Raw genomic sequence first — 57,671 nt, forward strand, 5'->3', positions numbered from 1 at the left:
GTGAAATTTTCTCCTCTATTTCTTTTGTTCTCATCAATAAAGGAAACTATATCATCTATTTGATCTTGTATATGCCTTACCTGGTATTCCTTAGACATTGGTATTTTTTCAAATTGAGAGTGTCCTATAATAACTGCATCATATTCTCCCGTTGCAATCCTGCCAATAAATCTTTTTCTATTTTTAGGTTGGAAGTCTTTTTTATCGGCCACCATAATATTTGCTGACGGATATAATTGCATAAACTCCCTACCAATTTGAGTAGTTAGATGGTTAGGAACTACAAATAATGATTTACTTGCAAGTCCTAACTTTTTAGATTCCATAGCAGAAGCTACCATTTCAAAAGTTTTTCCTGCTCCTACTACATGGGCAAGTAGTGTATTTCCACCATAAAGAGTCCTAGCTATTGCATTTTTTTGATGTTCTCGAAGTCTAATTTCAGTATTCATTCCATCAAAAGTTAAGTTAGAACCATCAAATTCTCTATTTCTAATTGAATTGAATTTTTCATTATAAATCTTCTCTAGCCTATATCTTCTATCAGGATCTTCAAATATCCAATTCTTAAATTCTTCTTTTATCAGTTCTTGCTTTTGACTTGCTAGCATAGTTTCTTTTTTGTTTAATACAGAAGTCTTAGACCCATCATCATTTATTATTTGGTCAAATACTTTTGTATCTTTTAGATTAAGAGCATTTTCAATCAGCTTATAGGCATTTACTCTACTTGTACCATAAGTCATGTTAGCAAGGTCATTAGTTGAGTCGACACTTTTACCCTCAATATTCCATTCACTTGAGTGTGGCGAGAACCTAACATTTATATTCCACCTATCATAACCTGGTGTTTTTAAAAGGTTAAAAGTAAAGTCTTCTATATCTTTTTGAGGTATCCAAGTTGCTCCTAACCTTACATTTATATCAGAAGCAGTGAGTTCTTCAGGCATAACTTCTTGTAATTTTTCTCTTTGGTATTTGAGTTTTCCTAACTCGTTTAATAATGTGTCTTTCTTTTCAGAAGGTGCTAAATCTATTACATTTTCAATTTCTCCGATATATGAATTGAGGTAGCCAATTTTTTCTCTGATATTACCACTTAAATATTCATCAGCCGATACATATGAAAAATGAAATGGATCGTCATTATTAAAGTTTTCAAAGGGCATTCTGTTATTAATTAGGTCTGTGTCCTTAATGTCTAAAAATATTTCGCCTTCAAGCTCACCAATTAAGGTGTCCCTATCTTTACTTGTGATAGATTCCATATATTCAAAATCTACATATCCTTTTTGTGAAACTGATAAGACTAAAGCTTCAAGGGAAGTGTCTACATGGTCTACTACTTTTGCCTTTGTTATTGTTCTTTTTGAGAATATATCACTCTTAGCTTTGAAATTATCCTCATCATCAAGTATTTCTATTGATGAAACCAAAGGAAAGTTCGAGTCTTCCTTTAAGGCTCTAGTGTTTGATAGGGAGTTAATAAAGCCATGTTTCTTTGAAAAGTTATCATAGACTTCATTTAACTTTGCTTGTGATTCTTTTATTTCTTCATCAGAAAAATCGTCCTTTTGTTTTTCTATTACATCTTTTAAAGCATTCATTACATCAAGGTAATCTTTTATCTTTTCTTTGTTTTTATCTGATATATTCTGCTTAATTAAGACTGAGTTTTCTCTTAAGTAGACCTCTTCATCAATAATAGTGTAAGAAAAGTTTTTAACATCATCTGTTGCTGGAAGACTTAATTCTTCATCTTCCAATAGTTCGACCTCTTCATATTTTGAATTTGAAGATATTTCCTTACTTGCAAGATCCATTAAATCCTTTAGATTTTCGTCTTCTTTTTCATCACAAGTAATAGTATTTCCAAATCTACCAGATACTTCTTTCATATCCCCTAATACCATTTGAGGATTATCTACAAAGTATTTATTGTAAGTCAAACCCTTTTTATCAGTTTCTAGGTGTATCCAATCGTCATCTCTTTCTATAACTGAATCTCTCTTTTTTAAGAAAATAATATCTGAAGTAACTTCTGTACCAGCAAGTCCTTTAAATGTTGTATTAGGAAGCCTCATAGCTCCTAAAAACTCACATCTTGCATTAATATATTTTCTAACAGATTCATCTTTTTTATCCATAGTTCCAGATGAAGTTATGAAGGCAATAATTCCTCCATTCCTAACCTTATCTATTGACTTTGCAAAAAAATAATCGTGAATCAGAAAGTTATTTCTGTTATATTCACGATCGTTAACTTTAAAATCTCCAAAGGGAACATTTCCAATTACTAAATCGAAAAAGTTATTTGAGAAGTTTGTTTCTTCAAAACCTTTAATTTGAATATTAGCTTCAGGATAAAGTTCTCTTGCTATTCTTCCGCTTAGACTATCTTTTTCTACTCCATAGACTTTAGAATTTCGTATTTCACTTGGCATATTACCAATGAAGTTACCAACTCCTGCAGACGGTTCAAGGATATTCCCAGTCTTAAATCCCATATCTGTTAGAGTCTTATATATTCCATCCATTACCTCTCTAGGTGTATAAAAGGATGTTAAGGTAGACTCTTTAGCATTCAAATACTCTTCATTTGTTAGATTTTCTTTTAAAATATTCCTTGCTTCAAGCCATTGCCCTCCTTTTTCTTCATCAAAGACATCGGCAAGACCACCCCAACCTAAATAATCAGCAAGATAGGCTTGTTCATACTCTCTTGGACTCCTATTTTCATTTTCAAGTCTTTTTAGCATTTTGATAGCTTTTATATTTTTATCTAGCCTTTCTGATGGTGTTAGGTATTCCGAGTAAATATGATTTTTCAAGTCATAATTTCTAGCAAAACTTAATCTTTCCTTGTTAGGTTCATAGCCTAGATTTTTTAAATCTTCTTTTCCCCTCAATAAGTTTTCAGCTGAATCTCTTGGGACATTGTACCTATCCATCATTTGGTCAATTTCGGGATTATAGTTATCAATAAAGCTTTCTTGTTCTACTTGTCTTTCAATTTGTTTTTCATATTCAGATAATTTGTGTATCTCATAATTTCCACTATCTAAAAACTCATCAATCTTTCTACTTTCTTCAAATGTTTCACCCTTATATAAAGGATATTCTTCCTCATTAATTTCTACCTTAGTTCCAGTTTCAATTAAGTTAATTCCATCAAAGATATTCTCATCTTCTAAAATAAATTCCTTACCAACCTTTACTGCTAGTTTTTCTGATGTTTGACTTAGATTTTCAAAGATTTCTTCAAGGTATGAATCGTTTCTATATGGAATTACTTCCGAACCCCTAATCATACCTCCCATATATTCCATATTATCTCTGATAGTGACAGTTTTAAGTCCTCCACTTAGTTCATCAAAATCTGTAATAGTAAAGTCCTTATCTTTATATCTAACCTGATCCCCTATCTTAAATTTAGGCTCTATCTTTTCCTTAATTTCTTCTTGTAATGATTTTTCCTCACTTAGTGCAACTTGTTCTTCTAAATATGAAAATTCACGCTCATTCACTTCTTCACCATCACCAAGGTCAATCCTATAGTGTTCGACAACTTCGCCGTCTACATAGTGGTCAAAATAGAATTTGAAATATCCGATATAATCATCAGTCATTTCTCCAAATTCATTTTCTCCAAGAGTTTGATTATGGTCCTTAACATCTATATCTTTTTGTCTTAGGATATCGATTAAATCTTTAGTTACTATCTGTCCACTATAATCAGGAACTAATTCGTGGTTTTCATTAAATTCTACAATCCAGTAATCTTCTCTATTTTCAGTGTTTTTGCCATCAAAAAAAGAAGCTTCATCAGCTTCCTTTTCTTGGCTTATTTCATTTTCTAAGCTTCTACGTATTCCTTGATTGCCATTTTCTTCACTGTTGCCATCAAGTTGTTCATCTGTCCTTGGTATTCCTCTGGATTCTCTCTTTTCATCTTCTCTGTCAATCCTTGTGCTTTCATCATTTTGACTTTCTCTCTCTTGATAAAGTACACTGCCTGATTTTGAATTTCCTTCAGATGGTTCAAAAGTGTTTTCTCCTCGTACATTTCCTGAAGCTTCTTCCAGTTCTCCATATCCTCGCTCCCTACTAGGTAAGACAGTCTTAGAACTGCGTAAGTCGGATTCGGAAATCTCTCCATAAATTCCAGATCCTTCTCCATCATGTCCAAGGTTTTCTCTTCGATCTTCATCGCTATTTCCTCTGTCGCTTCCATCTGTGAAAACTCGTCCATCTCTACTTCTTGACCTATCATCTCGTCTATATAAATCATTTTGACCTCCTCTATCTTCATTTATATTTTCTATATCTCTATTATAGTCGCCACCGGCCCTTTCTGTCAGCAGCCTAGCACGATCCATTTCCTTAGATTTTTCTATTGTTTTATCTATAATATCTTCGCTAACCCTTGATATTACAAGACCTATCTGTTCTAAAGAAATTGTATTAATCCTCAAAAAATTATTTTTTAAATTTTCCATATCCATAGGATAGACTATATTAAACCTATTAGCTACCGCATAGGATATTGAGTCCCTCATAAACTTTTCAAAACTCAGTCTATCCTCTATATCTATTCTCAAATCAGCAAGAGCTAAGTTAATATATTCATCTCCATAAATTCGGCTCAAAGAAAATATATTTTCATTAAGTGAATCACTGGCTTCAAATGAAGAATCTCTTATTATTTCTTTTAAAGCCTCGTTATGGTTTTCGTGGTCAAATTGCCATAAGCTAACCTCATTAATATTCCTATCCATTGATGTGGTCTGTCTAATATCAAAAATGTATGAAATTCTTTGATTTACATCACTTCCAACTAAAATTGGAATACCCTTTTGACCTCTCATAACAACTCTGCCAAAATATTTTTTCCACATGTCAAAAGTCGCACAAGCTCTAGCTTCAGGTTCTTTGTTGTATATACTTAATTGGCTAGAAAAATCATATTTCTGATTATTGCCTATAACTTTTAAGAGCTTTAAATATTCTTTTTCATCTTGCAAAACTTCATACTTTATTGCTTCTTGTATATTCTTAAAATCATTTACTTGCATTTTCTACCTCCATTCTATAAATTTCTTTTATAATAGCCATTAAAATATCAACCACAATAGAATTACCGGCCTGCTTATATAGCTTGCTTGAAGTACAATTCTTTCTTCTTGGATGTGCTTCTTCTAGTTTATCTATATCACTTTCATAAAAACCCATAAGTCTTAGGCATTCTCTTTCTGTTAAATACCTATACTGACCATTTCCAATATCTATTATTCCAGAATTAGGTACTCTCATCTGTTTTGTAGAAATAGTATAAGAAAAATCTTTAATCACTTTTAGTCGCCCTTTAAAACTATTATCTATGCCTTTATTTAAAAATTTGAGCATATAAGGTTGGGTCATTGTGTAAAGTTCACTTACATCCTTTTCTAAAAATTCACTTAGTGGTCTTGTTTCTTTTCTCTCCAATTTATTAAAAGAAAAGTTATTTGCTCCAAGACATGAAACAACAAATATCCTTTCTCTTTTTTGAGGTATCCTAAAGTCCATTGCATTTAAGATTTCATATTTGCTTTCATATCCAAGATCTTCTAGCTCTTTTAGATAAATAAAAAAGGAGTCCCTCATATTTCTATCAAGGACTCCCTTTACATTTTCCCAAATTATCCATTTAGGTTTATCTTTCATTTCTTTAATTATTCTAATTGTTTCAAATAGTAGGCTTGATCTAGTTCCTGAATTTTTAACTCCTCCTTGCTTTTTTCCAATTCTTGAAAAGTCTTGGCAAGGACTTCCATGCATAATTAAGTCTATCTTTTCATTAGGAGCTTTATATCCTACTACTGATTTTGGCTTATAATCTTCTCCATAAATTGCGTTGTATGATTTAACGCAAGCCTTATCTATTTCTACATAATCAACTACTTCATAAGGTATCTTCAAATTAATAAAAGCCTTTCTAATAGCACCTATGCCACCGAAAAGCTCTAATATTTTTACCTTATTCATTTAGATTATTCTTGTACCTATCTACAAGCTCCCTTATACTATCTTCTATTTCTCTTAAAAAGTCTTCTTTATCTACTTCGCCAGAGCTAATCTTTGCAAGTTTCATTTCCCATTCAGATGTTGTTTCTGCCGACTTAAACTTATCCTCTACAATTGATACAAGTCTATTGCCTTTTTCTGTTACAAGTAGATTTTTCTTATCTCTTCTTATAAGGTCCTTATGGATAAGATTTTCAATAATTCCTGCTCTTGTAGCTGGTGTTCCTAAGCCTTTTCTTTCTACTTCTATATCTTTATCCAGTGATTCAATCCCTGCACTCTCCATAGCCTTTAAAAGTGTATCTTCATTATAATGACTTGGAGCTTTGGTAAATTTCTCCGATATGTTTTTAGAAGTGAGCTTAATATTATCTCCAGTCTTTACATCTGGTAATTCATTTTCTTGTCTTTCCTTTCCATAAGGCTTTAGATACTTGGTATAACCCTCATCGATTACAGTCTTGCCACTTGCATTGAAGTTAAATTTATCATATTCATATCTGATTTTTCTACTAGATTCCTTTAAGTTATCCGAACATGAAGCAAGTAATTTATTCTTGATTAGATTATAGATTTTACTTTCTCTATCAGATAAATCTTTGGCTTTTCCAATACCTGATATAGTAGGAATAATCGCATAGTGGTCTGTAACCTTAGATGAATTAAAAATAGACTTAAAGTTTGATTCGTTGATTTTAAAACCTTCTTCAAGTCCTTCTAATAATTCTTTCATAGTAGTAACCATATCATCGGTTAAATACCTGCTATCTGTTCTTGGGTATGTGATTAGCTTTTTTTCATACAAACCTTGTGCCAGATTTAAAGTATCATTTGCTGAATACCCAAAATATTTATTTGTTTCTCTTTGTAAGGTAGTGAGATCATAAGGCTTATCTGGTTTTGTGCTTATTTCTTTATCTTCTACCTCTGTAATAACTATTTCATCTTCTAGTAGATTTAATAGTTGCTCTGCAACTTCAATTTTATCAATCCTATCAGATACAAGTTTCAATCCTTTATAAGATAGGTCAACTGTATAATATTTTTGCTTCTTAAATAGGTTTATTTCACTATCTCTTTTAGCTATTAAATATAGAGTTGGTGTTTGTACTCTACCAACTGAATATGTTTCCTTGTAAATGCAAGAATAAAGTCTACTTAGATTCATTCCTACCAGCCAATCTGCAATGGCTCTTGCACTTGCTGATCTATATAAATCTTCAAAGTTTTCTCCGTCTTTAAGATTTCTAAAGCCATTTTCAATAGCTTTGTTTTCCATTGAAGATATCCAAAGTCTTTGAATCTTCTTTTTACATTTAGCTTGATTATATACAAGCCTAAAGATAAGTTCTCCCTCTCTACCAGCATCACAAGCATTTATTACTGTGTCGATATTCTTATCGTTTAAAAGTTTCTTTAAAACTCCATATTGTTTCTTAGTGCTTTTAGATACTTCATAAATATATTCTTCTGGAATTATAGGAAGAGTGTCTATCGTCCATTTCTTCCATTTTTCGTCTATCTTATCGGGACTTGCCATTTGAATTAAATGACCTACACACCAAGAAACAATGTATCCATTCCCCTTATAATATCCGTTTTTTCTTGTTCTTGCTCCAATTACTTTTGCAATTGTAACTGCTACACTTGGCTTTTCTGCTATTACTAACTTCATTATTACCTCCATAAATTAAAAAAGAGCGAAAGATTTCTCTCTCGCTCACGCTTTTAAAAATTATTATAATAGTTCATCATCTTCATCGTCTTCATCTAAAGATTCTTCATGACTCTCGTCATCGTCATCATCTTCTGACTCACTAATATAATCCTCATCATCTTCTTCAAAGTCTTCCAACATTTTATCTTCTTTTGCTTTAACTACCTTAAAATAATATCCTGCTCCTACAACTCCTCCAATTACAAGTGCAACAATTAGAAATGAACCTATCCCACTTTTCTTTTCTTCTTTTACTGGAACAACTGTAGGTTCTTCTTTTTTTACTTCTTCTTTCTTAGGTTCTTCAACCTTTATAGTATTTTTATCTTCTGATTCAATCATATTAAGTAGGTCTTGCTCTCCTACTTCTGTCAATAATCTTACATTATCTTGATTTGATGAGTGATCCACTATTAGGTGCATAGTTTTTCCACTTTTAGTTTGAAATGTTAAAAATTGTCTTACATCTACTGGATTTTCTTTATCTTTTTCTGTATCTCCACTTGGTGTAATATCTTTTCCATTCCTATCTACATTTTCAATTACTGAACCTCTTGCTTTATTTTCTTGTGTTGCAAGATTATTTACTGCCTTTGTATTACCACCTTTTACAAGTGGTGTTTTCTTAGGAGGATTAGTTGAAGGCTTATTTGCTTCACTTGCATTTCCTGGTATTCTTGGAACATCTTGATAAGGAATCTCTTCTTTTGACGGTGTAAAAACATCATCTTTCAACATTTTTTCAAATTCTTCTTTTTGTGGTTCATAGATTGATTCGTTTTGACTTTCTATTTGCCCTTCATTTGTCATCGCAAATGTAGTTGCTGGTACTGTAAATGTAAAAAGGAGTAACGCTATGGCTACTCCTCGTTTAATACTCTTATTCATTTTTCTATCCTTTCTTATTTTACATTTTTAAATACATAGACTGCTTTTCTAGCATTGTCCCATTCTATTGTTTGGTTTTTACCATCTTTAATATCTCCATGACTTGCCCCAAAAGCTTTAGCAATATTTGAAATTGAAGCATGAATTCTTCCATTTATAATCACTGGCTTAACATCTGAATTGTAGACCTTTCCATCTGAATCTTTCATAACACCAGTATCAATATTTAGTCTTAATGTCTTTTTAGCTAAGATATTATTCTCTTTATTTGAGAAAATAGCTTCACGAGTAGAGTTGTCGTACTCAACATTAAAACCTAGAGTATATGCAATATATCTTACTGGAATCATAGTTCTTCCTTGATCCACATAAGTTTTTACATCCATATATACTGTTGTCTTACCATCTTTGTTGATAATGTTGTAGAAGTTTTTATCTACTTGGAAAACTGCAAATTCTTTTTCATCTTTAACTTGTTTTTTGGATTGTTGTTCCTCTTGTTTTTTCATCTTGTTAAGATCAAATTGATTTAGGATATTCTTGTCATCAGCTTTCAAAAGTTCGTCCCACTTCTTATCTTGAGATTTCTTATCTTCTTTCTTCTCTTTGTTTTCTTTTTGGAGTTTTAGAAGTTCATATAATTTTTTAGATAAGTCTTGATTTAGATTTTTATCCTTTTCATCTTTAGCTTGTTTTTCAAGTTCTTCTTTTTCTTTTTTATTCGCTTCCTCGATTAACTTCTTGGCTTCTTCAATTTTCTTATCTAACTCTTCTTTTAGCTTTTTAATTTCTTCTTCAGAATCTTTTTGTTTTTCTTCTAGTCCTTTAATCTTATCTTCTAATTCCTTTTTTGTATTTTCAGAAGATTCTTTTAAACTATCAATAGCCTTTTGAAGCTCTTCAATTTTCTTAAAGCATTCTGACTTAGAATTTTCTGTCTCTTTCTTTTTAGACTCAAGGTCTTTTATCTTAGCATCTTTTTCATCAAGAGCTTTTTCTAAGTCCTTAGTTCTATTGTCTTTATCTTCAATTTCTTTAGTCTTCTTTTCAAGCTCTCCTTCTAAAGACTTGAGCTTTTCTTGCATTTCTTTGATTTTATTTTCGTTTTTATCGGTCTTTTCTTTCTCAGCTTCTAACTCCCATTTTGTAGATGAATAATCTTCATTTAGCTTTGCATTTTCATCTTGTAATCTTTTTAATTCATCTTTAAGCTGAGTAATTTCTGCTATTAGTTCATTATTATTGGAGTTTTTAAGATCCTCAATTTCTTTGTTCAATTGAGCAATCTTATTATCTTTATCTCTAATTTCTTCTTCTAGCTTAGCCTTTTCTTGTTTTAGTTTTTCTCCATTATCTTTGCAAGATTCTAACTTTTCCTTTAATTCATCTATCTTTGATTGGTCTTCTTTTTTCTTATCATTTAAGTCTTTGATCTGATTTTCTAAGTCCTTAATGTTTTTAGTTAAATCATCAATCTTATTGTCCTTTCCATCAATATCTTGTCCTGTCAAATCAGTTTGAGTATCGATGGAATATTTGTTTGGATTGAAAATAGTCATCTTTCCTTGATACATATCATTGTTATAATCGAATTCAAGTTCTACACTATCTACATTCTTATCAAAGACAAACTCTCCATTTTCAAACCTTAATCCATTAGGAATAGATTTGAATCCTTGATTTCCGTTGAAACCAAAAAGATTTTCGTAAAATGGATTTTGTTTTGGTCTATACTCAACTTCTTGATTATGGAATACTCCCTTACTGTTAATATTTGGATTGCCTAAAACTTTTATAGTGTGCAGTTTATTTCTTGAAAAAGCATACTGTTCAATCGTCTTCACAGACTTCGGTATAGTTATTTCTTGAAGATTATTTCTTTCAAAAGCATTATGTTCAATATTTACCAAAGTATCAGGTAAAGTCACTTCTCTAAGTCCACAATTGAAAAATGCTAAACCACCAAGATAAGTTAGACTATTTGATAGTTTTACCTCGTCTATACTTGCTTCGTAAAAGGCAGCATAACCTAAATGCTTAACAGAATCAGGAATAATTACTTTTTCCCAATGTTTGCCACGTCCAAATTCTCTTTTATATCTAAGTTCATCGTTTGAATGACTTAAAGAATAATTTCCATTTATAGATTTCGTTCCTTCAGGAAATACTAGAATATTTGTCTTCTCTTTCTTTTCTAAGCCTTTATCACTAAAGGCAATTATATTTCCCTCAGAGGAATACATAAAATCATCTTCCGTCCAAGTAACATCAGACTTTGCAAATGCACTTGTATGCACAGTTGATGTTAAAACTAATAAAAGAGCCATAAAAAAGGCTCTTAGTCTGTTCGTATTAAATTTCTTCATTATGAATGTTCTCCTTTTCTTTTAATTTTTCTTCTCTTTTTCTTTCATTAATTTTCTCCATTAATTCTTCCAAGCTAATATTGTTCCTCCTAAGAGTTACAATTATTTCTTCATTTTCAACTTGTATTTCTTCGTCGCAAATTTCCTTGTATTTTGCATTTAAATCTTTTAACTTCTCTTCTATTTTTTTCTTTTTGTTTCTAATACTTATAAGCTTTCTGTTCACATAATATCTCCCTTCTATCTTGGTCTTCCAAAACCATAAAAGTGTGATTTCCAATATTTTGAATTTATTGATGTGTATTGAATTGGATCTCCTGCGTGAATCATCATTCCATTACCTGCGTATATTCCTACGTGAGATATTGGTGTTCCACTGTTATATGTTGAATGGAAAAATATAATATCTCCAGGTTGAGCTTCACTTGGACTGACTGGGTTACAATAGTCTTTGTATATTCTCCATGCAGTTGTTCTTGGCATTCTCTTTACACCAGACTTTGTAAATGACCAACATACAAAACCTGAGCAGTCAAAGTTAGATGGTCCACTTGCTCCAAACACATATCTTTTGCCTATATGTTTTTCTGCTTCATTAAATAAGGCTTTGGCAGTAGCTGAATCAAAAGCAAGACCAGGATTTCCAAAGTTTGGATTATCTACTATTTCTCCTAAGTCCCCATTACCTGATCCAAAAACATCTCCCATATTTCCCTTAGCTTCAAGAAGAGCTTCATAATGAACTACATTGTCTGGATAATCTTTAAATATTTCCCTAACAACTTCATCCATTTCTCTTTTCTTTAAAGTTACAATTAACTTTTTATATTCGTACTCTTCTTTTTCATAGCTAGTATAGGGATTACCACGACTATCATATCTAGTTCTTTCTACTGTTCTTGTTCTAATTTCGATTTCTTCCTTAAAATCAAGCTTATACATTTTATCGAAAAGCTCTTTTAAAATTCCTTTTACTTCAGATGCTGATTTTACTTCACCACATCTTGAAGTTATATAGGATAAAAGTTCATGGGTATTATGACCAATTTCTCCATCTTTATTTATAATATATTCGTCATATCCAGGATGACTTGTTTTTACACTTTCGATTTGTGATTGTAGGTCATACTCCATTGATGAAAATTCTTGATTAACTTCACTTAGAACTGTATCTTGTGATAGGTATGTTGTTGTCATTACTGAGTTAACAGAGTTACTTAATCCACTCATACCAACACTTCCACCACCAATCATGATTGATAGCATAAGACCTAGTCCTATTACTAGAAATAGAACCATCTTACTTTTTCTTACGATTAGCTCTTTAGAAGCCTTACCTAAACTTAAAATAGCTTTTTTAACTCTATCTACCAGTCTTGTTTCGTGCTTTTTAGCTATCATGCTTTTCATTTGTTTTCTTTGGTAAAACTTCTTAAATCTATTTTTCTTTATATAGGAGTCTGACTTTTTTAAATCTTCCAAGCCACTTTTAAACTCCAACTTGCTTTTTCTATTTCTTATTTTCTTATCAAGTGTAGATAGCTTTTTTAATGACTTTTTCTTTTTGTCTAACTTATACTTCCTTATTCCATGCTGAAGTTTAGAGCTTACATTAGCGGCCTTTTCTCCAGATTCTACACCAGTATTATCAGATCCTGAACTTAAATAATCTCTCACTAACTCTGATGACTTAGCTCCAGATAATAAAACCCCAGAAGATAGACTTCCTTTAGTTTTATTCTTTAAAATATTATCCTTTAGCTTGCTTTTAGACTTTTCAAGCTCTCCAATCTTTTTATCTGATATAAAGTCTTTAACATCTTGTGCCTTCTTAGAATCTTTCGGTGTAACTTTCTTAGATTCATTTTTTAAGTCATCGATTTTCTTTCGAGTAAATTTATCACTTTCATAATTTTTTCTCTTGTAGTAAGTCTTCTTTTTATTAACTTTCTTTTGTTCTGAAGGTTTAAGGCTTGTTTCTTTTTCATCTTTTATAAATTCTTGATTATTGTCTTTAAACTCAGGATTATCAAAAGTTTTATCTGTATCAACTTCGTTTAGCTTATTTTCTTTATCTTTTTCTTTAGAAATTTTCTCCTTATCTCTAAACTTCTTTTCTTGATAAAGTTTCTGTTTTCGCTTTTTATCGATATTAGCATTACTGTCGTTCTTGCTCACTTCATCTTTAACAAGCTTATCTTTTCTATATATTCTCTTGCTTTTCTCTGCTTCGATAGGTTTATCTTCACTTGTCTGGATTCGCTTAGACTCTTTCTCGTTGATTTTGTCTTGGAATTTATCCTTACTATGGATAAGTTTATCCTCATAATTTTTAAGAACTTTTCTTTTACTTGATGCCTTCTTATTGCTTATTGGTTGAGCGTTAGCTGAAATATCATCTGTTGTTAGTTTATTAGAATTAATATTTCTACTATTTTCACTATCAAAATTTACCTTTTTGAAGTCTACATCTAAGTCTTCATCAAGTTTAAAGCTTTCATCTGTCCTTATTTCAAGATTAGTTTGTTTTGTTTCTTCAGCCTTATTATTATCTAAAACTTCTTTTCTGATTCTTTCCTTGTTTTTAGCCTTCTGAAAATCTTTTAGTTTATCCTGTTTTTGATCTTTAGCTAATACATTCTCATGGATAAGTTTAGATTCTTTTTCTGAAATTTTATCTCCGAACCTATCCTTAGTCTTAATAATCTTATTGGTATAATCATCTGAATGAACAAGTTTACTATCCATATTCTTTTCAGGAGCGTCCCTATTTCGTATAATTTTCTTTTGAAAATCTTTTTTTAGTTTTTTATCCATGTTGCACCTACTTAGCTTCTTCTGGTTTTGTTGTCATTAGCTTATATAGCATGGTGTCTTTAGGGAATTTATCTATAAAGGGAACAATAGTATTTCCAAAGAATAATAGTCCCTCACCTGCGTTTGAATTAGTAATATAGTTTAACTGATAAGGCGATATTTTTAATTTCTTAGCAAGAATATCTCTATCTCCAGATGCTTGATTTAACATTAGAACAAAGTCTGTATTATCAAAGATATTTTCAATTTCCTGACTTGTTAAGAGGTCTTTTACGTTTTGAGTTATGCCTGTTGGAATACCACCCCATTTTCTAAATCTTTTCCAGATTTCTACTGAATATGAAGCAGTTTGTGGGTCTTTTAATAAAAGGTGGAACTCATCTATATAGTATCTTGTAGACTTGCTTCCTCTATTTAGGGAAACCTTGTTCCAAACCTGGTCTTGAATTACAAGCATACCTATTTTTTTAAGTTGTGTTCCTAGCTCTTTTATATCAAAACAGAGCAGTTGCCTATTTAAGTCAACATTTGACCTATTATTAAATACATTAAGACTTCCCTTAACATAAATTTCCATTTCTGTTGCGAGTTTCCTACCAACTCCCTCTTCTTGAGATAGGAGCATATCGTACAAATCTCCTAATATTGGCATATTATCTGGTTTTGGGTCTTCAAAATATTTTTGATATATCTTTGGTAAGCACCTATCTATAACAGATTTTTCTGCAGCAGTAAGACCAGATCCTCCTACTACAAGTTCAAGCATAGACATTATGAAGTTTGCCTTATCCTTTAAAGGTGCGTCCCCATCTCCATAGTTCATATTAATATCTAAAGGATTTAGGTAGTCCTTTGATTTTGCTGAAACTTTAATAACTTCTCCATTAAATTGTTTTACAAGGTTTGAATACTCGCCTTCAGGATCACAAATAATTACATCATCATCTGTGACAAGAATTGCATTTGCCATCTCTCTCTTTGCTGAGAAAGATTTACCAGAACCTGGTGTTCCTAATATTAGACCGTTAGGGTTCTTTAGTTTCTTCCTATCTGCCATAATCAAGTTTTGGCTAAGGGCATTTAATCCATAGTACAAAGAATTTGCCGAATCAATAAATAGCTCTTCTGTTGTAAAAGGCATAAATACTGCCGTTGATGATGAAGTTAAAAATCTTTTTATCTCGACTTGGTTAACTCCTAAAGGTAAGACAGAAACGAGTCCTTGCTCTTGTTGATGAGATAATCTTTTTACCTGACAATTATGTCTGTTAGCAATTGATGAGATTTGAGCAATAGTGTTTTCTAATTTTTGATTAGTCCTAGCAAAATTCATCATTACTATGGTAACTACAAAGAGCCTTTCATCTCTATTTTGTAAATCAGATAACATGGACTTAACATCAGCCCCAAAAGTATTTATATCTGATGGAATAATATCCATATCATATCCAGCACGAACCGCTTTCTTTTGTTCTTCAATTTTCATTCTGTCTAGGTCTGTGTTTTTTCTCTTAATGAGTTTAATGGCTTCTGCTTGTTCAACTACATCTATATGAAAAGCTACATAAATATTGTCATCAATATCTAAAAACTCAGATAACATTCTGTCTGATAACTCACTTGCAAGTATTTGAAAATGGCTTACTGCTCCAATATATTTACCAAATTTAAAATTATTTGCTGGTGCAAAATTAAAGATATTGGGAGTTATATGTGACTTTGTAGACTCTTTCTTCTTCAAATCTTTATATGAAAAATAAAAGTTTTTGTCTGGATTTAACATATCGTGAACAAGTCTTAGCCTTTCTTCACCATCAAGGCTTTCTGCTCTTACTCCCATAGATTTAAAGTTAGATAAAATATCTACTTCAAGTCTATTTAACTTTGCTCTTGCTTGCTCTAGGTTATCGGCTTCTGTTGTAAAGGTTATATACTTCATCTTTTTAAGTCCGTTATTGCCCTTTGCAAGTTGAAGCTTTAACATCTCCCTAAACTCTTTTCTTACATCGTCATAGAAGTCTCCCTTATCAGCAATTTTAATTGCATCTTGTAGGTCTTTATTTCTTCCTAATTGATTTACATACGAAAGTTCAATGTGGACACTTGGATCAAAAGAATTTAAAAAGTTGGCAAATTGGTTAAAGATTAAATCTCTATCTTCTTCCAATGCCAACTGGTAATTTATATCTTGAAATGAAATTGTCCTTGAATAATTTTTTTCATCTAACTGGCAAATGCCCTCTGGTAACATTCTTATATAGGGAATTGTATCTTCAACAGTAAATCTCTTTTTCTCTTTCTTTAAAAGTACACTTAGAAGACTATTTGTTGGATCTTTCTTTGTTTTTAGCCTTCTTACTTCCTTTCGGTCTTTTTTTAATTGTTTTTCCCTTAGATTTAAGTCGCTGATTTGCTTTTTTCTTTGCTTCAATGTATGCCTCCTTTCTTATTCTCTTAGTTGGTTGATAAAACTTATGAAGATAGAAAAATTTAAAATATTTTTCAAAAGTTAAGGTATCTTTTTCATATAAGGTTATAAAAAAGATTGGCAGGGTTACTATTAGCATTACAATGATAGAAACATCATTAGGTAGATATTTCTTCATAAATAAATAGGTTGGTATACCAATTAGTCCTGCCACAGAAAAACCTATAAGTTGTCTTTTGGTTAAGTTAAAGGCAACCTTTGTTTTAATCTTGTCCAAATCTTTTGGTATTGGTACATATGCCATTTTAATCTCCCTCTACTTCTTCTTTGGAAAGTTCAAGTATATGGTCATAATTAGATGTTGTTTCCTCTTCCAGGTAGCTAATTCTTTCTTCTAATTCTTCTTGTTTTTCTTCATTTCTGTCATTGTATTCGCCTTGATACATAACAAATTCATTGTGACATCTTCCGAGTCTATTTATTCTCATCTTTAAGTTTCTAATCTCTTCATTTCTTTTTTTCTCTTTTAAGATTTCATAAGTTCCTCCTAATAAAATTCCAAGTCCCAATAAAGCACAATTTTTCTTTTTTAACATTTATTCCTCCTAGTGCGTATTCATAATACTTTTTGCAACTGTTCCACTCTTAAACATCATAAGTCCAAGTAGTAGAGCATATCCTAATATACTAAACAAGCTTGCGTGAATATCTGTAATCTGTACCGTTCTTATTAAAACGGTGTAGATACCTAAACATACCATCAAAAACAAACCTTGTAGTCCCAAGGCAAAAAGTCCCTTGATATAATTTGTTCCAATCTGACCACATTCTTTATTTCCCATAGTCGCAAATGGTATGGATGATACTGATGAGTAGACATATATTTCAAACATACGCCCATATACTATTAAGGTAATAGTTAAAGATATACATTGAATTGCAATCCTTACAAGGCTTGTTTCAACTAATATCATTAAAAGCTCACCTATTTCTTTTTCTTTTAATGTATCAACCATTGCAACTATCTGATCTCCTGAAACAGTGGCAGAAGTAGTGATTACCCCTGCCGCTTTGTTTACAAGATTTTGTGCCACATCAAAGACTGCCATTGAAAATTCAAAGGCATGGCTTGCAAGGTAGACTGCTATAAACATCTTTATAATGTATTTGAAAAACTCAAAAGTATCTGTATCGTGCATATTATTCTTTTGCATAACCATATTTATGAGTTCAATACATAAAACTGCTGTTATGATAAGACCTGCTATTGGAACGATCACATTATCATTAATGTTTTTTATGAAGTTATACACTTCTCCATTCCAACCCATTGGTGTCTTCCCAACATCAGTTGCAATAACTCCTACCTTGTCATTTATATCTAAGAACATGGACTCAAGATTTGCTTTGATACCTCCGAGTAGCATATCCTTAAAAAATTCAGTTAGCTTGTCAAAGATACCAAACATAGACTTTCTCCTATTTTAAAGCATTTGCAAGTAGTGGAATTAATTTAATACCGATTAGTACAATTCCCCCACCAGCCATAAGCTGCTTTATGCCTAATTAGAGATTGTAAAATACTTGTAGCGTGTCTGTATTTCCTATGAAATTGTAGTAAATATCAATTGTTTGGGTGATTTCTCCATTCACTACTTCTTTTTCGTGAACATAGATTTTTGAGATGAGTTCGTTTAAGGTTTCTTTGTCCAGCTTCTTTATATCCCTATGTTTTTTTATGAGTTCAATCCATTTTTTAACATTAATATCTTCAAGATCTTCTTTGACAATCAATTTTTGATTATCTTTTATTCTTTGATTTAGATAATCTTGTTCGTTTTGTGATTTTTCAAGAATTTTTTGGAAGTTACTTTCACTTATCTTATTGTCTAGCCAGTCATCATATAATCTTTCAATCTTTTTAGTTAAGTCTTCTACTCTTATTTGATCTTCGTAAATCTTATCCATAATAAATTTTTGTTCTTCTTCATTATCAATTTCTCGTGATTTTTCAAGTGCTTTTATGATTTCTTTTTCGTCTTTTAATGCTATTTCTGCATTTTTCCTAATGTCTTTAAGCACTATCTCGTAAAGAGTATCGTAATAAATTCTATGTTGACTACATAATGACTTTCCATATCTTCTATAAGTGTTACAAGTGAGTAACTTTTCTCTTTTTTTTGATTTGTTTCTTCCAAGATTTAAAGATTTTCCACAATCGGGGCATTTTACAATGCCTGCAAATATACTTTCTTCTCCATTTTTAAATGGTCTTCTCCTACTCTTTAATTTTTCATTCGCTATATTATAAATATCTTCAGAAATTATTGGTTCGTGTGTGTTTTCTACGATTATCCATTCCTCTTTGGGTTTATCGGATAACCAACCTACTTTGAATTTATAATTAACTTTTTGACTAGCAATATGACCAATATAAACTGGGTTTTCAATAATTTCTTTTAGGGTTGTGCAGTCCCACCAATACTCTCCACCATCTATGGTCATTTCTAACTTAGTTTTTTTATTTCTAAGTCCTTTTTTTCTATTCCACCAGGTAGGTGTAGGTATTTTTTCTTCAAAAAGTCTTCTTCTAATTGCCTGGACTCCATAACCACTAAAAGCAAGTTCAAAAATTTTTTCAACAATCCATGAAGTTTCATCATCGATTACTAATTTATGTGGATCTTCATCGTCTTTCCTATATCCTATTGGGGCAAGACAACCAATAAATTTTCCTTGTCTTGCTCTTGTCATATAGGCAGATTTCATCTTTTTGGAAACATCTCTTGAATAAAACTCGTTTAAAACATTTTTAAAAGGAACTATTTCGTTGTTTTCTTGAAAGGTATCTACTCCATCATTTAAAGCTATATATCTGACATTGTTCTTTGGGAAGAAATTTTCTGTATAGTATCCAGTCTGCAAATAGTTTCTTCCAAGCCTTGATAAGTCCTTAGTGATGACTATATCTACTTCTTTATTTTCAATATCTCTAATTAGTCTTTGAAATGACGGTCTATTTGTATTTAATCCAGTATATCCATCATCTATATATACATCGTAAATACTCCAACCTCTTGATTTTACATAGTTTTCTAATAGCTCCCTTTGGTTTTGTATGCTGGCACTCTCTCCTTTCTGCTCATCATCTTTAGATAGTCTGCAATAAATTGCAGCTTTGAATGAAAAGTGATTTGAATTTGTTTGTATCATTTCCTATTCCTCCTTATTTGAGTTTTCAGAAATAACACAACTTTCTCTAAAACTATTTTTATTATAGCACTCTTTTTTATTACTATCAATATTATATTTGTTGTACTCAATTTCATTGTCCTTACTTAATTTGCTTGATTTCTTTATTAGTCTTAGAAAAGCTTCTGTATCTGTTCTTCTATTATCATAATTTCTTTTTACAATGTATTTTGTTTGTCTTTTTGTCATAGCTTATCCTTTCATGCAATAAAAAAAGGCGATTAGATTTTTAATTTTCTAATCGCCTTTTAAGTGTCATATTTACATTTTTATTATCTCTGGCATACTTTGATACCTTTTTATACTTAAAGTCCTTAATAGTGGCTTTCCACCTCTTTTTATCTATAAAGATTCTCCTACATCATAGTTCATTTTTTTATTTCCCATTTGATGTCTTAGTTTGTCTTTATCTTTTTCATACCAATTTAAGATTGTCGCATAGTGGTTTTGATAGGTCTTTCCACTGCTTTCCATGTATCTTGATAGTTTATTTATCATTATTTCTGTGTGTGGTTTTACTTTTTCTTTAAGGTTCTTATATTCTTCTTTGCTTAACCTTACATTTTTGAATTCTCCATAAAAAATGGGGGTGGACTGTTCTTCTCTCCCCTTATCTATACTAACCTTATCTAATCTACCCTTATCTATACTGGGTTGACCACTTGACAACCTTTGGTTAACCAGATGACAACCAACTTTTTCTTCTGAAACATATGCTCCGTTTTCCGTCTGATAAAGCTGCTGTTTCTGCTCTATATACATTGTTGGCTTATATCTGTCTTTTCTAATAAAGTTATTTATCTTCCAATGAGTAATGACGATAATCCCCTGATCAAAGACTATCACAAAGCCTTTGGCAATAAGTATTTTTAGGTCATCTTCATTTGCTCCTATAATCTTGATGATTTTCTTAGGGTTATTTACAAAACCGTCATCATCTGCCCTCATTGATAAATGAAAATACAGGCATTGACTACTTAGTGGCATATCCAAAAATAAGTCGCTATCTACTATCTTTAGTGAAAACATTCTTTTATCTGCCATGCTCTCCTACCTTTCTTCAAATAAAAAAGACGATAGTTTTTACTTCTACCGTCTTGCGTACATTTATTATGTTTTTAAAATTTATTTTAGTTCGTTTTCAATTTCTTCTATGGTTGGTAATGCTCCCTTTAAACTTTCAGGAATTAAGTTTTGTAGATGATATTCTGAAATTCCAATAGGCTCTCTTGAACTTTCAGAAGCATATTTTGCCAATACATTATCCTTTGTCTTACAGATTAAAAGACCTATTGTTTGATTATCCCCATCTCCCTTTAATATATGATTTACAGATGTTACATAGGTTCCAAGTTGTCCTATATCCGCAGGTTTAAATGCGGAAATTTTAACCTCCACAACTACATAGCAATGTAGCTTAATGTTGTAGAATAACATATCAATAAATTCTTCTGAATTCCCAACTACAAGTCTATATTCTCTGCCCACGAACGAAAAACCTGTCCCTAGTTCCAATAAGAATTTTTGAATATTATCCATCAAAGCGTCTTTCAATTCTTTTTCATCATAATTTTGCCTTATAGATATAAAGTCAAAATTATACGGATCTCTCGTCATTTCATTGGCTAAATCACTTTGTGTAGCAGGCAAATTATTTGTGAAATTTGTTATTGCTTTTCCTTGTCTCTCAAATAGATCTGTATCCAAGAAATTTAAAAGCACAGCTCTACTCCAGCTATTTTCTAATGTTTTAGATATAAAGAAAAATGCTTTATTCAAATTTCCCTCACATCTATCCATAATATATCTTTGATGTCCCCATGGGATACTAAAAATCATATTAAAATCTCCACCGACTTTAGATATTTGTAAATCGTCCACAAGCTGTGGACGATTTAATGGCGAATACATTTCATAAAATTTTTTCATATATTTTAAATTAGTAACAGAAAATCCTTTGACATTGGGAATTTCATTTTTTAAATCCGAACTTAATTTTTTATAGAATCCGCTACCCCATCTGCTTTCTGCCTTTAAGCTAATAATTTCTTCTCCTAAACTATAATAAAACTTTAGCATTTCAGAATTAACCGAAACTGCTGCTTTAAGTTGCCTGCTTGTATATGATTTTTTTATTTTCTCAAGCATTTTTATATATTCACTATCTCCTATAATAGCTAAATCTTTTTTATCCATTCTCATCACTCCAATCTGATTTTCTTTATTTTATCTATTTCTTGCTCCAATGGTGGGAGTTTTAATCTTTTTATCACAATCAGCTTATGGTAAACAATCTCATTTTATCATTACACATTTAGTTTAATTAATGTGATTATACCAAAAATGTTAAATCTTTTCTATCTCTCCCTCTCTCTCTTTATCTATCTCTATATCTTTCTCTATCTCTTGTCGGACATGGGTTGGACTCATTAAGGACAATGTCCTCTTTTAATTTTATCCAATAATATCTTTTGTTTGTTGCCATATCTGCTCCTTTCTTGATTTTCGATAATCGAAATTCTTGATTTCCGATTTTCGGAAGTCTTGTTATTATAGTTATTTAAGGGTGTAACTTTTCGTTACTCCCTTAGATTTCTCTGGTCATATCTTTTTTGTTTGGTTTTACTTTTTCTTTTACTTTCCTTTTGACTTTCTCTTTTGTCTTATCCTTGTTCTTGGATAGGTCTTTGTATTTCTTTATTTGTTTTAGGATACTTTCTTTTTCTTTTTTATTTTCCTTGGCTATGACTTGTTTAAAGGCATATTCCATTACTTTTATGTCTTTGGCTTGGAAGAATACTTCATAGTTTTTGCTTTCTTTGTTTTTCATTACTGAGAAACTTATTCCAAGTTTGTTTAGTTCTTTTTTTAAGTCTTTGAGGTCGCTTTGATCTATGCTTATATTTTCTAGTTGTCCTTTTTTGTAGAGGTCTTTTATTTCCATTTCATCGCCCATAAGGCTTTTTAGGTTTCCGTTTGCTTTTTCTAAAGTATCATTCATCTTTTTTCTTATTTCTTTGTCTAAGTTGATTGATTCTTTTGCTGCTTTTATTGTGTATGATATTACGGTTTGTGCTGCTTGACCTGCTTCTTTGCTTATTTCTTCGTTTATCATGCTTTTCTCTCCTTTGTTTGAATTAAAAAAGGGAAGTATAGGCTTTAATTTTTCTATACTTCCCTTTGATTGTTTTATTTTATTGTTGTTGGTGGTGGAATGCTTATTTTGATGTTTTTATATCTTTCTTAGGTATTTGTACCTTTTACTGTTTTTCTGCTCTTATTTTGCTTTTCCACCTTCAGTAGTTTATGTGTGTTCTTATGTCTGATAGATAGTTTTTCATGTTGGAATATATAATCTGTATTTCTTCATTGTTCATTGCTTTTATTTCTTCTGTGCTTTTATAGGTTTTGTATGTTCCATCTTGATCTGCTTTTATGAGTTCATCTATTAGCTCTTGCCTTTTATTCATCTCTATTACCTCCTAAATCTGCCTTTATTTTCTTGGTTATATTATAGCTTGGATAAGATATTTTTACCAGGTCTTATCTTTCTTGATCCATTTTCTTGTTTTTCATCATTTCTCTGTATTCATTGTCTTTAATAACTTGGTCTTGGAACTTTTTAATCTGTGCTATTACACTTGGTTTTTCACCTTGTTTTATTAGCTTATCTATTTCTATGGATAAGTCTATGCCAAGTTCTTTGTTTACAAAATCTACTGAATATTTTATATGATTAATTTCCTGGTATTCATCTTTTATCTTGTCTTTTTCTTTATTTATTTCTTCAAGATTTGCCATTAAAAGACTTTTTTCTTCATTCCATTTTTTAGGACTTAGTTTTTCCTTATCTGATAGGAGTTTTTTTAATTTCTCGCTTACTACCTTATATTGGTCTATGTCTTTCTTATGTTTATTATAGAATGTGTCTTTTGTGAATATATTTTTCTTTTGATATTCTTCATAAATTTCTTTTTTGGCTTTATAGATTTCATAGTATAGAATTTTCTTTTCTACATCTTCCATTTCTTTATGAATTGTCTTCGCTTTTTTATTTAGCTTATAACTATTAGACTTTAAACTTTCTATTTTTGTTTGTAACTGACCTATGGTTTCTATATTATTTTTTCTTAAATAACTATATGCACTCGTTAGCTTTTTGAAGTCATATTTTTCTTTATTAGTTTTTGCATATCCTTTTAGGTATTTACTTTTTTCTTTTTGAATTTCTGAATAAGTTAATAGATAATTTGTTAGATTGAAAAGTTTAGGGTTGTCTATTACCTTATCTCTTTCTATATCCTTAAATTTTTCATAAGCAGTAGATAGGTTATCTAATAGATTTCCTATCCAACCCTTTAATATTTTTATCTCTTCTTTTATTGTTTTTACAAGTTCATTATATTTTCTTATTTCTCTATTATAGTTTCCCTTGTCAGTTTCTATTCCTTTTCTTTCCATTGCACTTGCTGCTGATCCTAAATGGATTGTCGGTAGATAATCTGAATTTTGTCTTTTAAAACTCCTATGGTCTACTCTTTTTTCTATCTTGTTTTTTGCTAGATATTCATTGCAAAGGTCTGAAAAATTTTCTCTCCATTTTTCTACATTGCCCTTATCATTCCAGCTTGTTAGTTCTACTTTTCTTGTCTTTGGTTTTCCATTTTTGTTTAAAATCTTTTCTCCTTTTTCATTTAGGATATATTCTTTTTTTGACTTTGCTAAGAACTCTCCTTTTTCGTTTATGGGTCGCATTATGGTCATTATATGACAATGAATATTTCCATTTTTGTCTTGACTCTCATCATGAATTGCATAATCTACTATCATTCCTTGTGATGTTAGATTTTCTTTTATAAATCTTTCAACTAGGTTTTTATTTTCACTTAAAGATAATTCTTTTGGTAGTCCTATTATGAATTGTCTTGCTAGTTGTGCATTAGAATTTTTTTCTGCCATTTCTACTTTATTCCATAATGTAGACCTATCATTAAATTCTTTTGGTATATGATCAGGCAATATTATATTTTTTACTAATACTTTTTCTTTTCTTGTATAATCATGGGTTACTCCGTCCCATTCATTTTTTATTTTTTCTCCACTTATATATGCTGCACTTGCTACTGCACTTTTTCCTTTTCCTCTTGATATTATTTTTACTGAAAAATGAAAACTGTCTGCCATTATATCACTTCCTTTCTTTTTTTGTTGTTTTAGGTGGAGGCTTAGAAGATTTTTTATATACACTTTGTGAATGAGCGTTTTGAAATGATAGAATTAAAAAAGCCGACTACTGAATTAATTTTTGTTGTTTCAGTATGTCGGCTTAATTGTTACTTTCATTTCAAATTTTAAAAGTCAAGGGCGAGCGTTAGCGAGTTTATTTACCCTTGACTTTTAAAAAGCGAATGGTTTTTGCTCCCTGCAAGGGTTTGGCTCCGCAGGACGCAAGCACCCTTTAGGGTGTATAATTGCGCCCTTAGAAAATCTAAGGGAGATTTGATTATTTACATACCCCTTTATTTTTTCTTAATTTGCTCTCATTATTCTTAGTGTTTCTTTAAATTCTTTTGTCTTTGTTGCTTCTTCTAGTAGGATTTTTATTTCTTCATCTGTTAGTTCTTCTGAATTTTCTATAAGGCTTTCTAAGATTGCTCCTCTTGTTATTAGCCTATGAGTTCTTTCTTTTCTTCTTTTTATTATATCTTGTTTTAATATCTTCTTTTCTTGATTTTTTAGTTGCCTTAATCTTTCTTCTGTATCGTTTATTTTTTCTTTTATTTCTTTTGACTCTTGTCTTATTTGTTCTAATTTTTTCATATAAAACTCCTTTCTTGTAATAAAAAAACGACTAGATTTTTATTTCTAATCGTTTTCGTTTTAAATATTATAATTTGCTATATTCCATTTTAATTTTATGTTTTCTATATTTCTTTCCATGTAATCCCAATCTGAAGTACCTCTACTGTCTATTGGCAATTTAATTTTTATATCTGTCAATACTGTGCTAGATATTTGATCTTTATATTCAGTATTTTTTAAAGCTTGCCTAATAATTGAAGTTAAATAGAATGCTACTTCTCTATTCAATTCTTTATTTTTTAATTTTAAACAACTTTAATAAACTGACAAATTTTCATGAAAATTTGCAGCCGATTTCATACCCGTCATACCAAAAAACTATCCAAAGAATAATTTCAATGGATAGTTTTTTATATTGCTAATTTAATTGTTTATCTCTTCATCATTTTTGATTAGCTCAGCTTTTACTAAAAGCCTTTTATCGTTTTTGGGATAGGGGTGACACGCCATTAAAAAGAGTTTGGTCTTTCCTTCTTCTCGTGTAAATTTACTCCAATCCGTAGGTTCAATCACTTCTTTATCTACTACTTTGTAATAGAGTTCTTCTTTCCTAGTAGTAATCTTTAGCTCATCACCTTTTTCCAACTTGTCGATATTTAGAAAGGATTGTGTTTCGTTTATCCCTCCTCTGTGTCCCGCAAGAACAGTTATAGTATTTTCCTCTGAAGTCGGTATATCTGTATCTTCAACAATACCTGAACCTTCTAATAAAGATTGTTCATTTGTATTGTCACTAATAGGGGTAATTACTCCTATCTTATCGATTCTAAGAACGCCTATAGCTGTATCTTTTATAGAGTCTTTTGATGCAACATTTTGTTCTATCTCTTCAGGTTTATTCTCCTGTTCGTGATTTTCAAAAGGAGGTAATTCTTGCTTTATTTGTCTTTCCAGATTAATGGATTCTTCTTTCTTTAATTCTATCCTCTTATGGTTTAGAAATAGAAAAGCAATAGAAAAAACAATGAATATTAACCCGACTGCAAGAAGAAATTTACTTAGATAATCTTTTTTTTGCTTATTTGACATTTTTCTTTCTTCTTGAATTTATTCTCTTTTTTCTTTGAATTCCAGCAAAAGTAGAAAGATTACCAAGTCCCAATAAAATCCAAGCATAGGTTGATGGATTTAATCCGTTTCCTGTTTTAGGTAGAGGCTTACCTGGTAAAGGAGTCTTAGGAGTATTTGGTTTAACTGGTTTTCCAGGATTATTTGGCTTTTCTGGCTCTTTTGGAGTTTCAGGCGTATTTGGTTCTTGTGGGTCATTAGGTTTATTTGGTTCTTCTGGCTTACCTGGCTCTGTTGGTTTTTCTTCTTTATTTACAATTGTAAATCCATCTTTCATATTGCCAAGATAATTGACATCAAACCATCTTCCATCTAGTTTTATTGTATTTCCAACTTCACCAATTTCTTTTATCGTATAGTGGTAGTCATGCTTTGAATTTGCACTTTCCTTAACATCTAAGTTCTTGAATTCTCCACTCCAATTATTATCTTTATTTAACTCAAGAAGTTTTCCTGTAGCTTTTCCATCTCGATATAGTTCAACCATGATTTTGTCTACTGGCTTATTTCCATATAAAGTCCAGTCTTTCTTAACTTTAATCGTTATAGTATCTGGTTCAGATGGTGTTGGTGGTGTTTTAGGCTCTTCTTTATTTATTATTGTAAAGCCATCTTTCATAGACCCACTGTAATTTACTTTGTACCAATTTCCATTCAGCTTAATTGATCCTGTTTCTTCTCCGACTTCTTTTACTGAATATTTATAGGCCTCTTTTGAGTCTAATTTTTCTACTACGTCTAAGTCTTTAAATTCTCCACTCCAATTATTGGCTTTGTTTAGTTCTAGCTTTTTGCCTGTAGATTTTCCGTCTCTATAGAGTTCTACCTCTATTTTTTCTACTGGGGCTGCTGTTTCTTTTCCATCTTTATCTTGCCAAATTTTTTCTACTTTAAGGTCTTCTTTTGATGGAGTAATTGGTGTCCATGGGCTTGAGGTTTCCTCTAACTTGTTTGTTATTTTAAAGCCTTCTTCCATAGATCCTGTGTAGCTTACTCTAAACTTTTTATTTTCTAGTTCATATAGACCTTTTTCTTCTCCTACTTCTTTTACTGTGTATTCGTAGGCTTTTTCGGAGTCTAGTTTTTCTACTACATCTAAGTCTTTAAATTCTCCAGTCCAGTTGTTTTCTGCATTTAGAGTTAATTTTTTATCTGTAGATTTTCCGTCTCTATAGAGTTCTACTTCGATTTTGTCTACTGGTGCGGATATTTCTTTTCCATCTTTTCCTTGCCAGATCTTTTCTACTTTGATGTCTTCTTTTGATGGAGTAATTGGTGTCCATGGTGTAGAGGTTTCTTCTAACTTGTTTGTTATTTTAAAGCCTTCTTCCATAGATCCTGTGTAGCTTACTCTAAACTTTTTATTTTCTAGTTCATATAGACCTTTTTCTTCGCCTACTTCTTTTACTGTGTATTCGTAGGCTTTTTCGGAGTCTAGTTTTTCTACTACATCTAAGTCTTTAAAGACTACAGTCCAATTGTTGCCTTTGTTTAGTTCTAGCTTCTTATCTGTCTTTTCTCCATCTCTGTAGAGTTCTACTTCAATCTTTTCTACTGGTGCATCAATAGTTTTTCCATCTTTTCCTTGCCAGATTTTTTCTACTTTGATGTCTGTCTTTGGTGGGTCTAGTGGAGTTGGTTTAATTGTCTCTTTATTTGTAATTACAGTGCTTTTCTTTGAGCTGTCATTTTCATAGCTAACTTCAAATGTTCTATCAGCAATTTTTACAAGTCCGTCAACTTCACCAACTTCTTTAGCAGTGTATTCATATTCTTTATTGTTAGCAAGATCTAGAGTCTTAAGGCCAATAAATGAATCGCTCCAACCATTATCTTTGTTTAAAGCTAAAGTTTTACCTTCAACTGCTTCACCATCTCTGTATAATTGAACTTGCACCTGATCAATATCATCTAAGTTTTTGCCTGGTAAGTTTTCCCATTTCTTTGAAACTTTTAATTCAGTAGTTTTTATTGATACTTTCGTTGTATTAGCTCTTCTAGCATTTGTGGTTTCATTTCCCAGCTCATCAATTAAAGTAGATTGTAATATCGTCGTATTATAAGCCTTAATAGGATTATTCTTGTTATCTTTATTAGCTACGTAATCTGAGTATTCACTATAATTTTTAGGGATGCCTTCCATCTTTATAGTTAAATACAAAGAGGAGTTTTCTGGCATAATAAAATCATTTCCATCTTTTGTTTTTCTTAGATCTATTGCTATGGCTGTGATTTTATCCGATTCAGGTTTTACATCTGTCCATACATCCTTATTATCTAAATTACCCTGATCTGTTAATGTTCCATCTTCATTATAAATATGGATATTGTCCTTAGTAGAGTAATAATATTTAGGAGCTACATCATATTTCCCACTATTTCCTTCTGTTATTTCCTTAAACTTACCTTGCCAATATGGGTTATTGCCATGGTCATCTTCAAGGACATCATAGAAAATAAGGTTCTTTGTTCTAGTTTTTTCTGGAGTCTTGAGTCTTAATTTATATTCATACTCTTCCCCTTCATTAATTTCTAGCGAACTCTTAAAGACTTCTTTTTGTGTTCCTACAGATTTTACATAGGAAAGTTCTGACGCTTTCGGTAAGTCTATTTTTTGTGTAGTGTCTCTAAAGAACTTATTTTGGATATCTTCCTGTCCTTCATTACTAATATTAGAAAAATCTCCGTACTTTTCTTTTAATCTTTCAGGGAATTTTTCACTGCTTACATCAGCGTTCCCATTTTTAATACCACTAGTTGAATTAGGGCTAAAAGCTACCTTGTTGTCTAATTTAGAATCTAATTCTTCAATTTGATCGAAAGTTACAATAAGCCTATACCTGACTATTATTGAAACTATATCTTTCACAGCTTCTTGTGCGCCAGAGGTGTTAACAGATATTTTCATCATCGTCTGCCCAGTACCCTTCCAGTTATCTATGAACTCAGTGGTATAGCTAAAGTCTTTCAAAACGTTTCCTTTAACATCCCCGTTATAATAACTTGGTCCCACATGAAAATTAAGCCATTTTGCAATTGATCCTAATCTAATATCCTTTACATTCTTTTCTGTTATTCCTTTTGGAAGCAGGTCATAAAAGACAGATTCATTGAGTATTTTCCAATCAGCTGAAGTTGCTTTACCTGTCTGTTCTCTTAATTCAAAACCAATAGAATAGTCAATCTCTGCAGTTTTGTTGATTTGATCAAGCTCTCCAACAAGTTCTGATTGTTTACCCATATTCCCCTCAAATTTTGGTCCTTGAATATACAGGTTTGTCTTGTCTTTTGCATTAAGTTTCCTACTTCCATCTAATTTGCTTATTGAAGATGATGCCTCATTAGTGATTTTTACAGACCCATCAGCATCTAATAATTGTTTTATCCTATCAGAAGCTATTATTTTTGCACCTATATCAATACCTCCTGACATAAATGTGCCTCTGGTAAGGGTGAGTTCAACTTTAACAGAAACTGGCTTGCCATCCATACTAATTGGTTTATCATCACCATCAAATTGTAGCCAGCTATCTTTTGAGCTTAATTTCAAATCTTTAAATTTTATCCATTCTCCTGCAGGATCATTTTTATAGAAAACCTCAGCTGTTCCAATATCACTTACTGTTCCCAATTCTTCTTCTTTATCACCATCGGGAGTTTCAACAATTTCCTCTAAATACATACTCGGTTTTATTGATGTAAAATAATACTCATCCAGAGGGGTTAATTTTTCTGAATCATTTATAGATAGTGGCCCTTCGTCTATAAATTCAATTTTAGCCCCTATTCCTTTTTCTCTATCAAAACTCTTATACCTAGCTGAAAGATCAAAAGTTACATCTACAAAACCATCCTCTAAAAAGATACCCTTATTATAAGCTGCATTTTTTGCTGTTTTAGAAAAGTCATCAATATCATGCTTATCTTCCATTTTTTTTGGTGGTTCATATTTGTATTGATGAGAAACTGTTATCTCATCATGAGAGTTGTGTTCATAGTTTGTATCAACACCTTCAATAGATACTTTATCTACATTTTTTATTGTTAGGTCAGGATTATCCTTTAATGAATCCTTCCTGTGTCTGCAGAGTATATAAAATAGCTTTTTCTCCTCTGGATAATAGGAGGAAGTACCTATTACAATTTTACCATCTTTTGCTTGACCAACTATTTTGTACTTGTCACCATATTTGTCCAGTCGTGCTATAGCTTCTCCTGGTGTCACTTGTGGGTCAATAATTGTATTTACGGGTTGTAGATTATTTTCAAACTCAAAATTTATCTTCCATATTGTATAAAAATAATCTTCGGAGTCTTTTGGCTTTTCTCCCCAATTTTCATCCCACACTTCTCTTTTTTCTTGAACCCATTTAGAATTCCTTCCATTTTTCTTAATGTTGGTTTCAGTGTGATTTTTTAATTTTAGTGTATTTGATTTTATTGCTTGGCCATTATTTTCTAAAGTAAAACTTGCTTGTATATCTTTTTCTAAACCACTTTCAACTCTATATGGATAATGTTTATAATTTAATACTGCATTCATACTATATTTTCCAGATATAGTCTCATAATTAGTCAAAACTAGGTCATTACCCTCGATACTATAAGAAAAAGAAGTTCTACCTCCTGTTTGCCCTTTTTTTACAAAAGGAATTGTATCCTTATCTAATTCGGCAGCTTTACTACCTCCTCTCTCATCAAGTAGAAAGTTTGGAATCCTAATCTTTACTTCACCTGGGGCTAAGCCCTCACCATCTTTGACACTGATTGAGAAGTCAATATCCAAGGTAATTTTTTCAGAGCTTTTCCCACCAACAGTTAAAGTATCCTTTTCTATGCTTCCATCTCCGCTAGAATTCCATTTCAAATTCAAACTATAATCTGCTACTCTTTCTGACGGTGCATTTAATTTATTAATGTCTGTTGATGATTTATTTTGTAATTCTTCCCTGACCTCTTGGCCCTCTACATTTGAATTATCTAAACCTTGATTTTCTTCATTGACCTTGTCATTTTTTAATTGATTCGTTTTCTCAAGATTTTCATTATTTTCAGTATTTATCGTTTTTTCAATTGATGCTTCATCTTTTTTAATTTTTGATTCTTTTTCTTCAGGAGGATTGCTTATACTTAGTAGGCTTCCTTCGATGCCAATACTACCTTTTACATCTGTTTTATCCTCTACAAGGCTTGTAAATACTACCTTTAGAGTACCCCCCCCGATTCAGAATTAGGGTTATTTACTTGTGCTTTTGCAACTTGCACTCCGTCAAGAGTATGTACTACAAAGTTGCTTTTTGATGCCTTAAAACCTTTAGGAAGACTGACATTAAAATAGTCTCCTTTTTTAATATCTGCTCCATATTCACTGGCATCCCAGTCTATTTCTAGTCTGCAGTCCTTGTCTTCCTCAATTTTCTCATTAAGATCAATGGTATTACCTTTTAGATCTTTGACTTCTATCCTACTAATTCTTGTTTTTGACAAATGATTTGCACCTTGCGCAAATGCTTCACCAGTTGGTACAATTGTACTTAACAGCATTAAACAAGCTAAAAAAAATGCTGTTATTTTTTTACATTTTAACATTATTTCCTCCTTTTCTTTCTTTTTTTCAGAAACATCCCATATATAATGAAATTTATTCCGATGAAAAAGAATCTATACACATAAATATTACCACTTTTCAAGGTTTTTTGCCACTTTTTATGCATTTTCACATCAGTTTCACAAGACACTATTTTTAGTTTACATATTAGAAGAGTTGGCTATAATTTTTTTGTGATGTCTTAGACCATAAGTTAGATTGACTAAAATCGAGTAGGGGCTAATTTATAGTCCCTATCACACCACCCGTACGTACCGTTCGGCATACGGCGGTTCAATATTTTCTTGTATCATATTATTTATTACTTATGTATCTATTTAACTTTATTCTTTTTGTATCTGAACCTTAAGAGATGAATACGTCCTTCCTTGTGTTCCATCAAGTCATAGTACATCATTTTCAAATATTACAATAAATATCGTTCCTCCCTTCGCTCCATTTCCATTACAGAAACTTCTTCACTACTATGGATTCTGCTGACTTCTCACTATTCGTTGTTACTACTATTTCGCTATTGCTTTCTCTCTCCTAGATGTCACCATCTAAAACTTGCAAGTCGCTATTAGATTCGTTGGTAACTACGCTCTGTAGGGATTTTTACCCCAGCATTAAAACATGCCCGTCATAACAAAAAAATAAAGGCAGTCCGAATACTGCCAATATTTATCTCTCTGTATCTTTGCTATGGTCTTTCTTATTTGACTTAGCTTTATCATCTGTCTTAAAGCTTTTTATTTGACCAGTCTCTTGATCAATGTTGTCTTCAGCTTCATCAAAGCCTAATACCAATTTCGGATAATCCCTAGCTTGATCTTCTATCCTTAAAGTCATTCACTATTCCTCTTCACTAAAATTGTCTTCAAAACTAATAATATCATTAGGAGTGCAAGATAGAGCCTTACATATTCTTTCTAAATTTTTAAATGTAATTGGTTTATCCTTGCCCATTTGTGCCATAACATTTGTTGTAAGTCCTGCCATATCTATTACATCTGTTTTCTTTAATCCTTTTTTTGCTAACTGTATCCATAATGGTTTATAGTTAAGTGCCATAATATCCCTCTTTTTCTGTTCATTAGATTTATTTAATTATAGTATGAATATTGATTTCATTCAATCTTACATTGATTTAGTGATTTGTTTTAGAGAATTTGCGTCTTCTTTTTTCGAATTTATCTATTAAAGTCATAAATAAAACATCATAAACTATAAATAGTATAACTCCTATTATTACTCCAATTGGATTTGGAAGTCCAAAATAACTGGCAGTTATAGCAATCGCAAAAATACATGTAATAACTATAATTTGAATTATTAGATACACTATTTTACCCATTAGACTGCCTTAACATCATCAAAAGAAGAAACGAAATAAAAAAAATAAGTGCTATTATATAATCTCTTATTCTAAAAAAGAAGTACAATGATGACAAAAACGTCGTAAATATAGCTATTATCAATAGCATATTTCTGAACTTTTCTAATCTACTTTTACGCATCATAAAGCCTCCAAACTCTCTGACAATTATCTATTGCATGGTTTAATGCAGTAACTTCAACAATGACTGCACCTTCCGCGGTAGCAACTTCACCCGCTCTTTATTAGATTAATTTAATTATAGCATAAATATTGATTTCATTCAATCTTACATTGATTTAGTGATTTGTTTTAGAGAATTTGTTGTGTTATTCCGTCCTTATTTTGCCATAAATTGCTTAATACCTTGAGATTTAGCACCAGGGTTGTCATTCCCATAACCTTCCATCAGGTTGATAACACCCCATGCTCCAAGCCCTGCACCAATTGCTGTAACTAATATTTTTAATACATTTACTGCTTGTGTAAAAAATTCCATTTATATTTCCTCCTCTTTTTCTTCTTTTTTAATTTTATTTATGTGCTTTACGATAAAATTTTTAAATGTCTTGTCTTCTTTTTTTGTTTCCTTAAAATATCCAAAAATATGGATGTATTCTCCACTTTTAAATTCCTTCACACTTTTTGCCTTTTCCCCGTAGAGATTACAGTAGATATATTCTTTTTTAACCTTTCCTTCTTCTTTGTTCTTTCTAACTATTGTGAAGTTAGCTACCTCTTTTTCTCCTTCCTTTGTATCTATTGCAGTTGTTTTTATTTCTCCTACTAGATTTCCATTAATATTTAGCATTTCTCTTTCCATTTGTTCTATCTCCTTTATTCCATAAAAAAAGCGATAGTTTTCTCTATCGCTTCTACTTCTAATTCATTAATATTTCATTTTTATCTGTATCTTATTTTTTCGGCTCATCTCGTATATATTTCATTATTCCTCCTTTGGGCATAAAAAAACACCGAAATGTTTTTTTCGGTGTAGATTTCTCTATTTAATTTTATGGTTTTAGTAATTCTTTCCAGTTTTCTATAAAGCCAACATGTCTTAATTCAATATTTTCATATCTTGCTATTAGTGCTGTTAGATCATGATAAAATTTTTTGTAATTTTCTTCTTCAGAAACTATTTTAAGATTAACTAATGTAGCAAATATTGTATTGTTTGAAATATTATTTTTTAAATATTCTTTATATAGCTTTGGTGATTTTGTAAGCTTTGCTCCATATAGCCTGCCATAATGGGCACATATATTTCTTATATAGGCAAAATTTTCTATCCAAGATTCAAAGTAATGGTAGTCTGTATGAAAGACTTTTGCAATTTTACTTTTATCTTCATTTTTCATATTCTTATACATTTTAGATAAAGTTCCAAAACTTGCTACTTCTATCACTGCATAGAGTGGAATTTCTCCACCTTCATAATTGTCTTTAAAGTTTTTTATAAATGGTGAGCGTCTATTTCTTTTAACTTCCCTTGCTAATTCTTCTAGTACCCTTTCTTGTTCCTTTTGTTTCTCAAAATTATTCATATCTTTATATGAAAAGTTCCCATATCTTAAAGAAAAATAGTTTGTGATAACTGCTCTTAAAGAAACTTCAATATGCTCTATTGTTTCAAATATAAGCTGTCTAAGTTCTCTATCAAATTTATATAAACTTACAATATCTTCAAAACTTGTTCCTGATATATATCTTCCATCTTTTTTTAATGTGATACTATAAGCTTTAATCAGCCTATAATAGGATATTCTTCCAAGAATTTTCTTAGCATAAGTTTTATCTTCCACTAAAAGTCCTAAGTCTATTAAATTTTTTACTTGATTTTCTATACTAATCGGTTCTTGATAGATTTTTTTCATTTTTTCTCCTAAAATCAAATGACCCGACTTGGTCCGCATTGTTAAGAGGCGTGTCGGGTGCTGTTGACGTTATTATATGTTATAGAATATTTTTTGTCAAGTATTTTCTTTTAATCTTTCCTAAATATCTATCTTACTTCTTATTTAATTTTAAATTTATTCATCTAATATTTCAACTACCATACTCTCTTTTAACTTAACCTCATCTTTTCTCTGTAGGTATTTCTCTATGTCAAATATATTTCTCTTATCATAATCTTCCAATAACTTGTAATTCTTATGCTTTGTAATATCAAATTTATCAGATAAGAAAGGTCTTACTCCTCTTAACTGATAAATACACTTACCACCATCCATTACAGTTATTTCATCTTGACTCATAAGTTCCTTACCAGTTTTTTGATAATTTAGTCCAAAACTCTTTTGATTCGATCTTGTTTCTGATGTGTTATATAGGTCTATGGTTTCTTTGCCTAGGCTTTCAGATAATTCTTTTAATGTTGTTCTTTCTTTGCCTCCTAAAAATAATGTAGAATCACAATTGCCAACTATGGTATCTGCATTATCTTTATAGATACTTTTTAGTTGTGATTGTGCTTGTAATATTATACAAGCTGATATTTCTCTACTTCTAATAGTTGCTATCAGCTTTTCAAATTTAGGAATTAAGCCGATATTTGCGAATTCATCAAGTAGGCATCTCACATGAACAGGAAGTCTTCCACCATATTCATCATCTGCTTTATCACATAATAGATTAAATAATTGTGAGTACATTATTGATACTACAAAGTTAAATGTATCATCTGTATCCGATATTATTACGAATAAAGCTGTTTTCTTTTCTCCAAGTGTATCAAGCTCCAGTTCATCTTCTTTCATTAAGTCCCTAAGTTCCTGAATATCAAATGGAGCAAGCCTTGCTCCACAGGATATAAGGATTGATTTGGCAGTTTTTCCTGTAACAACTTGTCAAGGACTTTCTAATCATTTTTATGAGGTTTTTTATCTTTTTCTCGCTCCATTTCTCTAAGCATTATCCTTTTCAATTTATCTTGCATAGTTTCAGTCGCATTTTCATTAAAATGGACAATAACCTCATAAGTTACTTTTCCAATCTTTTTTATAGTCTTTGTTCCTGTATTATGTTCATTTTTATTTTCGTGCATATTATTTTCCCTCCTGTTAGTTGCAATCAAAAAAAGACGATAGAGTTTTATTTCTACCGCCTTTCACAAGTCTTATAGCTATTCATTTAATAACGCTTTACCATTTACATATTAAATTTTCAAATCCTTATTGTTCAGCATTCCGCCAAACATCGTATGATACATATCCTTGGAAGATTCCTCTATCTTTGTAATACTTGATATTTTATTTCCTGCATCTTTTGATGAAGCTCCGCAAAGATAAAAGGCTTCACTGTCTGTTCCATAGTCAATGGCAATATATCTATCGTGATACTTTTTCCCTGCGACTTTCATCTTCAGATTGATATTAGGGTAATCTTTTCTAAAATCGTTTAGGATATTTTTTGTCAGCATATCCTTGTTCTTCACATTGTCGCTAAAGACTATAATTTCAACATTGTCTTTTGCAGCCCTTAATAATTCTAAGGTTTTCAAGCCTATATAGTTGTCTATCACATAAATGCTTTTCTTTGCAGACTTATATATTTTGGTATAGGCAACATCTGCTTCAATCTTATCTCCGTTCATTAAAAGGAAATGCTTGTATGTGTCCGGATCTATAAAATTATCCATAACCTTTTTCAAATCTTCTTTTGTAGCCATTTGCGACTTTATTTCAGCTATATCCTTTGTATTTTGATTTGTCTGTACTGCTATTTGAACTAATTCTTTTGAACCGATAAAATCTTGGTTTTCAATGATAAAATCTTTCATTTGCTTAAATGTTCTAACTAAAGCTCTGCTTTGCTTAACAGCAAGTTCACCTCTTAATACAGTCATCAGCATATAAATACCTTGTTCTGTAAAGGCATAAGGATTGTATTTAATATTACTTCCTCTACCAGTCCCTCTGTTCAAGGTGAAATTTTTGCACCTTGAAAGTTCTACCATTTCTTCGTCCGTTAGTTGGAACATGAAGTCTTCACCTTCAAATTTTTCTGCGTTGTTTTTCACCTGTCTATTAAAGTTTTTTGTTTCATAACCATATATTTCAGCTAAATCTGCATCAAGCATTACTTTTTGCCCACGAATAAGATATATTTTTTCTTGTATAGTTTTATCATCTACAATAACTATCTCTTTATTTTCTTCTGCCATGAAATGCACCTCCAACATTATCTAAATTCTTTTCCAATTCGCCACGCACTGCGTAGCTTTTTGAATAAGTCTTATATTCTTTTATATTTTTCTACTCCGCCTTCAGCTTTTCCGATGTGTTCCACATTTTTTACAAGTCCCTTATTTACATTTTCATAAAACCATCTGCCAATCAATGCCGGAGGTGTTGCGATTAACTCTCTCAAAACAAATTCTTTGTCCTTTGGTAAAGAGCTAATTTTGTTTAATAAGGTAGTATATAGGTCAGCATAGCTTGTATTTTCTTGTAAACTACTACACTTACAATATTCAGTAACGCTTGGGAAACCTCCCTCTATTGCTTTTTTAGTTAAAATTTCAAGTTCTTCATCGGTTACAGTAAATTGAATTCGCATTTATATATCCTCTCCTTATAACTGAGTTTATTACCATATCACTATCATTTTATCATAAATACGATATTTTTTCCATACTGCAATTTTAAGCCATATTTTACACTTAGCTATAGTCTGATACCTATTTTATCATTAACGCTCTAAAAACACCTTCCCACCGTCTTGTACGAGGTCTACAAGTGTTCCCCCTTGTCATAATCTTCAAGGGTATATATTTTTGATTTATGGCTTTCTTTTAATTTAACTTTATCTTGCTCATACCAATGAACTAAGGTCGCATAATGATCTTTATAGTTTCTTCCCGTGCTTTGCATATAGGTTGACAGCTTCTCTATCATTTCTTCCCTATGACCTTGCATTTTATCCTTTAACTTCCCATATTCTTCATCGGTTAAGGAAACATTTTTATATTCTCCATAAAGGTTGGGGGATATTTTTTCTATCTCCCCCTCTTTTTCTAACTCTATATCTATCTCTTTATCTATCTCTATATCTCCGTTGCAGTTTTGTTGCAAAAGGTTGCAAGGTGTTGCACCAGTGTTGCATTGCAACGCTTTTTGTCCTCTTGATTTCCTTGAACGCCTTGTAGAAGCTGTTTCTGAACCTATAAGACTTGGGATTTCTGTTAAAAAATACTCGTCATTTTCTGTGATTATCTCCATCAAGCCTTGTGCTATAATATAATTTACTGTAACCATTACATCATCTTCCGTTTCATCAATCGTTAATGCAAGCTCCTTGATAAAGTCTGTTTCTACTCCATCATAATACAGCTTCCCACTATCTTTTAAGCTAAGTAAAAGCAATTTAAGATAGATGATTGTATAGGTATCTCCTCCTGATATTTTTCTTAGCCTTTTGATTCTCTTATCTGTAAAAAAATCTTCTTTCAATTTTAACCAATAGTATCTTCTGTTGTCTGCCATTTTTATCTTTCCTCCCCTTTATTTTTATAATTTTCTTTAGCCTTTTCTTTTGCTTTTTGTTTGTACTGACCCTTTCTTTCCTCTTGCTCTTGAAATTTTTTCAGTTGTGCAATTACACTTGGTTTATCTCCCCTCTTAATTGCCTTGTCTATCTCTATGGATAAATCTATTCCATACTCATCATTGACAATCTTTACTGCATATTTGATATGGTCTATCTGCTTAAATTCATCTTGTACTTTAGCTTTATCTTCCGTTAAACTTTGTATCTCATTTTCAAGACTTGATATTTCTTTTTGCCAATCACTCGACTTTATGGCTGATGTCCCGGTGATTTTTTCTATGGTCTTTCTTGCTCTTAGGTATCTGTCTATTTCTTTTTTATGGGAATTGTAAAAGCTGTCTTTGAATATGGTTTTGCTCTTGTATTCCTGATAGACCTCTTTGTTTTCTTTGATAGAGTCTATGCAGCTTACACATTGATTTAAGTCTTTTATTCTTTGTGTTTTACTCTGAATATCACCACTTATCTTTTTACTTTGCTTTGCCAGTTCAATGACTTTTTCTTGTAGGTCTGCTATGGTTTGAAGTTTATTATCTTTCAAATAGTAGATTGCTTTTACAAATCTCTTTAGGTCTGCATTCCCCTTTTTTATCTGTCCGTAGTAGGATAAATTTTTTGATTTTTCTCCCTGTATCTCGTTGTAGATAGAAATATATTCATAGAGGTTAAAGAGTTCCGCTTTATTCTCAAGTTCATCTTTCTTGGTCTGTTTATACTCATCGTATTTTGCTTGCAGATTTCCAAGTAAAGAGTCTATCCAATAGGTGATTTCTTTTATCTTGTTCTTGATGGCTTTTACTAAGGAATTATGCTTTTTGATTTCTCTGTTGATGTTTCCTTTGTCGGTTTCTATTCCTTTTTTCTCTAAGGCACTGGCACTTGCTCCTAAATGAATGGTTGGGATTTCTTCTATCCCTTGTCTTTTGTAGGAGCGATGATCCACTCTCTTTTCCTGATGATTTTTTTCTAAATACTGATTACAAAGGCTTGCAAAATTCTCTCTCCATTTCTCTGCGTTGCCTTTATCGTTCCAGTCCGTCAGCTCTACTTTTCTTGTTTTGTAGTTACCGCTTTTTAATTTTATCTTTTCTCCGTTTTCATCAAGAACATATTCTTTTTTGCTTTTTGCCTGCCACTCTCCTTTTTCATTGATTGGTCTAAGGGTAGTCATAATATGAGCATGGATATTGTTATTTTCTTCATCACTTTCATCATGGATTGCAAGGTCTGCTATCATTCCTTTTGACACAAAATTTTTTTGTATGAATTCGGTAATGAGTTTTTTATTTTCTTCAAAAGATAATTCTTTCGGTAAGGCGATAATGAAGTTTCTTGCAAGCTGTGCATTGCTTGCTTTCTCATTTAGTTCAATGCTATTCCATAAAGTAGTTCTATCTTTTAATGCTATGGGGACATTCTCCGGCAAGAAGATTTCTGAATGTAAAAGTCCTTTTTTATTATGATAGTCATGAACTTCTCCGTCCCATTCATTTTTGATTTTCTCACAAGAGATATATGCTGCACTTGCAACTGCTGATTTACTCTTACCTCTGCTTATCATAGAAATACTAAAGTGAAATGTTTCTGCCATCTGTATAAGCTCCTTTCATTTTTTTGTTTGTTTTCAGGTAAAGGAAAAAGCAGACAGGTTATTTTTTGTACCTTTTCCTATCTGCTTCATCAATACATTTTTATTAAGTTTTGGATTTTCAAAGACTTGCTAAAATCCCTTAGTTTTTCTAAGGGCGCAATTATACACCCTAAAGGGTGCTTTGCGTTCTGCGAAGCTTTTTGCCCTTGCAGGGAGCTTCTGAAAAAACTAAGGTTTTTTATTGTATCTACTCTATGTCTGCTTCATCTTCTGTATCTTTCCCATTTATCATTTCTTCATAGGCTTGTCTGTATTCTTCTGTATCAGTAGCAACTTTAAGTAATTCTTCTATCTCCTCATTGGTGAATATTAGAGGTTTTTTAATGACTCTTTCTACTATCAAGCCCCTTTGAATAAGCCTGTGATTTCTTCTTCTTCGTTCCTTTTCATTTGCCAGCTTTTCTAATTTCTTACCTTGATTTTGTAATTGCTTCAGCTTTATATCGCACTTTTCTCTTTCTTCCTGTAGTTCAGAAATTTGTCCATGTACTTCCTGTAATGTGTTTTCTTTCTTCATTTTTCATTCCTCCGTTTTAGTATTTATTTGTTTCTATAAAGAAAGGTTAAGCACCTTTTTTGACACTTAACCTTTCCAAGTTTTTAGATTTTATCTTCTAAAATCTTTCTCAGTTTTTCTAAAATTCTGTCCCTCCTCCCGCTGATTGCTTGATGTGTAACTTTCTCTCTTCTGCTGATTGACCTTAGGCTTTCTTCTTTGTAGAAGATGGCTTCCATTAGCTCTCGTTCTTCTTGTGTTAGAGTATTTAATGCTTTATGAAGTTCTTCAATTCGAATTTTTACTTCTACAATTTTTTCTAAGTCTATTTTTTCATCTATGATGTTATCTACAAAGTGTCCATCATTATCCAGTGCTGAAAATGGTATAACATTATGCTTCCAATCTTTTCTTTGGAGATATTTTTCATGCTCTGTTATCTTCCAGTAGGCTTTATAGACTTCTTCACTTACAGGTACGGCTTTTCCTTTGACATAAAGGAAATATTCTTTTTTGTCCATTGTGTAATCCTCCTTTTTATGCTCTCTGTTTTTGCTTTTTGAGAATAAAAAAGGAGGACTTCTACACTTTGGTGTAAATAGTCCTCCGAAAAGAAATGAATCTATCTTTTCTTTAGATATATTTAGTTGCTTGAGATAATAAGAAACTATAAGGCAAGAAGAATTTTTTGTTATTTCTTTCTTCTATATGAAAAGTCTTTTTCATCTTACTCCCCCGTTTCTTACATCTATCTAATATTCATATATCAAACCTTTCTAAACTACCCATTCTTCAGATTGTTTTCTGATTTCAATAAAATCCTTATATATTCCATGTTTAGATGCAAGTTCACTATGTGTTCCTACTTGTTTTATAACACCATCTTTTAAAACAACTATCTGATCAGCATTTTTTACAGTAGAAAGCTTGTGTGCAATTACAATAACAGTTTTGCCTTTTAATAAGTTTTTCAAAGCAATCAATAATTGTTTTTCATTTTCTGGATCTACGCTTGAAGTTGCCTCATCAAGAATTACAAATTTACTTGGCTTTAACATAGCTCTCGCAATAGATATTCTCTGGCGTTCACCTCCAGATAGGTTTGAACCCCCTTCTTGCAAAACAGTATCATAAGCTTGTGGCAATTTCATAATAAAATCATGGCACTGAGCTTTTTTGGCAATATCTATCATTTCTTCATCTGTTGCATTTGGATTACCAAACTTAATATTGTTTTTTATGGTATCATCAAAAAGATACACGTCTTGAAAAACAAAGCTAAAATTTGAAAGCAATTCATCATACTTGTACTGTTTAATATTTAGATTTCCAACTTTTACTTCGCCAGAATTTACATCCCAAAACCTCGCCATTAAATTGCAAAGTGTTGTTTTACCACTTCCTGAAAATCCAACAAGAGCAGTTGTTTTTCCATCTGGAACAAGCATACTTAGATTATTGAAAAGATTTTCTTTTCCATAAGAAAATGAAATATTGTTCATTGATATTTCTGCTTTATCTACTTCTGTCATTTCACCTTCTTCAATTACAGGCAAATTTCTTAAATTTATAACAGTATTAAGATTTCGTACAGCAACACCCTTAATACTCTGCATACTTCCTGCTAATTCAAATCCAGAAAAAACAACAAAACTCATAACAATTAATATAATAGCTTTAGTAACTTCAATATCCCCTGATAAATATCTTATGATAGAACTAAAAATTATCACACAAATACCAAGTTTAAATACTAACAAGAATAAAAACTGTGTTGGAACTAAAATTTTTTCTACAGCAAGGAAGCCTTTGCGACTTTTTGTAATACTTTCGTTTAGTTCCTTAACTGTATTTTTATCTTTTCCAAATGCTTTAGTTATTCCTATCCCATTTACATACTCAAGCATTTTTTCACTTAAATCCAATTTAAGTCCTAACAATCTCTCTGTTAGTTGATCTGTGCTTTTTTGTGTGAATAAGTTTACTAAGGTTCCAACAATCAAAGTCAACAATATAATTATAGCTGTTGCAAAATCATAAGGTAGTATGAAAATAACCATAATTAGTGTCTGTATTGTACCTACAAGCATTTGCTCAATAATAAAAACTCCTATTGTTTCAAGTTCACCTATAACAGTTGACAATGCTCCTGCTATATTCCCTAAAGAATTTGTGCTGAAATATCCCATGTTTACATTTTTTAAACGATCACCAATATATAATCTATTTTCTGCTCCTAAATTGTACGAAGCAATATATTTGTTTTTATCAGCCAGATATCCAAATATAATTTTTCCTACCACACTTATAGCTGCAATAATAAAAACAATATACACATCTTTAATTAAAATGCTTTGGTTCGTGAATATATTTTCACAAATTTTGGTCAAACATAATAGAATTGCACCTAAAGAAACTCCTTCAAATACTCCCTTAAATACATCAAAAATAAGCATTTTTGTTATTTTATTTGAATATGACCCTGACACCTCATATAAAGTTTTTATCAATTCTCTCACTTTATATCACCTCGATTTCTTTAGATTCTGTATATACATCCCACATTTTTTTGTATCTCCCATTTAACTCTAGTAATTGTTTATGAGTGCCTTCTTCAATTACTTCTCCATTATCCACCACAATTATTTTATTTGCATTTACAATTGTAGATAACCTGTGAGCTACCATAATCACTGTTTTATCTTTAATTAACTTATCAATAGACTGTTGAATAACTGATTCATTGTCAGGATCAGAATATGCTGTTGCTTCATCAAGTAGTACAATAGGACTATTCTTTAAAAAACACCTAGCTATTGCAATTCTTTGCTTTTCTCCTCCAGAAAGATTTGCTCCTCCCTTTCCTACAATAGTTTCATATCCATTTGGTAGGCTCTTTATAAAATTATAGCAACTCGCTTTTTCACAAGCCTCTTTAATTTCATCCATACTCGCATCTTCCTTCGCCATCTTTAAATTTTCTAATATTGTTTTATTAAAAAGAAAGTTTTCTTGCGACACATAGCTAACAAGCTCCATATTCTGTTTTAAAGGCAATTCGTTCAAATTTGTTTTTCCAATTAAAATTTCTCCATTAGAAACATTCCAAAATCCTGCGATTAGTTTTGTAATAGTAGACTTTCCACTACCTGAATTTCCAACGATTGCAGTTAACTCATTTTCATTTGCTTTAAACGAAATATTATTTAATACATTCTTTGACTCTTCATATGCAAATGTAACATCTTTAAACTCTACATCATAAGATTTTATATCTCTTACTTCTTCTCCTCTTTTTAAGTTAGGAATTTCCATTATTTTTTTTATTTCTTCAAATACAACTTTTATATTTGCTATTGTTTCCATATGACTCATAGCTTTTATTAATGGTTTATATGAAGCATATGATAGCAATATACACGTGATAAGAGTCCCTACTTCAACACTACCCTTCATAAAGAAATACAAGGAAGCTGGTAAAACGAATACCATAGTTGACGGGATAGTTTCCATAGTTGCTGTCATTGAAAAACAAACACTCAAATACCAATCAAGCATTGCGTTCTTATTTTCTTCAACAGTCTTTCTAAATTTCCCAAATGATGATGCTGATTTATTAAATGCTTTTATAACTTTAATACCATTTACATATTCAACCATTGTCGTATTCATAGCTTTAGCTGCTTCTTGGTATCTTTTAGATTTTTCTTCATAACCTCGCATCATTAACATTGAGAACAATAATCCCAATGGAATTGTAAGTAAATTTGCAATTCCTATTCTCCAGTCCATTATAAAAATTGTTATGATCAATACTATAGGAATGAATATATTAGCAATAACTTCTGGAATCACATGAGCAATCGGTTTTTCCATTTTATCAAGTGTTTCCACCATAAATTGAGACCACTGTCCGCTGCTCTTTCTTTCAACTTCTCCCATAGAAATTTTACTTAATTTGTCAGCTAATAACTTTCTTTTATCTTCAATAATCCTGTAGGCAAGATTATGAGAAATAATAGTAGATATTTCATGAAATAATATACTTGCCAAAAATCCCAGAAATACAGCAAAAATATATGGATAATAATTATTTAAATTTGTATTTTTTGCAACCAAGTTATTAATAATGGCTGCTACAGAAAAATAAGGTATTACACCAAATCCTACTCCTATTATCGCAATGAATACAGCTGCGAAAATCTTGCTTTTATGTCCCTTTAAGATATCCATCTTTTACCTTCTTTCATAAAATCTTTTTATTCTGCCATCGCAAATTTCCAATAATTTATTACATGTACTATCAATCAATTCATTATCATGCGTAACAATAAATATAATTTTATTATTTGAAAATTCTTTAATGACTTTGCTTATTTCGAGCATATTTGTATAATCAAGTCCACTCGTTGGTTCGTCCAAAATAATAATTTCTCTATTCATTAACATCCCCAATGCTACAGAAAGTCTCTGCATTTGACCTCCTGATAAGCACATAGGATGACGATTATCTAATTTTTTAAGATCTAATTTTTCTAGAATATTATCTATTTGCTTTTCATCTATTTTAGAATCAAATAAACTAAATTCATCTCTTACAGATTCCGAAAAAAACTGATGAATTACATCTTGCATAACCATATAACAAAGTTTTCTTCGTTTTTTATATTTTATGGGACTTCCTTTATAGCTTATTTTTCCTTCGTTTTCTTTCAACAGTCCACACAAAATTCTCATTAATGTTGTTTTTCCTTGACCATTTTTACCTGTTATTGCAATAATATCTCCCTTGTTTCCGGAAATATTTATCTTATCTAAAATTTTTTGTTTCTTATTTTCATATTCTAAATTTGAAACTACAAAGTCATCAGATTCACAAAATGTTACAGGATTTGCAAAATCATCATTTTTCTTTCTTACAAAAGTTCTAAGTCCTAGTTTCTTTCGTGAGTCATCACTAATTGAAGAAAATTCCACATTTGAAAAAACATATTTTATTTTTCCGTCTTGTAAATAAATAGCTCTATCAATTAAATCCATTAAATAATAGAGTCTATGTTCAGAAATAATAATTGTCTTGCCCTGAGTTTTAAGATTTATAAGCATCTCTCTTATTCTTTCAATGCCATACTCATCAATATTTGCAGAAGGTTCATCAAACACATATACATCTGGATTGGTAGCATAAATAGATGCAATAGCAAGTAATTGCTTTTCTCCACCTGACATCATAAAAATATTTCTGTTTTTTAATCTTTCAATTCCCAAATCACGTACCACTTTAAAAACTTGTCTTTTTATTTTATCAGGGTTTTCACCTAAATTTTCTAATCCAAATGTTAGTTCACTATCTGAATCTAAATTAAAAAACTGTGTTTTGGGGTTTTGAAAAATTGTTCCCACTTTTTCAGAAATTTCATATATCTTCATTTGTTTTGTGTTTATCCCATTTATAAAAATATTTCCTAATAAATTTCCCTCTAAAAAATGAGGAATCAATCCATTGATTAATTTTGTTATAGTTGTTTTCCCAGAACCAGATTTTCCGCATAATAAGATAACTTCTCCTTGATTAATCTTTATTGAAATTTTCTTTAACTGATCTTCTAAGCTTCTCTTATAGGAATATGAAGCTTCATTTATATTAATCATGTTTCGTACCTCTTATAAAAATAACTTGAACTTTACATTAAAGAACATCAGAATACATAATAGAATAATTATTAGATCCCAAATGTTAAATCCTGCATTATCCATAAAAGTCTTTCTTGCAGGATTTTCTATCCCTCTTACTGTAATAGCTTGAGCTAATTCATCTGCGGTATTAGAAGCTGTAACTATTAAAGATATTAGTCCTAATTGTATCTTTTTAAATCCAGTCACGCCTCTTATTTTTATTGCATCTGAGATTAATATTTTTTCTTCTCTTAAAGATGGAAAATATCTGATGCCTATTGCTAGGGAAATAATTAGGCTTTTTGGAAAATGCATCATTTTTAAGGCATACATAATATTTCGTATAGGATTAGTTTTTACAAGAATTTGACCAACTAAAAAAATCGGTATTAACTTAGGAGCATGAATCACCAATAATCCAAAATGTGCTGATATGACATCTGGTAGAATCGGCAAAACAAAATATTTCAATCCCTGTAATAATACAAACATAGATAATGCCTTTAAAGATATTTTAACAAGTCCCATAAATAACGCTATAATAGCAACCATTAAAAGAATAAAAAAATCTAATTTTAAGCTATTATTTGCAAAGCTAATAATACTAACTGAAATCAAAAAAATGATTTCAGTTAGTGGATTTAGCTTTATAATGCCTCTTACAATACCCTCCATTTACATAATTCCAGCTTTTTCAAAACGTTTTTTGAACATTGCTTTACCTATATATGCACCAATGACTCCTCCAATAAATGCAGTAATGATCATCCCGATAAGTGTTGGAATTGAAATTAAAGTTTGTAATTTATTTACATATTCTGGACTCATTCCCATTTTAATAATAGATTTCATATAAGATTCTTGGAACAACCACATAGGCAATGGTGAGCCAATCAACCCAATGCAAATCAATCCTGAAGATACTATTACGCTTTTTTGACTTTTATATCCCAAAATTTTTCTAGTAATTTCTGCTAAAACCCCTGCAATAACGCAAGTTATGACAATTGTAAAAGTGCATTCTCCTATAGCAAAATATATAATCCCTGTAATTGCTATCAAAAGTAAAGCCGTTCCTGGTTTTGGCACCTTAGAGACCAACAACATGTAAATAAAATTACATATTATGCCTGTCATTGCTGGCCATAATAACCAAAGTATCGGAGAAAACACAGGAATAAACATTACCGCCATTGATAACGCCATGTATATCACCGAAAAAATACCGATGTTAACTAAATCTTTTGTTTTTAATTTTCTTTCATTCATTTGAATACCTCCATTTAAATTTTTATATTTATTTACCAGTTGCAATATGATTGATTCAAAATAATCTTTACTGGTAAATTTTTCTTATTATTGTTTACTTTCCATAAAACGCAGAAAATCGGGATTAACCCGATTTCAAAATTTATTATTTTTTAATTTTATATTATGTTTTCATTTAATAATCCTCCTCCAACCAAAATTCATTGCTGCCTCCATCATATCGATAAAATTTAAGGCTTCATTATATGGATACCTATGTGTGATTACCTCAAATAAAGGCGTACATGCCATTGTATAAAGAACATGAAGTTCATCATCATTCAAATCATTTACTTCAATCTTTTTTTCTTTAAGAATCTCAATTAATTTCTTAGCGCCCTGCACTTCAAGATTCACTAAATCATGACGAATTGATTCAAATTCCGTACCCTGAGAACAGTTAAACAGAAGATTAACTATAGGATCGTTTTGGTAAATAAATTCCAATAATTCCCTATTACTATCATCAGATTTTTCTCCAAAAGCTTGTAAACCATTTACTTTAATTTCTTCAATCGCTTGATTTGTCAATTCTTTACTTCTTCTGTATAAGTGATTAAGTATAGGACTTACAAGTACTTTAAAAATATCTTCTTTAGATTTAAAATGCTTATATATTGCACCAGGCGTAATTCCTGCATTTTTAGCAATAGTGCGAATAGAAGCCTCTTCGAATCCATGCTCTGTAAACTCGCTTTTTGCACTTTTTAATATTTTCTCTATTGTAACATCTTTGTCTCTCAGTAAGTTTCACCTCCCAAATTAAGATAACACCGTTTACTATATTTTAGCATAATCTAACCTCAAAGTCAATCCACAATATTCTACTGAAAATCTCTTGCCTTTACTGAAAATCTCTTGCCGGTATCCCCTCTCTTTTCAAAACCTTTAATTTCTCTTGTTTCTTCTGCTCCCTTCTTGCCTTATATTTATCCTCATACTCTTTCTGTTTTCCGCTTGCTTTTCGTTTCAGGTAATTTTGATGTAGCTTGTCTTTTCTTTCTTCGATTTTTCTTTCTTCTTCCTCAAGTTTTTGTTTTTCTTCATCACTTAACTCCGCCTGTGGCAGTTCATAATTGCCTATGAAATTAAAGTAAATTTCTATCTTTTGCTTTGATGTCTGACTTCCTTTTCTATCTCTTTCATGTACGATAATCTTTTCTACAAACTCATTTATCATTGTAGTTGTAAGTTCATCAAAGTTTTCATAACGACTGATAAGAGATATAAATTTTTTAGCTCTGTCTGTTTCTTTTTCATATCTTGATACCTGCTGCTCCAAATCCTTAATTTCTTTACTTAAAGTTATCTGCTCCGTTTCATATTGGTTATTTAGCATTTCATATCTGCTATTTGGTATTTTGTTAAGGATCATATCTTCATAGATACGACACATCAGTCTTTCTAATTCCTGTAATCTTCCTTTGCTGTCAATAAGCCTTGTGTATTTCTTTTCTATCTCTATTTTTTCCTTTTCTTCCATTTCATTTTGAATGGAACGGATAAAGGCTTCATTATCTTCATAAAGGTATTTTTTAATATCTTTTAGTGTTTCCCTAATAAGATTTAAGACTACTTCTGCTTTTATTCTGTGTGCTGATGGACAAAGTGTGCCACAAGGTGTTTTGGTATAGGCACTGCAAGTGTAATAGGGAATATTCTTATAATTGCTTGTTCTATGAACATACATCTTGCTCCCACAATCCGCACAATACATCAATCCTGTTAGTGGGTGATATTCGCCCCAACCATCAGGATACCTTTTTACATTTCCTCTTATCCTTTGCACATTATCAAAGGTTTCTTGGTCTATGATTGGCTCGTGTGTATTTTCAAAAATAAGCCAGTTATCCTCGGATACATATTTGCTTTTCTTGTCCTTGAAGTGCTTTCTGGTTTTGAAATTGACTGTATGCCCCAAGTATTCTTGTTTCTTTAAAATGCTTGCTATAGTTGAACTGCACCAACGATAGGGATGTTCAAAGTTTTTGCTTTGATATAGTCCATAGCCTAATTTCTGTTGATGATAGGCGGGTATATCTACTTTTTCACTCTCCAATATCTTTGCTATTCGATACGGACCATTGCCTTGCATGGTCAGGTTAAATATTCGCCTTACTATCTCTGCTGCTTTTTCATCTACTATCCATTTGTTTTTATCTTTTTCATCTTTGATATAGCCATAAGGCGGTGTACTTGCAGTATGTTTCCCACTTTCGCCTTTTGACCTGAAAGTCGATTGGATTTTTCTTGATGTATCTCTTGCATACCATTCGTTCATGATATTTCTAAAAGGGGTAAAATCATCTTCTCTGTAAAAACTATCTACATTGTCATTGATAGCGATTAGTCTTACGCCCTTTTGTCTTAGTATCTCCATACATTGACCGACTTTGAGATAATCTCTGCCAAGTCTGCTCATATCTTTTACGATGATACAACCGATATTTCCTTGATTGACTCCGTTCATCATTGCCATAAATCCCGGTCTGTCAAACTGCGTTCCACTGATTCCATCATCTGTAAAGTGAATGATGTTTGACAAATTATTTTTGCTTGCGTATTCTTCCAATATTTTTTTCTGATTGATGATAGAGTTACTCTCTCCTTGCAGTTCATCATCACGACTTAATCTCTCATAGAGTGCTGTTATCTTTTCAAAATTCCTCATTTTTACCCCCTTTCTCTTAATTTTTCAATAAAAAAAGAATTAAGAAGTACATATTTCACTAAAATAGTGATTAAGTGTTCTCCTTAATTCTATTACTCCTGCTGCCAGTTTATATTTCTTATATTGCTTAACTGCAAAATGACTTGGGTCTTTCTTTTCAAGAGCCTCAAAAAGCCTATCAATTGGGTTCATATAGGTTTCATCATCTTCTCTAACTTCACTTGCGTCAATCATATCTAAGAGTGTTTTAAAATTCTTTTCTTCTTCAGGTGCTTCATAATATATATAACCGATAAGGGCAGTGTAATATAGCTTCTCAGCCTTTACCCAAAAATCTTCTCCTGCCTTTTCTCCATCTCCCTTTGTATTAGCAATTATAGTTTGAACAAGTTTTAAAATATCTTTTTCTGATCGAAGATAAGCAAAGGGATTGTATTTCATAGATTTTTTAAAGTTTATTGTATTTAATATCTTTATATCATATCCATTTTCATAGAGCATTTTTCCACACTCTAACACAAGTGTGCCTTTAGGATCTGTTACTACATAGGAAGAGTGCATTTGCATTAGATTTGGCTTTACATAAAATCTTGTTTTACCTGATCCAGAACCACCTATTACTAATACATTTTTATTTCTGGCGTATTTAGGGTTTTTAGGTCTTGAGTTCATTGTTAGTCTTTCGGTATTAGTTATAAGAACATTGTTTTCAAACTTAGGGTCAATGTATGGAGCAATATCCTTGCTTTCTCCCCATCTTGCAGATCCATATTCCTTGCCTTGCCTATATTTCTTTTTATTTTTGCCTTTGCTATATACTATTAGCTTAACAAGACCAGCAACTGAAATACCTACTAACAAGTCCCTTGGATTAAGGCTTAGTATATAGGATAAAGTTCCTATATCAGAAATTCCCACCATTATTCTATCAATAATATCTCCTCCTACATAAGAGTTTATGTGCTTAGAAAAGATATTTCCAATGTAGAAAAATGATAGATAAGGAATGTTTGCTAATATAAATTTCTTTGGGTTGTCTATTTTAATTAAGTTTTTAATATCAGAAAGAATAGATTCTAATACCTTATTCATCGTAGAAACCTTCACTATCTAATAAAATTAGTAGGTAGTGTCTTCCCTTTGGTGTTATAAATGTTTGTATTCCTACAAGTGTACCTAGTGGATCAACCCATTCTTTTACTTCAAAATATCCCTTGTTCTTATCTGCATAAGGTAAGAGTTTCTTTTTCTTATCTCTGTAAATTAATCCCTTATCCATTAGAAAACTTATAAACTGATTTTGTGGTATTCCTAACTCTTTGGCAGTATTTCTAAAGTTTGTAAGTAGGTTGTAATCTACTAATTTGTCATAATAATCTGCCTTTGGTCTTAATTCTTCAATTTCTTCTTCTCTTTCAGCAATAATTCTATTGGCTACAAGAATTGCATCTGCAAATAGCTCTTCGTTAGTTTTCTTTTCTTGCCCTACTATATATCCTCCGTTTTTTCTAATACTTGGTAAGACTTCTCTAGTTACCCAAGCTTTAAATATTTTTGCTTGTGGCAGTTTTGATGAGAGGATAAGTGAATACAGTCCTGATTCGTTAATTATTGAAATATTCTGTATTCCTCCAGGGGTGTTCCATTTCGTTACACCCTTATCTTCTTCATCTACATGGTCATAAATAGCTTTTCTTGGATTGACGTATCCCAACATCGTTGCTACTTCATTTGCTATAAAGAAAAACTCACCGTCTTTTTCTATAACAGTGAGTTTCCCAAAATTCTTATTTTCAAATGTTTTTAAATTACTTATCATAAGCTTTGCTCCTTATGTTTATTTTTAACTTTATCTTTGCTAATGGTATCCTTAGCCATATCTTTAAACTTATTTATAGTCTTCGTTATTGAATCTTTTCTATCTGCCTTTCTTTCAGAAGCCTTTACTGCTTTTTTAAAAGCGTGTTCCATTACCTTTATATCCTTAGATTGAAAAAACACAGAGTGGTTGCCAGTTTCCTTATCTTTCATAACAGAAAACTTCACTCCGTGTTTATTTAAAATTTTCTTTAGTTCTTTTAACTCAGGATCTTTTAGATTAATTTCTTCTAACTGTCCCTTTTTAACCATATCTTTTAGTTTTACTTCTTCTCCATTGTTTTTTATTACATTTTTCAAGCCTCCTTGTTCTTCTATTTGCTTGTGTACTTTCTTTAAGGCATCAAGAATTGCTTTACTTGTTGCTTTTGCAAGTCTTACTTCAAGATTAAGACTTGACCTTGATACTTCTTCATTAATCATCTATTCCACCTCCATATAAAAGTAACTCTTTGTATTTTCTTAACTTCTCTTGATGGATTTTTCTTCTAAAATCTTCTCCCGTAACTTTAACTGGTATTGTCATTTCAAGTATTCTTGAATATATCCTTTGATACTCAAGGTCAATATTAGGATTTTGAATAATTTCCAATGATAAGTTTGTAGTAAAAATTGTCGGCTTACCCTTTAAGTATCTTGAGTTTATAATGTTATATACTTGTTCTCTTGCATAAGATGTATCTCTTTCAATTCCAAGGTCATCTAGGATTAACAAAGGAATATTAGAGAGGTTACTTATTATTTCATTTGAATCAACCCTAAATGCAGATTTTTGTATTTGGTTTATAACTTGAGATAAATTCATAATTTTAACTTTAACTTGTTCTCTTTTGATTAATTCATTTGCAATAGAACAAGCAAGATAAGTCTTTCCACTGCCAACATCTCCATAAAATAAAAGTCCAACATTGTCTTCCTTCATTTGTTCAAAATTTTTAGCATAATTATAAGCAACCTTGTAAGCTTGACCTTTTTCATTTAAGAATCTCTCAAAAGTATATTGGTGTTGGTTTGGCGATGAAAAACAATCGCTTTTTAGCGATGATATTCTCGTTAACATTTCTCTTTCTGCATTTTCCTTATCTATTTTTATTTCACATTCACATTTAATTCTTGGAATAAACTTTGTAAAGCCAAGGTCAAGTAATTCTCCATCGACTCTTTTACCACATACCTTGCAATAAATATGTCCATTTCTTTCAATATCATTTTCTCTTAATACAAAATCTTTTAAGTTCTTCATAAACTCTCTCCTATATCGTAATTCATTTTTCTTGTTGAATTGTCATTAATATTTTTCGCCTGATCATTAAGATACCAATTGATTATCGTTGCCTTGTGGTCTTGATATTCTCTGTTATTTGCTTTCATATATGACGACAACCTATCAATGTATTCATTAATTCTACTTCCTAACTCATTTGTTAAGTCCTTATATTCTTCATCAGTCAAAAATATATTTTTATATATTCCATAAGGCTTTTGTCCCTTACTAAAATCATTCTTTCTTAACTCATTATTATTAATATTGTTATAGTTACTTTCCGATTTTCGAAAATCTTGACTTTCGATATTCGAATCTCTTGAATTTCGATTATCGAACTTCTGGAATTTTGTTTTTCGAACTTCTTGATTTTTTAATTCCATATTATTAAATATGCTCATAAAGTCTTTAACATAAATTCTGTTAGGCTTTCCAAGTCCTTGTCTTTTCTTCTCAATAAGTCCTATTCCTGTTTTAATATCAAGTTCAGCTATTAATTTATTTGCTTTTTCACTTGCACAATTAAATTGAACTTTTATACTTTCAATTGTGTAATAAATAAAGACTTTTCCATCTTCATCTATCCAGCCATTTTTATATGAAAGACCCATTCGATTAAGCATATATGAATACAAAACTTTTGCTTCAATAGAAATGCTCTCAAAAACTTCATCTTCCATTAATACCATAGGTAACCTAATGAAGTTATACATCTCAGATTGCCTATTATAAAAATAATCAAAATTCATCCTTACCTCCTTTCTTTGAAATAAAAAAAAGACGACAGAATTATTACCTTCTATCGTCTACGATTGTCTAATATTTATTTTTCTTCAAATTGAGTTTATTGTATAGTTTAATAATTCTAATAATCCAATAACATATATACCTAATTTAGGTAATCCAAATGGACTAAATAAAAATGCTAATATTAGTGCTTCAATTACAATTTGCTTATCTCCTTGAAATATGCTAGCTAATCCAATTATAAAAATTAAAGTAGAAACTACGCTTAACAACGCAGTACTCAAACTTAATATAAAAGTGAAAAAAGCTATGAGCAAACTCAACACTAATCTTATCGGTAATAAAATTATTCTAATTATCCATCTCATACATACCCCTAAAAATTAAACTGGGATTCATAACAAACCCCAGTTTCATAATTAGCGTGTCCTTTAATATAATTTTGATCCTGCTGGAATATTATCATCCAACATTATTAAGTTAAGTTTTTCTTCTCCGTCGTACTCACAAATTGCAGATATAATCATACCTTCTGAGTCGATTCCCATCATCTTACGTGGAGGAAGATTACAAATCGCAAGCAATGTCTTTCCAATTAAGCTCTCTGCGCTGTAATATTCCTTAATACCAGATAAAATAACTCTTTCTTTTTCAGAACCATCATCTAATGTAAATTTCAATAGTTTTTTTGACTTAGGAACTTCTTCGCAGCTTTTGACTTTTACAACTCTAAAATCAGATTTTGAGAAAGTTTCAAAGTCTACCATATCTTCAAATAATGGTTCAACTTTCACTTTTGAAAGGTCAATCTCTTCTGTCGTAAGTTTGTCGTAAGTTTCGTAAGTTTCTTTTGATGAATCCCTATTTTCTGCCTTTTCTAAGCCTATTGGCTTCATTGTTGGGAATAGTAACACGTCTCTTATTGATGATTGATTTGTTAAAATCATTATAAGTCTATCTATTCCTATTCCAAGGCCTCCTGTTGGTGGAAGTCCTACTTCAAGTGCATTGATAAAGTCGTAGTCCATCATTTGAGCTTCGTCATCGCCTTTTTCTCTGGCTTCAACTTGCTTTTGGAATCTTTCTTTTTGATCAATTGCGTCGTTTAACTCACTAAATGCATTTGCGATTTCTGCAGCGTTAATAAAGGCTTCAAATCTTTGAGTAAATCTTGGATTTTCAGGATCTCTCTTAGCTAGTGGACTGATTTCTACTGGATGTTTTGTAACGAATGTCGGTTGGATTAGATGTTCTTCACAGAACTCTTCAAATACTTCTGAAATAACTTCCCCAACGCTAAGTCCCTCATCTAGTTTTAAGTCCTTTGACGCTGCAAGTTCATATGCTTTGTCTACGTCTGTAACTTCTGAGTAGTCTAATCCCGCATATTCTTTTATTGCATCCACCATTGAAATTCTCTTCCAAGGTGGTGTTAAGTCAATTTTTTGTCCTTGATACTCTATTTCAGTTGTCCCATTAACTTCTTTTGAAACAAAGGCAACCATTTCTTCTGTAATTTCCATCATATCTTCATAGTCGCCATATGCTTGGTATAGTTCCATTGCAGTGTATTCTGGGTTATGTGTTGCATCCATTCCTTCGTTTCTAAACATTCTACCCATTTCATAAACTCTATCAAATCCACCTACAATAAGTCTCTTTAAATAAAGTTCGTTTGCAATTCTCAAGTACATATCAATGTCTAATGTATTGTGATGTGTGATAAACGGACGGGCGTTTGCTCCACCGGCAATAGTGTTTAGTATAGGTGTATCAACTTCAAGGAAGTCTCTATTGTCTAAGAACTTTCTTATGCTTGATATTATTTTGGATCTCTTTTCAAAAACATGTTTTATTTCTGGATTCATAATTAAATCCACATATCTTTGTCTATATCTTAAGTCGGGATCCTTTAATCCATGGAATTTTTCTGGAAGAATTTGAAGTGATTTTGTGAGTAGTGTAAGTTTTTTAGTTCTTATACTAATCTCTCCAGATTTAGTTGTGAAAACTTCTCCTTCAACTCCTACAATGTCACCAATATCAAGTCCCTTAATGGATTCGTATTCTTCTTCTCCAATGTCGTTCATACGATTGAATAATTGTATTCTTCCCGTAGAATCCTGAAGGTCCATAAAGTTTACCTTACCATGACCTCTTTTTGTCATAATACGGCCAGCAACCTTTACAGATTTTTCTTCATAATCATCATAATTGTCAATAATATCTTTGCTATGAATTGCGCCTCTAAAATTTTCTATTTTGTGAGGGTCTCTTCCCTCTTCAACTAATGTCTTTAATTTTTCTCTTCTAATTAGAAGCATCTCATTAAGATTTTGTTCTTCCATTTTTACCTCTTTATCTCTACTATTTCATATTCGAAACTTCCCGCTGCAGTTTCAACCACAACCTTTTCTCCTTCTTTTCTTCCTATACAAGCCTTACCTACTGGAGACTCATAGGAAATCTTTCCGTTAAAAGGATCTGATTCTGCAGAACCAACTATTGTAAATTCTTCTATTTCGCCATCTTCTAAGTCCTTTAGCTTAATAGTTGAACCAGCAACAACTGTGTCGGTTTTTATATCGTCATCGCTAATTACCTTAGCATTTATCAACATATGTTCCAAAACTAGAATTCTATCTTCAACTTGAGCTTGTTCGTTCTTAGCTTCGTCATATTCCGCATTTTCTGAAAGGTCTCCAAAACCCCTTGCCACCTTTATTTTGTCAGCAACTTCTTTTCTTCTTACGGTCTTTAAGAATTCCATTTCATCTTCTAATTTCTTATAACCTTCTTTTGTTAAAAGAATTTCTTTATCTACCATATCTTACTCCTAAAAAAATAGTAAGCGAAAGACATCTTTCGCCGCATTACTCAAATTATAGTAAAATTCGGCGTTAAAGTCAAGATATTAGCTTATTACGGCTATATCTTTTTGATTTCACAAAGTAGTTGTTTGAAAACCGGAAAGCCCGTTACTTCATCATAGTTTGAGTTG

Annotated in this window: 47 protein-coding genes and 6 pseudogenes (2 of these 53 cut by a window edge); all 53 read right to left on the bottom strand. The window is 31.2% G+C overall.

The window, feature by feature from the left end:
- Nucleotides 1-5,075 (bottom strand): annotated as a pseudogene (locus tag L6651_RS03150) (Eco57I restriction-modification methylase domain-containing protein); its annotated part reaches 1,117 nt to the left of the window's first position; the annotation flags it as partial.
- Nucleotides 5,062-6,027, bottom strand: coding sequence for a DNA cytosine methyltransferase (locus tag L6651_RS03155; RefSeq protein ID WP_237036593.1), 966 nt, complete (start codon nucleotides 6,025-6,027; stop codon nucleotides 5,062-5,064). The gene L6651_RS03155 and the pseudogene L6651_RS03150, both read right to left, overlap by 14 nt.
- A complete protein-coding gene (locus L6651_RS03160) occupies nucleotides 6,020-7,741 on the bottom strand; it encodes a DNA topoisomerase 3 (protein ID WP_237036594.1) in 1,722 nt (573 codons plus the stop codon). Before L6651_RS03160 ends, L6651_RS03155 begins: the two co-directional genes overlap by 8 nt.
- A 63-nt stretch (nucleotides 7,742-7,804) precedes the next feature.
- The gene (locus L6651_RS03165; protein WP_237036595.1) at nucleotides 7,805-8,671 is read right to left on the bottom strand and encodes a CD1107 family mobile element protein; all 867 of its coding nucleotides are present in this window, start codon (nucleotides 8,669-8,671) and stop codon (nucleotides 7,805-7,807) included.
- 14 nt (nucleotides 8,672-8,685) lie between these two features.
- Complete coding sequence (locus L6651_RS03170) at nucleotides 8,686-11,037, bottom strand: leucine-rich repeat protein (protein WP_237036596.1); 2,352 nt, start codon at nucleotides 11,035-11,037, stop codon at nucleotides 8,686-8,688.
- A complete protein-coding gene (locus L6651_RS03175) occupies nucleotides 11,024-11,263 on the bottom strand; it encodes a hypothetical protein (RefSeq protein ID WP_237036597.1) in 240 nt (79 codons plus the stop codon). Before L6651_RS03175 ends, L6651_RS03170 begins: the two co-directional genes overlap by 14 nt.
- A gap of 14 nt (nucleotides 11,264-11,277) precedes the next feature.
- Nucleotides 11,278-13,854: a CD1108 family mobile element protein gene (locus L6651_RS03180; RefSeq protein ID WP_237036598.1), complete on the bottom strand. Its 2,577-nt coding sequence runs from the start codon at nucleotides 13,852-13,854 to the stop codon at nucleotides 11,278-11,280.
- A gap of 7 nt (nucleotides 13,855-13,861) precedes the next feature.
- Entirely contained in the window at nucleotides 13,862-16,285 is a 2,424-nt protein-coding gene (locus L6651_RS03185) for a VirB4-like conjugal transfer ATPase, CD1110 family (protein WP_305067679.1), read from the bottom strand.
- Entirely contained in the window at nucleotides 16,176-16,586 is a 411-nt protein-coding gene (locus tag L6651_RS03190; RefSeq protein WP_008902108.1) for a PrgI family protein, read from the bottom strand. The genes L6651_RS03185 and L6651_RS03190 overlap by 110 nt, the downstream gene beginning before the upstream one ends.
- 1 nt (nucleotide 16,587) lies before the next feature.
- Nucleotides 16,588-16,878: a hypothetical protein gene (locus L6651_RS03195; RefSeq protein ID WP_237036599.1), complete on the bottom strand. Its 291-nt coding sequence runs from the start codon at nucleotides 16,876-16,878 to the stop codon at nucleotides 16,588-16,590.
- Nucleotides 16,879-16,887: 9 nt separating this feature from the next.
- Nucleotides 16,888-17,751 (bottom strand): VirB6/TrbL-like conjugal transfer protein, CD1112 family, encoded by an 864-nt coding sequence (locus L6651_RS03200; RefSeq protein ID WP_237036600.1) that lies wholly within the window; start codon nucleotides 17,749-17,751, stop codon nucleotides 16,888-16,890.
- Nucleotides 17,752-17,761: 10 nt separating this feature from the next.
- Nucleotides 17,762-17,845: pseudogene (locus L6651_RS03205) on the bottom strand (Maff2 family mobile element protein); the annotation flags it as partial.
- Nucleotides 17,846-17,848: 3 nt separating this feature from the next.
- Complete coding sequence (locus L6651_RS03210; protein ID WP_237036601.1) at nucleotides 17,849-19,495, bottom strand: recombinase family protein; 1,647 nt, start codon at nucleotides 19,493-19,495, stop codon at nucleotides 17,849-17,851.
- A 3-nt stretch (nucleotides 19,496-19,498) separates the two neighbouring features.
- Nucleotides 19,499-19,723, bottom strand: coding sequence for a hypothetical protein (locus L6651_RS03215; protein WP_072469067.1), 225 nt, complete (start codon nucleotides 19,721-19,723; stop codon nucleotides 19,499-19,501).
- A gap of 153 nt (nucleotides 19,724-19,876) precedes the next feature.
- Nucleotides 19,877-20,578, bottom strand: coding sequence for a replisome organizer (locus L6651_RS03220; RefSeq protein ID WP_156700660.1), 702 nt, complete (start codon nucleotides 20,576-20,578; stop codon nucleotides 19,877-19,879).
- Between the two features lie 81 nt (nucleotides 20,579-20,659).
- Nucleotides 20,660-21,730, bottom strand: a complete 1,071-nt coding sequence (locus L6651_RS03225) for a PDDEXK nuclease domain-containing protein (protein ID WP_072536768.1) — start codon at nucleotides 21,728-21,730, stop codon at nucleotides 20,660-20,662.
- 391 nt (nucleotides 21,731-22,121) lie between these two features.
- Entirely contained in the window at nucleotides 22,122-22,649 is a 528-nt protein-coding gene (locus L6651_RS03230; RefSeq protein WP_237036602.1) for a PcfB family protein, read from the bottom strand.
- Between the two features lie 181 nt (nucleotides 22,650-22,830).
- On the bottom strand, nucleotides 22,831-23,004 hold the full coding sequence (locus L6651_RS03235; protein WP_019124119.1) for a hypothetical protein: 174 nt from the start codon (nucleotides 23,002-23,004) through the stop codon (nucleotides 22,831-22,833).
- Nucleotides 23,005-23,077: 73 nt separating this feature from the next.
- On the bottom strand, nucleotides 23,078-24,718 hold the full coding sequence (gene mobQ / locus L6651_RS03240; RefSeq protein WP_237036603.1) for a MobQ family relaxase: 1,641 nt from the start codon (nucleotides 24,716-24,718) through the stop codon (nucleotides 23,078-23,080).
- Between the two features lie 345 nt (nucleotides 24,719-25,063).
- Nucleotides 25,064-25,354: a DUF3847 domain-containing protein gene (locus tag L6651_RS03245; protein ID WP_237036604.1), complete on the bottom strand. Its 291-nt coding sequence runs from the start codon at nucleotides 25,352-25,354 to the stop codon at nucleotides 25,064-25,066.
- A gap of 405 nt (nucleotides 25,355-25,759) precedes the next feature.
- Complete coding sequence (locus L6651_RS03250; protein ID WP_237036605.1) at nucleotides 25,760-26,425, bottom strand: class C sortase; 666 nt, start codon at nucleotides 26,423-26,425, stop codon at nucleotides 25,760-25,762.
- Nucleotides 26,415-31,331, bottom strand: a complete 4,917-nt coding sequence (locus L6651_RS03255; protein WP_237036606.1) for a Cna B-type domain-containing protein — start codon at nucleotides 31,329-31,331, stop codon at nucleotides 26,415-26,417. The genes L6651_RS03250 and L6651_RS03255 overlap by 11 nt, the downstream gene beginning before the upstream one ends.
- 338 nt (nucleotides 31,332-31,669) lie before the next feature.
- The gene (locus L6651_RS03260; protein WP_237036607.1) at nucleotides 31,670-32,053 is read right to left on the bottom strand and encodes an Ig-like domain-containing protein; all 384 of its coding nucleotides are present in this window, start codon (nucleotides 32,051-32,053) and stop codon (nucleotides 31,670-31,672) included.
- A 682-nt stretch (nucleotides 32,054-32,735) separates the two neighbouring features.
- Complete coding sequence (locus L6651_RS09495; RefSeq protein WP_019192815.1) at nucleotides 32,736-32,903, bottom strand: hypothetical protein; 168 nt, start codon at nucleotides 32,901-32,903, stop codon at nucleotides 32,736-32,738.
- Nucleotides 32,904-32,906: 3 nt separating this feature from the next.
- Nucleotides 32,907-33,125 carry a helix-turn-helix domain-containing protein gene (locus tag L6651_RS03270; RefSeq protein ID WP_019124113.1) on the bottom strand — a complete coding sequence of 73 codons (219 nt, stop codon included), beginning with the start codon at nucleotides 33,123-33,125 and terminating at the stop codon, nucleotides 32,907-32,909.
- Nucleotides 33,126-33,775: 650 nt separating this feature from the next.
- Nucleotides 33,776-33,928 (bottom strand): annotated as a pseudogene (locus L6651_RS03275) (Maff2 family mobile element protein); the annotation flags it as partial.
- Nucleotides 33,929-34,252, bottom strand: a complete 324-nt coding sequence (locus L6651_RS03280; RefSeq protein WP_002842079.1) for a single-stranded DNA-binding protein — start codon at nucleotides 34,250-34,252, stop codon at nucleotides 33,929-33,931.
- Nucleotides 34,253-34,442: 190 nt separating this feature from the next.
- Complete coding sequence (locus tag L6651_RS03285) at nucleotides 34,443-35,306, bottom strand: Abi family protein (RefSeq protein WP_058259928.1); 864 nt, start codon at nucleotides 35,304-35,306, stop codon at nucleotides 34,443-34,445.
- 156 nt (nucleotides 35,307-35,462) lie between these two features.
- Nucleotides 35,463-36,278: pseudogene (locus tag L6651_RS03290) on the bottom strand (VirD4-like conjugal transfer protein, CD1115 family); the annotation flags it as partial.
- Between the two features lie 11 nt (nucleotides 36,279-36,289).
- Nucleotides 36,290-36,475: a transposon-encoded TnpW family protein gene (locus L6651_RS03295; protein ID WP_000545006.1), complete on the bottom strand. Its 186-nt coding sequence runs from the start codon at nucleotides 36,473-36,475 to the stop codon at nucleotides 36,290-36,292.
- Between the two features lie 111 nt (nucleotides 36,476-36,586).
- A complete protein-coding gene (locus L6651_RS03300) occupies nucleotides 36,587-37,594 on the bottom strand; it encodes an ORF6N domain-containing protein (RefSeq protein ID WP_237036608.1) in 1,008 nt (335 codons plus the stop codon).
- Nucleotides 37,595-37,665: 71 nt separating this feature from the next.
- Nucleotides 37,666-37,989 (bottom strand): hypothetical protein, encoded by a 324-nt coding sequence (locus L6651_RS03305; protein ID WP_001222544.1) that lies wholly within the window; start codon nucleotides 37,987-37,989, stop codon nucleotides 37,666-37,668.
- A 173-nt stretch (nucleotides 37,990-38,162) separates the two neighbouring features.
- Nucleotides 38,163-38,915, bottom strand: coding sequence for a phage replisome organizer N-terminal domain-containing protein (locus L6651_RS03310; protein WP_237036609.1), 753 nt, complete (start codon nucleotides 38,913-38,915; stop codon nucleotides 38,163-38,165).
- A gap of 2 nt (nucleotides 38,916-38,917) precedes the next feature.
- Nucleotides 38,918-40,570 (bottom strand): MobQ family relaxase, encoded by a 1,653-nt coding sequence (mobQ, locus tag L6651_RS03315; protein WP_019132838.1) that lies wholly within the window; start codon nucleotides 40,568-40,570, stop codon nucleotides 38,918-38,920.
- A 247-nt stretch (nucleotides 40,571-40,817) separates the two neighbouring features.
- Nucleotides 40,818-41,147: a DUF3847 domain-containing protein gene (locus tag L6651_RS03320; protein WP_084916539.1), complete on the bottom strand. Its 330-nt coding sequence runs from the start codon at nucleotides 41,145-41,147 to the stop codon at nucleotides 40,818-40,820.
- A gap of 83 nt (nucleotides 41,148-41,230) precedes the next feature.
- The gene (locus tag L6651_RS03325) at nucleotides 41,231-41,647 is read right to left on the bottom strand and encodes a sigma factor-like helix-turn-helix DNA-binding protein (protein ID WP_237036610.1); all 417 of its coding nucleotides are present in this window, start codon (nucleotides 41,645-41,647) and stop codon (nucleotides 41,231-41,233) included.
- A gap of 255 nt (nucleotides 41,648-41,902) precedes the next feature.
- Entirely contained in the window at nucleotides 41,903-43,645 is a 1,743-nt protein-coding gene (locus tag L6651_RS03330; RefSeq protein WP_237036611.1) for an ABC transporter ATP-binding protein, read from the bottom strand.
- Between the two features lies 1 nt (nucleotide 43,646).
- Entirely contained in the window at nucleotides 43,647-45,359 is a 1,713-nt protein-coding gene (locus L6651_RS03335; RefSeq protein ID WP_050198508.1) for an ABC transporter ATP-binding protein, read from the bottom strand.
- A gap of 3 nt (nucleotides 45,360-45,362) precedes the next feature.
- Nucleotides 45,363-46,778 (bottom strand): ABC transporter ATP-binding protein, encoded by a 1,416-nt coding sequence (locus L6651_RS03340; RefSeq protein ID WP_237036612.1) that lies wholly within the window; start codon nucleotides 46,776-46,778, stop codon nucleotides 45,363-45,365.
- A 12-nt stretch (nucleotides 46,779-46,790) separates the two neighbouring features.
- The gene (locus L6651_RS03345; RefSeq protein ID WP_019117224.1) at nucleotides 46,791-47,477 is read right to left on the bottom strand and encodes an energy-coupling factor transporter transmembrane component T family protein; all 687 of its coding nucleotides are present in this window, start codon (nucleotides 47,475-47,477) and stop codon (nucleotides 46,791-46,793) included.
- The gene (locus tag L6651_RS03350) at nucleotides 47,478-48,071 is read right to left on the bottom strand and encodes an MptD family putative ECF transporter S component (protein ID WP_001005732.1); all 594 of its coding nucleotides are present in this window, start codon (nucleotides 48,069-48,071) and stop codon (nucleotides 47,478-47,480) included. It abuts the gene before it with no gap.
- A gap of 171 nt (nucleotides 48,072-48,242) precedes the next feature.
- The gene (locus L6651_RS03355) at nucleotides 48,243-48,641 is read right to left on the bottom strand and encodes a hypothetical protein (protein WP_000184354.1); all 399 of its coding nucleotides are present in this window, start codon (nucleotides 48,639-48,641) and stop codon (nucleotides 48,243-48,245) included.
- A gap of 60 nt (nucleotides 48,642-48,701) precedes the next feature.
- Nucleotides 48,702-48,854 (bottom strand): annotated as a pseudogene (locus L6651_RS09420) (TetR/AcrR family transcriptional regulator); the annotation flags it as partial.
- Nucleotides 48,855-48,954: 100 nt separating this feature from the next.
- Entirely contained in the window at nucleotides 48,955-50,781 is a 1,827-nt protein-coding gene (locus L6651_RS03365; protein WP_237036613.1) for a recombinase family protein, read from the bottom strand.
- 96 nt (nucleotides 50,782-50,877) lie between these two features.
- Nucleotides 50,878-51,873 (bottom strand): annotated as a pseudogene (locus L6651_RS03370) (type IV secretory system conjugative DNA transfer family protein); the annotation flags it as partial.
- Entirely contained in the window at nucleotides 51,866-52,600 is a 735-nt protein-coding gene (locus tag L6651_RS03375) for a phage antirepressor KilAC domain-containing protein (RefSeq protein ID WP_237036615.1), read from the bottom strand. The pseudogene L6651_RS03370 and the gene L6651_RS03375, both read right to left, overlap by 8 nt.
- Nucleotides 52,597-53,082, bottom strand: a complete 486-nt coding sequence (locus L6651_RS03380; protein WP_000606600.1) for a PcfB family protein — start codon at nucleotides 53,080-53,082, stop codon at nucleotides 52,597-52,599. Before L6651_RS03380 ends, L6651_RS03375 begins: the two co-directional genes overlap by 4 nt.
- Nucleotides 53,075-53,902, bottom strand: a complete 828-nt coding sequence (locus tag L6651_RS03385) for an ATP-binding protein (RefSeq protein ID WP_237036616.1) — start codon at nucleotides 53,900-53,902, stop codon at nucleotides 53,075-53,077. The genes L6651_RS03380 and L6651_RS03385 overlap by 8 nt, the downstream gene beginning before the upstream one ends.
- A complete protein-coding gene (locus L6651_RS03390; RefSeq protein WP_237036617.1) occupies nucleotides 53,899-54,672 on the bottom strand; it encodes a replication initiator protein A in 774 nt (257 codons plus the stop codon). The genes L6651_RS03385 and L6651_RS03390 overlap by 4 nt, the downstream gene beginning before the upstream one ends.
- Nucleotides 54,673-54,756: 84 nt before the next feature.
- The gene (locus L6651_RS03395) at nucleotides 54,757-55,038 is read right to left on the bottom strand and encodes a CD1845 family protein (RefSeq protein WP_237036618.1); all 282 of its coding nucleotides are present in this window, start codon (nucleotides 55,036-55,038) and stop codon (nucleotides 54,757-54,759) included.
- A gap of 63 nt (nucleotides 55,039-55,101) precedes the next feature.
- On the bottom strand, nucleotides 55,102-57,018 hold the full coding sequence (lysS, locus tag L6651_RS03400) for a lysine--tRNA ligase (protein ID WP_237036619.1): 1,917 nt from the start codon (nucleotides 57,016-57,018) through the stop codon (nucleotides 55,102-55,104).
- 2 nt (nucleotides 57,019-57,020) lie between these two features.
- Nucleotides 57,021-57,497 carry a transcription elongation factor GreA gene (gene greA, locus L6651_RS03405; RefSeq protein WP_237036620.1) on the bottom strand — a complete coding sequence of 159 codons (477 nt, stop codon included), beginning with the start codon at nucleotides 57,495-57,497 and terminating at the stop codon, nucleotides 57,021-57,023.
- A 101-nt stretch (nucleotides 57,498-57,598) separates the two neighbouring features.
- A protein-coding gene (locus tag L6651_RS03410) for a molybdopterin-containing oxidoreductase family protein (RefSeq protein ID WP_237036621.1) crosses the window boundary here: on the bottom strand, nucleotides 57,599-57,671 show its 3' portion. Its footprint extends 2,042 nt past the window's final position; the window shows 73 of its 2,115 coding nt (coding positions 2,043-2,115); its start codon lies off the right edge, out of view; its stop codon occupies nucleotides 57,599-57,601.

Source organism: Mediannikoviicoccus vaginalis (genome assembly GCF_928097925.1).
GTDB classification, from domain to species: domain Bacteria; phylum Bacillota; class Clostridia; order Tissierellales; family Peptoniphilaceae; genus Mediannikoviicoccus; species Mediannikoviicoccus vaginalis.

Bases quoted from the DNA above. Each gene is read 5' to 3' on its own strand.
- L6651_RS03155 (WP_237036593.1), bottom strand. From the start codon at position 6,027: ATGAATAAGGTAAAAATATTAGAGCTTTTCGGTGGCATAGGTGCTATT.
- L6651_RS03160 (WP_237036594.1), bottom strand. From the start codon at position 7,741: ATGAAGTTAGTAATAGCAGAAAAGCCAAGTGTAGCAGTTACAATTGCA.
- L6651_RS03165 (WP_237036595.1), bottom strand. From the start codon at position 8,671: ATGAATAAGAGTATTAAACGAGGAGTAGCCATAGCGTTACTCCTTTTT.
- L6651_RS03170 (WP_237036596.1), bottom strand. From the start codon at position 11,037: ATGAAGAAATTTAATACGAACAGACTAAGAGCCTTTTTTATGGCTCTT.
- L6651_RS03180 (WP_237036598.1), bottom strand. From the start codon at position 13,854: ATGGATAAAAAACTAAAAAAAGATTTTCAAAAGAAAATTATACGAAAT.
- L6651_RS03190 (WP_008902108.1), bottom strand. From the start codon at position 16,586: ATGGCATATGTACCAATACCAAAAGATTTGGACAAGATTAAAACAAAG.
- L6651_RS03195 (WP_237036599.1), bottom strand. From the start codon at position 16,878: ATGTTAAAAAAGAAAAATTGTGCTTTATTGGGACTTGGAATTTTATTA.
- L6651_RS03200 (WP_237036600.1), bottom strand. From the start codon at position 17,751: ATGTTTGGTATCTTTGACAAGCTAACTGAATTTTTTAAGGATATGCTA.
- L6651_RS03210 (WP_237036601.1), bottom strand. From the start codon at position 19,495: ATGATACAAACAAATTCAAATCACTTTTCATTCAAAGCTGCAATTTAT.
- L6651_RS03215 (WP_072469067.1), bottom strand. From the start codon at position 19,723: ATGACAAAAAGACAAACAAAATACATTGTAAAAAGAAATTATGATAAT.
- L6651_RS03220 (WP_156700660.1), bottom strand. From the start codon at position 20,578: ATGGCAGATAAAAGAATGTTTTCACTAAAGATAGTAGATAGCGACTTA.
- L6651_RS03225 (WP_072536768.1), bottom strand. From the start codon at position 21,730: ATGGATAAAAAAGATTTAGCTATTATAGGAGATAGTGAATATATAAAA.
- L6651_RS03230 (WP_237036602.1), bottom strand. From the start codon at position 22,649: ATGATAAACGAAGAAATAAGCAAAGAAGCAGGTCAAGCAGCACAAACC.
- L6651_RS03235 (WP_019124119.1), bottom strand. From the start codon at position 23,004: ATGAATAAAAGGCAAGAGCTAATAGATGAACTCATAAAAGCAGATCAA.
- mobQ (WP_237036603.1), bottom strand. From the start codon at position 24,718: ATGGCAGACAGTTTTCATTTTTCAGTAAAAATAATATCAAGAGGAAAA.
- L6651_RS03245 (WP_237036604.1), bottom strand. From the start codon at position 25,354: ATGAAAAAATTAGAACAAATAAGACAAGAGTCAAAAGAAATAAAAGAA.
- L6651_RS03250 (WP_237036605.1), bottom strand. From the start codon at position 26,425: ATGTCAAATAAGCAAAAAAAAGATTATCTAAGTAAATTTCTTCTTGCA.
- L6651_RS03260 (WP_237036607.1), bottom strand. From the start codon at position 32,053: ATGTTAAAATGTAAAAAAATAACAGCATTTTTTTTAGCTTGTTTAATG.
- L6651_RS09495 (WP_019192815.1), bottom strand. From the start codon at position 32,903: ATGACTTTAAGGATAGAAGATCAAGCTAGGGATTATCCGAAATTGGTA.
- L6651_RS03270 (WP_019124113.1), bottom strand. From the start codon at position 33,125: ATGGCACTTAACTATAAACCATTATGGATACAGTTAGCAAAAAAAGGA.
- L6651_RS03280 (WP_002842079.1), bottom strand. From the start codon at position 34,252: ATGGAAAGAGAAATGCTAAATATTAATGGAAATCTAGTAGGAGAAATA.
- L6651_RS03285 (WP_058259928.1), bottom strand. From the start codon at position 35,306: ATGAAAAAAATCTATCAAGAACCGATTAGTATAGAAAATCAAGTAAAA.
- L6651_RS03295 (WP_000545006.1), bottom strand. From the start codon at position 36,475: ATGCACGAAAATAAAAATGAACATAATACAGGAACAAAGACTATAAAA.
- L6651_RS03300 (WP_237036608.1), bottom strand. From the start codon at position 37,594: ATGGCAGAAGAAAATAAAGAGATAGTTATTGTAGATGATAAAACTATA.
- L6651_RS03305 (WP_001222544.1), bottom strand. From the start codon at position 37,989: ATGCGAATTCAATTTACTGTAACCGATGAAGAACTTGAAATTTTAACT.
- L6651_RS03310 (WP_237036609.1), bottom strand. From the start codon at position 38,915: ATGGCAGACAACAGAAGATACTATTGGTTAAAATTGAAAGAAGATTTT.
- mobQ (WP_019132838.1), bottom strand. From the start codon at position 40,570: ATGGCAGAAACATTTCACTTTAGTATTTCTATGATAAGCAGAGGTAAG.
- L6651_RS03320 (WP_084916539.1), bottom strand. From the start codon at position 41,147: ATGAAGAAAGAAAACACATTACAGGAAGTACATGGACAAATTTCTGAA.
- L6651_RS03325 (WP_237036610.1), bottom strand. From the start codon at position 41,647: ATGGACAAAAAAGAATATTTCCTTTATGTCAAAGGAAAAGCCGTACCT.
- L6651_RS03335 (WP_050198508.1), bottom strand. From the start codon at position 45,359: ATGGATATCTTAAAGGGACATAAAAGCAAGATTTTCGCAGCTGTATTC.
- L6651_RS03340 (WP_237036612.1), bottom strand. From the start codon at position 46,778: ATGATTAATATAAATGAAGCTTCATATTCCTATAAGAGAAGCTTAGAA.
- L6651_RS03345 (WP_019117224.1), bottom strand. From the start codon at position 47,477: ATGGAGGGTATTGTAAGAGGCATTATAAAGCTAAATCCACTAACTGAA.
- L6651_RS03350 (WP_001005732.1), bottom strand. From the start codon at position 48,071: ATGAATGAAAGAAAATTAAAAACAAAAGATTTAGTTAACATCGGTATT.
- L6651_RS03365 (WP_237036613.1), bottom strand. From the start codon at position 50,781: ATGAGGAATTTTGAAAAGATAACAGCACTCTATGAGAGATTAAGTCGT.
- L6651_RS03375 (WP_237036615.1), bottom strand. From the start codon at position 52,600: ATGATAAGTAATTTAAAAACATTTGAAAATAAGAATTTTGGGAAACTC.
- L6651_RS03380 (WP_000606600.1), bottom strand. From the start codon at position 53,082: ATGATTAATGAAGAAGTATCAAGGTCAAGTCTTAATCTTGAAGTAAGA.
- L6651_RS03385 (WP_237036616.1), bottom strand. From the start codon at position 53,902: ATGAAGAACTTAAAAGATTTTGTATTAAGAGAAAATGATATTGAAAGA.
- L6651_RS03390 (WP_237036617.1), bottom strand. From the start codon at position 54,672: ATGAATTTTGATTATTTTTATAATAGGCAATCTGAGATGTATAACTTC.
- L6651_RS03395 (WP_237036618.1), bottom strand. From the start codon at position 55,038: ATGAGATGGATAATTAGAATAATTTTATTACCGATAAGATTAGTGTTG.
- lysS (WP_237036619.1), bottom strand. From the start codon at position 57,018: ATGGAAGAACAAAATCTTAATGAGATGCTTCTAATTAGAAGAGAAAAA.
- greA (WP_237036620.1), bottom strand. From the start codon at position 57,497: ATGGTAGATAAAGAAATTCTTTTAACAAAAGAAGGTTATAAGAAATTA.